The sequence below is a fragment of the Mesorhizobium sp. B2-4-15 genome (assembly GCF_006658505.1).
GTDB lineage: Bacteria > Pseudomonadota > Alphaproteobacteria > Rhizobiales > Rhizobiaceae > Mesorhizobium.
This window is the reverse complement of record NZ_VFUZ01000001.1, coordinates 1-55834: the sequence shown is the minus strand read 5'-3', so window position 1 is coordinate 55834 and position 55834 is coordinate 1. Positions and strand designations below refer to the sequence as shown.

Here is a 55834-nt window from a genome sequence, read left to right as displayed (position 1 = left end):
GGAACTCGCGCAAGGCGCGGTTCATGCGCGCTATGGTCTCGGCCGGTGTCGGTGCCCATGCCGTCACCTTCTCCAGCAGCGGATCGTAGAAGCGGGTGATGACCGCGCCGGAATAGGCGGTGCCGCCATCCAGCCGGATGCCGAAGCCGGTGGCGCCGCGATAGGCGGTGATGCGGCCGTAATCCGGAATGAAATTGTGCTCGGGATCCTCGGTTGTGATGCGGCACTGCAAGGCGTGGCCGTTCAGCCTGATGTCGCGCTGCGTCGGCACGCCCGATTGCGGCGTGCCGATGGCGAAGCCGTCGAGGATGTGTATCTGGGCTTTGACGATATCGATGCCTGTTACCATCTCGGTGACGGTATGCTCGACCTGGATGCGAGGGTTGACCTCGATGAAATAGAATTTTCCGGTATCGGCGTCCTGCAGGAACTCGACCGTGCCGGCGCCGATATAGCTGGTCTCGCGCGCGATCTTCAGCGCATGGCCGCAGAGCTCCTCGCGCTGCGACATTTCAAGGTATGGCGCCGGCGCCCGCTCGACGACCTTCTGGTTGCGGCGCTGGATCGAGCAATCGCGCTCGAACAGGTGCACGGCATTGCCATGGGTGTCGCCAAGCACCTGCACCTCGACATGGCGCGCGCGCTCGATCAGCTTTTCGAGATAGACCTCGTCCTTGCCGAAAGCGGCCTTCGCCTCGCGCTTGCCCTCCGTGACCTCACGGGCAAGATCGGCCTCGGAGCGGATGGCGCGCATGCCGCGTCCGCCACCGCCCCAGGAGGCTTTCAGCATGACGGGATAGCCGATCTCCTTTGCCAGTTTCTTGACCGCCTCCATGTCGTCCGGCAGCGGATCGGTGGCGGGGATCACCGGCACGCCGACCTCGATGGCGAGATTGCGCGCCGCGACCTTGTTGCCGAGGCGGCGCATCGTGTCCGGCTTCGGGCCGATGAAGGTGATGCCCGCCTGCGCGCAGGCTTCTGCGAATTCAGGGCTTTCGGACAGAAGCCCGTAGCCCGGGTGGATGGCATCGGCGCCCGAAAGCCTGGCGACGCGGATCACTTCCTCAATCGACAGATAACTCTCGATCGGCCCCATGTCCTTGTTGAGATGTGGGCCGCGTCCGACCTGATAGCTTTCGTCGGCCTTGAAGCGGTGCAACGAATATTTGTCTTCCTCGGCCCAGATCGCCACGGTTTTGAGGCCCAGTTCGTTGGCCGCGCGAAAGACGCGGATGGCGATTTCTGACCGGTTGGCGACGAGGATCTTCGTGATTGCCAAGGACTGGGCTCCAGTAACGGAAGGGAAGAGAAATCGGCGCAATGATTAGCGTGAAAATGCTGCAGTGCAAACAAAATCGACGCTCATCTAAACCGATTTAAATGGATCATCCGGCCAACATTCGCACGCATTCGTTCGAACGGACGGAACAATGGCGACAATTTCGATCCTGGATGCGATCTTTCCCGGCTGGGAGGAATTGGCAAAGAAGGCCATCCGCCGCCGGAACGCGCCAAAGGAAATGCCCGGCGCGGAGCGCCGGGCATCACTGATGTCAAACCTGCCTGAGCGGCTTATTTCGGGAACCAGGAATACTTCCCGTCGTCCTTCTTCTTCCACTCGTACATGATGTAGCCCGGCAGCTTGGGGTCGCCCTTGGCATCATAGGCGAGATCGCCCAGAACCGTGGGGAACGGGCCGTTCTCATGCATCGCCTTGGCAACGGCCTGCGGGTCGTTCGTCTTGGCGGCGGCGGCCGCCTCGGCGACAACCTGCACGGCGGCATAGGCGTAGAGCGTGTAGGCTTCCGGCTCGAAGCCCTGCGCGCGGAACTTCTCGACGAGTTCCTTGTTGGCCGGGATCAGGCGCGGGTCGGGGCCGAACGTGTTGAGCGTGCCGGCGACGGCGTCGCCCGCGATCGCGGCGAGTTCGTCCGTCACGATGCCGTCACCCGACATCATCGGTGCCTTGAGGCCCTGGTCCGCGGACTGGCGGATGATCAGGCCAGCTTCGGTATGTAGGCCGCCCCAGTAGATCAGGGTGACGCCGGCTTCCTTCATCTTGGCGATGAGCGCCGAGAAGTCCTTGTCGCCGACATTGACGCCTTCATACATGACTTCCTTGACGCCGGCGGCGTTCATTGCCTTCTTGGTTTCATCGGCGAGGCCCTGGCCGTAAGGGGTCTTGTCGTGCACGATAGCGACTTTGGCATCCTTGAAATTCGCGGCGATATAAGCCCCGGCGATGCTGCCTTGCTGGTCGTCGCGTCCGCAGGTGCGGAACACGTTCCACAGACCGCGCTCGGTGAACTTCGGGTTGGTCGCGGCCGGCGTGATTTCGACGATATTGTTTTCGGCGTAGACTTCCGAGGCCGGGATCGACACGCCCGAGTTGAAGTGACCGATCACGAACTTGACGCCGTCGCCGACGAACTTGTTGGCGACCGAGATGCCCTGCTTCGGATCCGAGACGTCGTCGCCGACTTCGAGCTTGATCTGCTCGCCGTTGATGCCGCCCTTGGCGTTGATCTCGGCGACAGCTGCCTCTGCGCCCTTCTGCAACTGCGCGCCGAAGGCCGCGTTCGGACCGGTGATCGGACCGGCGACGCCGAACATTACATCAGCCCACGCGTTGCCGCCGAACGCGACCAGCGCGGTCAGGGCGACGGCGGACAATAGTGACTTTTTCATTGAAACGCTCCCATTAACGGAGTGGGCGTGAATGAAGCTTTCATGCGATGCCCACCCTTATCGCAGAAAGCATAGTTTGCCGATTTTCAGGCACTTGTCACGCCGATTCATCCTTGAGGCGGCGTTAATGATGAACCTCAACCTTTCGGTTTCCAGCTCAAGATTGAAGCTCTTTCGTAGAGCCAATTATATTGTGTCACCATCTGGTTGGTTCGTGTGTATTGATAGCCGATGAAGCCCAGTATCATCAGCACGATGGTGTCGACGATATAGTAATGCAGCGAGAACATCGTGCCGTCGAACAGCGCGTGATGGATGAAGCGGATGCCGATGCCGAGCCCCAGCAGATAAGCGAACAGCTGGATGAAGCTGCGCCATGTCTGGGCGCTGGCCTTGCCCGTCATCCAGGCCGCCCAGCCGCCGAGCAGGCAGGTGACGAAGAAGAACTGCCAGATCGACGGTTCCTCGTAGAGAATGCCTTGCATGGTCGAGACTCCTGAACTCAGTGGTGGCCGCCTTCGAGATAGGCGGCGCGCACTTCGGGATTGGCGAGCAGTTCCTTGCCGGTGCCGCTCATCGTCACATTGCCGTTGACCATGACATAGCCGCGGTTGGCGAGCTTGAGCGCGCCGAACGCGTTCTGCTCGACCAGGAACACCGTCAGCCCCTGGGTGCGGTTCAACTCGCGGATGGCATCGAATATCTGCTTGACGATCAGCGGCGCCAGCCCGAGCGACGGCTCGTCGAGCAAAAGCAGCTTCGGCCGTGCCATCAGCGCGCGCCCGATCGACAGCATCTGCTGCTCGCCGCCCGACAGCGTGCCGCCGCGCTGGGCGATGCGCTCCTTCAGCCGCGGAAACAGCGTGAACACCTTTTCGACGTCCTCGGCATAGTGCTTGAGGTTGTCGAGGCTGGCGCCCATCTGCAGGTTTTCCATCACCGTCATGCGCGGGAAGATGCGGCGTCCTTCCGGCGACTGGGCGATGCGCAGGCGCGCGATCTCGTGCGTCGGCAACTGGGTGATGTCGGTGCCGGCGAAGGTGATGCTTCCCGTGCGCGCGCGCGGCGCGCCGAAGATGGTCATCATCAGTGTCGACTTGCCGGCGCCGTTGGCGCCGATCAGCGCCACGATCTCGCCCTGCTTGACGGTGACGTCGACGCCGTTCAGCGCCCGGATGTTGCCGTAATAGGTCTGCACACCCTTGATATCGAGCAGTGTCGTGCCGGCCATCACTTGCCTCCTCCGCGCTTGCCGGTCGCAGGCTTGGCGGCGGCTGTTTTTCCGGAAGTCGCGCCGGCGCTCTTTGCCGACGCATGGCTGGTCGCCACCTTGCCCGCATCGACGCGGCGCGAGAATTCCGTGTCCTTGCCCTGAGCGAGCAGCCTGGCCTGCTTGACCCAGTCCTCGCGCGCTATGCGCCCGTCAAAGGCGAGATAGGCTTCGGCGGCCTCGACATCGGCCTTCTTCCAGGCGCCGATCTGGTCGAAGTGGAAGATGCCGTGTTCGTTGAGCTTCTTCTCGTTGACCGCACCGATGCCCTTGATGCGGGTCAGGTTGTCGGCTTTGCCGCCACGCGGAGCAGCGAGACGGTTCGAAACGCCCTCGGCCTTTGCCGCGGGTGCCTTGGCGGCCGGCTTCTTTGCTGCCGCTTTCGCGACCGGCTTGGCGGCCGGAGCCGGCTTTGTCGCCTGTTCAGGTTTAGCCACAACGGCTTTGCTCGCCACGGTCACGGCACGCGCATCGATCTGCGCAGCCTTGGAGGCGCCTTTCGACACCGTGACGCGCTCGCCCTCGCTGTGGCCGACCGTGTCGCTCACCGGACCGGCCAGATACGACGCCGAGGTGCCCGGACCATGCGCGGCGTCGGGACCCGTATCGAGCTGTTCGATGACGTCCTCGTCGCCGACTTCGGTCAGCACCGTCTCGACCTCCTCGTCGTCGACGCCGAGATAGGCGGCGATGACGCGCGGATCGGTGCGCACCGACTGCGGATTGCCGTCGGAGATCTTGCGGCCATATTCCAGCACCACGACATGGTCGGAAATCTGCATGACCACCGACATGTCGTGCTCGATCAGCAGGATCGAGGCCCCTGAGGTGTTCTTGATGTCCATCAGCAGCTCGTTGAGAGCAGCCGATTCCTTCGGGTTGAGGCCGGCCGCCGGCTCGTCGAGGCACAGAAGCTCCGGACCGGTGCACATGGCGCGCGCGATCTCGAGGCGCCGCTGCGCACCATAGGGCAGGTCGCCGGCCGGATCGTCGGCGCGATCGACGAGATCGGCCTTCTCCAGCCAATGCCTTGCGAGCTCGATCGACTCGGCCGAAGCCTGGCGGTAGCTCGGGAAACCGAACAGGCCAAGCACCGTATAGCCCGAAGCCTTCATCAGTTTGTTGTGCTGGGCAACGAGGAGGTTTTCCAGCAGCGTCATGCCCGAAAACAGGCGGATGTTCTGGAAGGTGCGCGCCACCTTGGCGCGCGCCGGGATCTCGTGGTTGGGCAGCCGTTCCAGGAGATAGCTCGAGCCATCGGCACGATTGAGCGTGATCATGCCTTCCGATGGCTTGTAGAAGCCGGTGATGCAGTTGAACACGGTCGTTTTGCCGGCTCCGTTGGGGCCGATCAGCGCCGTGATTTCGCCGCGCTTAGCGGTGAAGGACAGGTCGCCGATGGCGACCAGGCCGCCGAACTTCATCGACAGGTGATCGACCTGCAGGATGGCGCCGTTCATTTGTGTGTTCGCATCCATTAGCCGTGGCCCTCCTTGGTGAAGGAGCCTGAGACCGCTTTTCGCTCCTTAAGGAAGGCCGTCGGTTCCCTGCTGCCGACGAAGCCGCGCGGCTTCCACAGCATGACGATCACCATGGCCATGCCGAACAGAAGCATGCGGTAGAGTTCCGGTGTGAAATCAGGCCCGAAGACCTGCTTGAGGAAGTCGAGTTCGCGCAACGCCTCGGTGCCGCCGATCATCACCATCGCGGCAACCGCGATGCCAACCAGCGATCCCATGCCACCGAGCACGACGATGGCCAGGATGATGGCCGATTCCAGGAAGACGAAGGATTCCGGGCTGACGAAGCCTTGCCGCGCGGCAAAGAACGAGCCGGCGAAACCGCCGAACATCGCGCCGGTGGCAAACGCCGTCAGCTTGGTGGTGGTGGTGTTGATACCGAGCGAGCGGCAGGCGATCTCGTCCTCACGTAAGGCCTCCCAAGCACGGCCGACCGGCAGACGGCGCAGCCTGATGGTGACGAAGGCGGTAAGCAGGCACAGACCCAGGATCAGATAGTAGAGGAAAATCTTGTAATAGGCGCTCGAGGTCGCGAGATGCAGAACCTTGGCAATGTAATTGGGGTCCGACACATTGAAGGTCATCAGGCCGAAGAAGGAAACCTTGGGAATGCCGGAGATACCGGCCGAGCCGTTGGTGACCTCGCGCCAGTTGATCAGCACCAGCCGGATGATCTCGCCGAAGGCGAGCGTCACGATCGCCAGATAGTCGCCGCGCAGACGCAGCACGGGGAAGCCTAGCAGCACCCCCCAGAGAGCGGCCATGCAGCCCGCGGCCGGCAGCAGGATCCAGAACGACAGGCCGTAATGCGTGGCAAGAAGCGCATAGGCATAGGCGCCAAGTGCATAAAAGGCGACGTAGCCGAGGTCGAGCAGGCCGGCGAGGCCGACGACGATGTTCAGTCCCCAGGCCAGCATCACATAGATCAGGATCTGGATGCCGAAATTGTCGACCCATTTCAGCGAGCCCTGCAGCCCTCCAGCAATCGACCAGGCGTTCAGCGACAGCACCGCGACCACGAGGATCGGGTACAGCACCAACGCTGTGATGCCCAATTTGGTGAAGTTGGCATGAATGAAGGCGCGGAAGTAGTAGATCACGCAACCCAGCACATAGATGACCGCCAGGGCGCGCAGGAATTGGAGATAGCCGGCCGGTTCTGCTCCCACCCATCCGGCGAGAGAGCCGCCCAACACGAACAGCAGCGCGGCCGCGACGACAGCCAGGATGAACGCCGGCAACTGAAAGAATCGTGACCCCACGCTGGCTGGTAACAGACCGGTGGCGACGTCGGCGATCTTTTGGTTGGCCATGAAGGGCTGGCCGTAGGCGACATAGAGGAAACGCCCGACGGCCGTGGCGATCACCACGGCGGCGAGCAAGCCCCAGCGCTGAGTCAGGACCAGTTCATTGGACATGTTCTGACCGGTTTTCAGCCCGATGAACAGCACGAACAGGCCAAGCGCGATGGCGCCGGCATAGAACGCTTCCCGAAGCGCGCGCTGCATGGGGCTTGCGACGGTGTCGCGCTCACGAGATACGGTCACGGCCATGGTCTCAAACCTTTTCGACTTCAGGCCGGCCCAATATGCCGGAAGGCAGGAAGATCAGCACGATCGCCAGGATCGAGAACGCCGCGACGTCCTTGTAGTCGATCGAGAAATAGGCCGACCACATGCTCTCGATGAAGCCGATCAGGAGCCCACCGAGTACGGCGCCGGGAAGCGAGCCGATGCCGCCAAGCACCGCCGCCGTGAATGCCTTTACCCCCGGCACGAAACCGTCGGAGAAGGCCACCACGCCATAGTACATCAGGAACAGCGTGCCGGCGACGGCGGCAAGTGCAGCACCCATGATGAAGGTGATGGAGATGGTGCGGTCGACGTCGATGCCGAGCAATGCCGCCATCTTGCGGTCCTGCTCGCAGGCGCGCTGCGCCCGGCCAAGCGAGGTCTTGTTGACCAAGTACCAGAACAGCACCAGCAAAAGGGCGGTGACAATGACGATGATGATCTGCTTCAGCGACACGCTGACGCCGTCGATGTTGTAGACCTTCGACACCATCGGCGGGATCGGCTTGTTGCGGGGACCCTGCGTGACCTGGACGAAATTGGACAGGGCGATCGACATGCCGATGGCGGTGATCAGCGGCGCCAGCCGGAACGAACCGCGCAGCGGCCGGTACGCCACCTTCTCGATGGTCCAGTTGTAGAGGCTGGTGAGCAGCATCGCCACGATCATCATGACCAGCAGCGCGATGACCACGGGCACCGAATAGAACAGCGCGCCGAGGATGAGGAAAACGATCAGCGCGGTGAAGGCGCCCACCATGAAAATGTCGCCATGGGCGAAATTGATCATTCCGATGATGCCGTAGACCATCGTGTAGCCGATCGCGATCAGCCCATAGATCGATCCCAGCGTCAGCCCGTTGATAAGCTGCTGGACAAAGTACTGCATGTGTACATGGCTCCCCTGGAATGTCGCCCATGCAGACGCATTCCTTTTCGTATTTCCCCTAGTCGTAAAGTTTCGAGCCCGGATTGCAACGTGATTTTTCGATCGCCATGCGCGTTTCCAATGCACGCCATTTCGACTGCCCGTTTTTTTGCACCCGGCCTCTGGACTATCGCGGACCCTATCATTGGCATAACGCAATGTCTTTGACGATTCAGGCCTATCATGCGCGCCGTTTCGAAGAAATCGCCGTCAAAATAAGTTGATGAAGGGATTCCTTGCGCTGCTGACAGCATTCCTTCTTGCGCCTCCATGCCTTCCGTTGCGTGATGAATCGCCTATTTGACCACGAACCCATGCGCGAACGGATCGCGGTCGTCGATGAAGATCGTGTTCAGTCCGGTCATGCGCGCCCAGCCGCCGATCGAGGGGATGATCGCCGGCTTGCCCGCCACGGTGACCTCCTTTTCGACCTTGCCCTTGAACAGCGAACCGATGATCGATTCATGCACGAAGGCGTCGCCCGCCTTGAGCTTGCCCTTGGCATGGAGCTGCGCCATCCGCGCCGAGGTACCGGTGCCGCAGGGTGAGCGGTCGATCGCCTTGTCGCCGTAGAAGACGGCGTTGCGGGCGTCGGCCCCCTCCACCGTCGGCTTGCCGGTCCACAGCATATGCGACAGCCTGTTGATGCCGGGATTCTCCGGATGCACGAAGGCATATTTCTCGTTCAGCCGCTGCCGCACCACCGGGCTCCAGGCAATGAGGTCGCCGGCGGAATGGTCGGCCATGTCGCGATAGTTCGCCTGCGGCTCGACAATGGCGTAGAAATTGCCGCCATAGGCGACATCGACGGTGATCTCGCCGAGCCCGGGACATTCGACCGTCAGCCCTTCGGCATAGAGGAACGACGGCACGTTGGTGATGCGCACCTCCTCGACATAGTCGCCGACCTGCTTGTATTCGGCGATGACCAGGCCGGCCGGCGTGTCGAGCCGCAGCACACCTGGCGTCCGCGGCTTGATCAGCCCGTGCTCGATCGCCATCGTGACCGTGCCGATGGTGCCGTGGCCGCACATCGGCAGGCAGCCCGAGGTTTCGATGAACAGGATAGCGATGTCGCAATCCTCGCGCGTCGGTGGGTAGAGGATCGAGCCAGACATCACGTCGTGGCCGCGCGGCTCGAACATCAGGCCGGTGCGGATCCAGTCAAACTCGGCGAGGAAATGCGCGCGCCGTTCCATCATTGTCGAACCCTGCAGCAGTGGGCCGCCGCCGGCGACCAGCCGCACCGGATTGCCGCAAGTGTGGCCGTCGATACAGAAGAAGGATTTCTTGGCCATGTCGCTCCTCGAAAATCAAAACCGTTGTGGGCTGAAGGGGGCCAGATCAACAGACGGAGTCTGCCCCAGGACGAGCTCGCGGATCAACCGTCCAGTCGCCGCAGCCTGGGTCAGGCCGAGATGGCCGTGGCCGAAAGCATACACCACCGGCGGGGCTCCCGGCGCCTTGCCGATGACAGGCACCGAATCCGGCAGCGAGGGGCGGAACCCCATCCATTCGCGCCCGCCCGAGGGATCGAGCCCCGGCAGGAATTGCTGCGCCTTCTGCAAGAGCGCTTTCGACCTGTTGAAGTTGGGCGGCCGCTCGATGCCGCCGAGTTCGACGGCGCCGCCCACGCGCAGGCCCGTTTCGAGCGGCGTGATGACGAAGCCATGGCCGGAGAAGATCAGCTGCCGCTTCACGTCGAAGGCGCCGTTCGGCAACGTCGTGTTGTAGCCGCGCTCGGTCTCCAGCGGAATGCGGTCGCCGAGCTGCCGCGCCAGAAGGTGCGACCAGGCGCCGGCGGCGACAACGAGCCGCCCGGCGCGCCTGATGGTTCCGTCGGCCAGCGTCAGTGCCGCGCCGTCCTGATCCGCCGCGATCCGGTCGATGCGGGCCGTTTCAAAGCGGGCGCCCTTGGCCTCGGCATAGGCCCATACTGCCTTGCCGAGCAGTTTCGGATCGGCGACCGTCTTCCAGCCCGGCACGAACGTGCCCTTGACGAAGCGCGGTGACAGTCCCGGCTGCAAAGCCGCCAGCCCCTCGCCGTCGACATGGCGGAAGCCGATGCCGAAGCGTTCGCGCGCCGCCCAGCCCGGCAGCGCGACGCGGAACTCGGCTTCGCTTTCGTAGAGTTCCAGCGAACCGTCCTCGCGCAGCATCGGCCGCGCGCCGGAACGATCGAGCAGACCCATCCACTCCGCTTCTGCAAGCTTCATCATGCCGGCCTGGGTGGCGAGGCTGGCCTCGTATTTCGCCGGTGCGCCGGCGCGCCAGAACCGGAACAGCCAGGGCAGGAGTTTCGGCAGGTAGGCGGGCGGGATGCTGAGCGGGCCGAGCGGATCGGCCAGCCATTTCGGCAACTGGCGGATCATGCCCTTGTGGGCCAGCGGCAACACGTCGGAAAAGGCGAAGGCGGCGGCGTTGCCGGAACTGGTCTCTTCGCAGATGCCGGTGCGGTCGAAGACCGTGACATCCAGCCCCGCCTCGGCAAGGAAGGCGGCCGCGCAGATGCCGATGATGCCGCCGCCGACGATGGCGATGTCTTCCCCTTCTCCCCGTTCACGGGGAGAAGGGCCCCTACGGGCGGATGAGGGGCGGCGCCCTGCTTCTGTCGATTTGGAATTTCCGGCCACGTGGGGCGCTGCTCCTCATCTGGCTGCCGCCATCTTCTCCCATGAAAAGGAAGAAGAACCTCCTCAAAATTTCGGCAGTGTCGGCCGCACCGCCAGTGCATCCTTGACGATCTTCTCGACCGCCTTGCGGCGCTCGCCAGACAGCGGCTGGCGCGGCATGCGGACACGGTCGTTGGTCTGAATGGTGAAAACTTCGGCGAGCTTGATGTTCTGCACCAGATAGGTCGAGACATCGAGGTCGAGTAGCGGCCGGAACCAGCGGTAGATGGCGAGCGCCTCCTCGCGGCGGCCCTGCTTCATCAGCTGGTAGATGGCGACGGTTTCGCGCGGGAAGGCGGTGACCAGGCCGGCCACCCAGCCGATGGCGCCGACCGACAGCGCCTCGAAGGCGAGATTGTCGACGCCGGTGAACAGGTCGTACCGGCTGCCCAGGCGGTTGATGATCTCGGTGGAGCGGCGGATGTCGTCGGAGGATTCCTTGATGGCCACGAAGCGCTTGTCCGACGACAGCTCCTCCATCTGGTCGACGGTGACGTCGACACGGTAGGCGAGCCGGTTGGAGTAGATCATCACCGGCAGGTCGCCGGCTTCGGCGACGGCACGCAGGGCCGCGACCGTCTCTTCCGCATTCGTGTGGTAGATCGGGCTCGGCACCACCATCAGGCCATTGGCGCCTTCCCTCGCGGCACGCTTGGCGATGCTGGCCGCCTCGCGGGTGCCTGCCTCGTTGACCGTCAGCAGCACCGGCTTCTTGCCGGCGACTTTCTGCGCGGTCTTCAGCACCTCGATCTTCTCGTCATGCGACAGCATCGGTCCTTCGCCGAGCGAACCGCAGACGATGATGCCGTCGCAGCCAGCCTCCATCTGCAGGTTGAAGCAGCGTTCCATTTCGGCATGGTCAAGGCGATCGTCGGCGGTGAATTTGGTCGTGACGGCGGGGAAGACTCCGGTCCACATGATCATTTCTCCATCTGATATATCAGACGTATATCTGTTGGGAAAGTCGCTGTCAATGCGGAATCCGTTATGATATATTCTAGATATATCAGGAGCCCGCCATTGATATCCCTGGAAGCAAGCATGATGTCCGAGCCGGCGGCGACCAAGGCCTATCGCGTGCTCGAGCATATGATCGTCACGCTGGAACTGGCGCCGGCGGGCTTTGTCACCGAGGGGGCGCTGATCGAAAAGCTGGCGCTGGGCCGCACGCCGGTGCGCGAGGCGATCCAGCGGCTGGCCTGGGAAGGGCTGCTGGACGTGCGGCCCCGCGCCGGCATCGCCATCGCGCCGCTGCATCCGGGCGACTGGCTGCGCGTGCTCGACGCCCGGCGCGGCGTCGAAGTGGTGCTTGCCCGCTCGGCTGCCCGCTTCGTCACCCGCGAGGCCGCCGACCTGTTTCACGAGGCGGCCCTTTCCATGCAGAAGGCGGTCATCTCCAGCAATGTGCTTGCCTTCATCCAGGCCGACAAGGCGCTCGACGAGGCGCTGGCGCTGGCCGCCGACAATCCGTTCGCCGCCAGGCTGGCCGCGCCCTTGCAGACCCATAGCCGCCGCTTCTGGTTCCGCTACAAGGCCGACACCGGGCTGGCGGAATCCGCCGAGCACCATGTCGCCTTGATCCGCTCGATCCTCGACGGCGACGAGGAAGCCGCGGCCAAGGACGCCAAGAGGCTGATGGCGCTGCTGCGCGGCCATGCCGAGGTCGCCGCCACGCGTTGATCGGGCGGCTCAGATGCCGTGCGTCATCGTGGCGACGGCGAGATTGTTCTCCCAGCCCTCACCGGCCGCGAGGATGCAGCTTCGGCCCTTCACGTCGGTTATCAGCATCGTCCAGGACCCGCTTGCCGAAACGTAGATCTCGACAATGGCGGCCTGTCCGACCACTCCGTAGCCGATCTGCTTCTCTTGAAAAGCCTGCGCCAATCCCGCGACGACGTCATTGTGGGCGCCGCAGACGAGTTGCGCCTGTGCGGACAGCGTCGTCAGCGCCAGCGCGGCGCCGGTCGCGGCCATCCGGATCCATCGAAACGAAATTTTGTGTGCCATCCGGCATCTCCTTCGCCCTGACATTCCGGCAAGGGAGGCACGTTGGCAGCCTCAGCACACCGGAGCGTTCCAGGCCGGATCCGACGTCTTCATCACGTCACTCCTTCTGGTTTCCGGTCTGTCGTGTGGGAAGTTCCCGTCACTTCCCTTGATTCGATATGGTAAGGTCCCGATCCGAAAACAAGCACCCGTTCGGGCCTTGCCGCCATCGTCCCCAAGTCGCGCCGCGGTGCGCTGGAAAGGCTGTCAGTCAAAAGCGTCAAGCGGCCCATAGCGCTGCTGCATGGCTCCTGCCGCGATGATGGCCGCGACACACCGAACTTCGCTCAAGCGCCCGGCAGGGCTGCCTTCATCGTCGAACTGTCCCAGCCTTCGCCGACGGACAGGATGCAACTCTGGCCCTTGGTATCGGAGGCCAGTACGGTCCAACTGCCTTGTTCGGAAACAAAGACCTCCAGGATCACGCTTGGGTTGATCAGGCCACGCCCGGCTTCGCTCTCATGGAAATTGTCGCCGAGCGCCTTGACGATGTCGGCGCGCGCGGCGCATTGCCCGGCCGCTTCAGCCTGCACGACACCGGACATTGCCATGGCCGTGCAAAATATCGTTGCGATAAAACGTCGTTTCATCTGACACCTCCTTGCGCCAGACGAGCACCCCGGGTTTACACCGGCGCTGTCGGATTGCCTGCCCATGGCAGGAATACAGCAAAAGCTGTAGCCCGGCCGCTTTGTTCCATCACATTAGCGTTTAGACATATAGCGTGGCGTGAGAATCAAAAGGCCCGGGGTGCGCCCGGGCCTTCCTGATCATTCATCGTCGGGGTGACGAACTCGGCGCGTCCTTGATGCCGGCCCGCGCGCCCGCGGCCGAAGGCGAGGACGCGCAAGCAAGAAATCGTCCGGTCAGTTCATCGTCGGGATAACGAACTCGGCGCCGTCCTTGATGCCGGCCCGCGCCCGCAGCCGAAGGCGAGGACGCGCAAGCAAGAAATCGTCCGGTCAGTTCATCGTCGGGATAACGAACTCGGCGCCGTCCTTGATGCCGGACGGCCAACGCGAGGTCACCGTCTTGGTCTTGGTGTAGAAGCGGAACGCATCCGGGCCGTGCTGGTTGAGATCGCCGAAGGACGACGCCTTCCAGCCGCCGAACGTGTAATAGGCAATCGGCACCGGGATCGGCACGTTGACGCCGACCATGCCGACCTGGACACGGCTTGCGAAATCACGCGCTGCGTCGCCGTCGCGGGTGAAGATGGCAACGCCGTTGCCCATCTCATGATCGTTGGCGAGTTTGATGGCGTTCTCATAGGTCGGCGCGCGCACCACCGAGAGCACGGGCCCGAAGATTTCCTCCTTGTAGATGCGCATGTCTGATGTGACATTGTCGAACAGGCAGCCGCCCATATAGTAGCCGTTCTCATAACCCTGCATCTTGAAGCCGCGGCCATCGACGACAAGCTTGGCGCCTTCCTTGACGCCGGTATCGACATAGCCCTTCACCCGCTCCAGCGCCTGTGCCGTCACCAGCGGGCCGAAATCGGCGGAGGAGTCCGTCGATGGACCGACCTTGAGGCTCTCGACACGCGGCACCAGCTTTTCCATCAGCCGGTTGGCGGTGTCGTTGCCGACCGGGACGGCAACCGAGATCGCCATGCAGCGCTCGCCCGCCGAACCGTAGCCGGCGCCGATCAGCGCATCGACAGTCTGGTCCATGTCGGCGTCCGGCATGATGATCATGTGGTTCTTGGCGCCGCCGAAGCACTGCACGCGCTTGCCGGCCGCGGTGCCACGCGAATAGATGTAATGCGCGATCGGCGTCGAACCGACAAAGCCGATGGCCTTGATGTCGGGATCGTCAAGGATGGCGTCGACAACATCCTTGTCGCCATTGACGACATTGAGGATGCCCGCCGGCAGGCCGGCCTCGATGAACAGTTCGGCAATGCGCATCGGCACGCCCGGATCACGCTCGGAGGGCTTCAGGATGAAGGCATTGCCGCACGCGATGGCCGGCGCGATCTTCCACAGCGGGATCATCGCCGGGAAATTGAACGGCGTGATGCCGGCCACGACGCCGAGCGGCTGGCGCATCGAATAGACGTCGATGCCGGGGCCGGCGCCATCGGTGAACTCGCCCTTCATCATGTGCGGCGCGCCGATGCAGACCTCGACCACTTCGAGGCCGCGCTGGATGTCGCCCTTGGCGTCGGCAATGGTCTTGCCGTGCTCGCGCGCCAGGATGTCGGCCAGTTCGTCATAGTCGCGCTGGACCAGTTCGAGGAACTTCATCAAAACGCGCACGCGGCGCTGCGGGTTGGTGGCGGCCCATTTGGGCTGCGCTGCCTTGGCGTTCTCGACCGCGGCGCGCAGTTCCGCCTGCGAGGCCAGCGCAACCGTGCCGCGCACGGAGCCGTCCATCGGCTGCATGACATCCTGCTTGCGGCCGCTGGTGCCGGCGACGCGCTTGCCGCCGATGAAATGACCGTATTCGATCATGATTTCTCTCCCTGGGTTTGTGATGCTGCATTGTCCGCCTTTGGCAAGCGGAAGGCAACGCGAGGGAGATCGCAACCGTTGTGCGGAAAATAGACAACGAGCGCTGGGTGTGCATTAATTGCCGCAAATGATGGGTAGCTGAAAGGCTGAAGCTTGCGTTCCTTCACACCCCCCTCTGTCCTGCCGGACATCTCCCCCGCAAGGGGGGAGATCAGCAGCTTTTTTGATGGCACCCATTCTCAAACGTCGCTGGTTGGCGAAAGACGGTACGACATCCAATCTCCCCCCTTGCGGGGGAGATGGCCGGCAGGCCAGAGGGGGGTGGGCGGGAACTCGAGCTGCAATCTCAAGCTTATGGGTCATCCCCATGAACTGGGATGACGTCCGCGTCTTCCTTGCCGTGGCCCGCGCCGGCCAGATTCTGGGCGCGGCCAAGCGGCTCGAACTCAACCACGCCACCGTCTCGCGCCGCATCGCTGCGCTCGAGGATGCGCTGCGCACGAAACTCTTCCGCCGCCTGACCACCGGCAGCGAGCTGACGCCGGCCGGCGAGCGCTTCCTCGACATTGCCGAACGCATGGAGGGCGACATGATCGCCGCGCGCTCGGCCATATCAGGCGAGGGCGACGATATCTCGGGCACGGTGCGCATCGGCGCGCCGGACGGCTTTGGCGTCGCCTTCCTGGCCAGGCGTCTCGGCGCGCTGACCGCGCTGCATCGCGAATTGACGATCCAGCTCGTGCCGGTGCCGCGCTCTTTCTCCCTCTCACGCCGCGAGGCCGACATCGCCATCACTGTCGAGCGGCCGACCGAAGGCCGGCTGGTGGCGGGAAAGCTGGTCGACTATTCGCTCGGCCTGTTCGCGTCGCGTGCCTACGCCGATGCCAACGGCCTGCCCAAAACCGCGGCCGAACTCTGCCGGCACACCCTCATCGGCTATGTGCCCGACCTCATCGTCAGCCCGTCGCTCGACTACGCCGCCGAATTCAGCGCCGACTGGCGCACCAGCTTCGCCATCTCCTCGGCGCTCGGCCAGGCCGAAGCGGTGCGCTCGGGCGCGGGCATCGGCATCCTGCACACTTTCGTCGCCCGCTCGATGCCGGAACTGGTGGCCGTCGATGTGGTGGCGCCCATCCGTCGCGCCTACTGGCTGGTCTATCACGAATCGGTCAGGCCGCTGCGCCGCATCCAGATCGTCGCCAGCTTCATCACCAAGGCGGTGGAACGCGAACGGGGCCTGTTTACCTGATTTCGCAAAACCGGCACACAATGTGCCGCTCAAGGTGAGTCGAGAACAAACGAATTCACCACACGCTCAGCCTTGTCCGCCAGCGGCGCCCACATCTGCGCAACCTGGCCGGCGCTCTCGCCCATCACGCTGCAATTGACATAACCGTAGCGCGCGCCTCGAACCGAAAAAGCAAACCTGGAATGGCCATGGAGGCGGGTATCCTTGTCGATAACCGTAAAGTCCAGATCGGCAAGACGCACAGGATAGCCGTCCGGAAACCTTGCAAGCTTGTCATTGCTGAACTCGGCTGTGCTGTATGATCTACCTATCATCCACTTCCAGTCGTTCATCGACCAGTCCTCGATGAACTTGCGCGGATCGGCCGGCGAGCCGGGTCCGGATCGATTGTAAAGCGAGGCCGAAACCATGCAGGTAAGACTCTGATCGTTGGGTTCTATACTCAGCAATATCGCCTCGTCGGAAGGCGGCTCATTGATCCATTCCTGGGAAAGGTCAGCGAAAATCCGTTGGCCCGGTCATGGACCGTCTTGTCCGCAGCATCGGCCCCCGCAGCGCAGGACAAAAATCCAACAGTCATGACGAGAAGGCAGATACGCATGCAGATGCTTGTCCCCAAATCCTTACGGGTTCGGCCCTTCAGGCAGTCCCAAAATCACAATAACACAGCAGGCCGCAAGCAATGCTGCCTTTTCCTTGCCATAAAACCGGCCAGTGTGGCATCAGGCGTGCGGCCACCGGCCACGAAGCGGGCCGCCGGGTGGGGAAATCTTTCAGAAAGCTGGCGCGGATAGACATGCGAGCCGTTCTTGCCATCCTGCCGCTGCTTTTCGTTTCCGCGTGCGCCAATCCATGGACCAAGGTGCCCGAAGCCGATTTGCCCAAACCGATCCGCTACGCCATGGCGCGCCCCTCGCCTTTCGTCATCGGCAATTATTGCGGTCCGGGCACCCGCACCGGCGATCTTTCCGCCCGGCCGGTCGACCGCCTCGACGCCGCCTGTCAAATCCATGACGCCTGCTACATCGCGCGTCACAATCATTGCGACTGCGACGGCGCCCTCATTGCCTCGGCGAGGGCGATACGCGATGACAGGACGGCGCCTCGCAAGATGCGCGGCGCGGCCGAACTGCTGATCGTCACCTTCGCCGTTCCTGTCTGCAAGGTCTTCCCGCAAGGCTTCATGCCGCCCCGCGATCCGGCGCAGTTGCGCGCGATGAAGGCCGGAGTCACCGGTTGAACGTCCGCGCATCCATCATTCTGGCCCTGTTCGCACTGGCAATCCTTGCCGGCTGCGCTGGTGCGGGCCGCAATGCCTGCGACCTCTTGCCGGAACAGGAGGCCTGCGCGCGGCCCTCGCTGTCGGCCAGTTCATCCGGGCCGCGGGTCGCGGCCACGCAGTTCTTCGGAGATGCCGGCACCAGCGACTACGAAAGACGGTTCCAGGCGCTGCTCGCCCACAACCAGCTCGATGCCATGGATCGCGCCAACGGCACCGGCCCGTTCGGGCGCAACCGCCGCGATGTACAGAATCGCGATTTCCAGGCGACCTATTCAACGCTGCAGCAACTGGCCGGACCGGTCGCAAACGCGCATCTAGCGCCTTCCGTTGGCGGCAGTGGCGAGGGCCAGTTCGGCGGACGCTGGCGGGTGTCGCGGCAGACGCTCTACATCGATGCGGCCGCACGGCCATCGGTATCCAAGACGTTCGAATTCTCCGGCCTGCAGGCACGCAGCACCGAGATCGTGCTGCGTCAGGCCGGCAAGCAACCGGCCGACATCGAGGGCACCTGCGACGGCACTTTGGCGATCCGCGCCGCCGGAGCCTCACGCACAATCGCCCCCGGCACGGAATTCCGCCTTCGCCTCTCGGGCGAAGACGATACGGCCAGCCTGTTTCCGGGCGACAGCCTGAACCGTTGCACGGCAAGGATCCGCTCCAGCCTCGTCCCGGCCGGCGCTCCGCTCACCATCCTGCGCGAGGAGACCGCCGATCCCGGGCTTGCTGCCTTCGACAGCCGTTACCAGCGTTGCCCGGTACCCGACGGCGCCGGCCTCGACGCGCTTGAACGCGCCTTCTATGCCAGCCGTTGGCTGTCGCAGACCTGCGCCTTGCCGATCGGCGAGCCCAGACTGCTGCGCAAGTCGCGTGACGGCTTCAACGCCAAGGTCGAGGCGCTGATGGGCGCGCCGCTGTCCGACGCCGCCATCGACAAGGGCGATCCGGAACTGCCGCTCGATTTCTCGAAGGCGCCAAGGCTGAAGCTGATCTATCTGTCCTCGCTGGAGTTCAAGGCCGACTTCTCCGGCCGCATCATCGAGCGGCTGATCCGCCATCATGCCGCCCTCGGTACCAAGGTGCGCATCATGGTCACTGACGTGCTCGAGCGCGAAAAGGACGACGCCATGCTGCACCGGCTTGCGGCCGAATTCCCCAATGTCGAGCTGCAGGAATACCGCTGGCGCGCCGACCATGGCGCGCCGATCGACGAGCAGGTTTCACAATTGCACAAGACCCATCACATCAAAATGCTGGCAACGCTGGCGCAGGATCCGGCGCGCTCCCGCGTCATCATCGGCGGCCGCAACATCCACGACGGCTTCCTGTTCCATCAGCCGATCGACCTGTCGCGCTATCCGGACCTGCAGCAATACGGCAAGACCGATGGCCTGTCGCTGAACTACTATTCGAACTGGAGCGACTTTGATATCGAGTTCGCCGACAATGCGACGGTCGACACGCTTGCCGCGCATCTGTCGACAATATGGTTGCGCGACGCCGACACCAACCTGTCGCGCCCCTTCTCCATCCCGGTCCGCGCCGGCGGCCGCCGCCCGTCGGGCAACGCCCGGCACTTCATTTCAGTGCCCTATGAGGACGACCATGCGCTGGAGGACTATTTCGTCGATCTGATCGATGCCGCCCAGCACCATGTCCAGATCGTCAACCCCTATCTCAATCTGACGCCGAGCCTCGCCCACGCCTTCGACCGGGCGCTCGCCCGCGGCGTCAAGATCGACATTGTCGGCCGCATCGATCTCAAGGGCGATATCGGCGGCAGGTTTCTCACCGCGCTCAACAAGCTGTTCGTCGAGCAATATGGCGGCCGCATCAACATCCGCGAGTTCAAGGCGCCGGACGTGGTGCTGCATTCCAAGATCATGATGATCGACGAAAGGCTGGTCGCCATCTCCTCGGTCAACCTCAACAACCGCAGCTTCTTCCACGACTCGGAGAACGGCATGACGGTGCTCGATCCCGCTTTCTACGTCAGGATGAAGCCGATCTATGACGACTACCTCGCCCACTCGAACCCGGTCGCCACCAATGTGACCATCCCGTGGGCCTACCGGCTGCTGTTCGACGAGGAGTGGGTGAAGGAAGCGTTTTGACACTCATCGGTCATGCCGATGAACGGCGCCTTGGCTATTTCAGATAACGCTCCTGCGCCAGTGCGCGCACATCGATATCCGGCACACGGCTGGAGATGATGTCGGCCAGAACCTTGGCCGAACCGCAGGCCATGGTCCAGCCGAGCGTTCCATGGCCGGTGTTGAGATAGAGGTTGGAAAGCTCGGTGCGGCCGATCAGCGGCGGCCCGTCCGGCGTCATCGGCCGCAGCCCGCACCAGAACGTCGCCTCGCGCATCGCGCCGGCGCCCGGAAAGAGATCGCCGACCGAATGTTCGAGCGTGCGCCGCCGCGATTCGTGCAGCCTGAGGTCGAAGCCGGAAATCTCTGCCGTGCCGCCGACACGGATGCGGTCACCAAGCCGGGTGATCGCCACCTTGTAGGTCTCGTCCATCACCGTCGACACCGGCGCCAGGGCGGCGTCCTTGATCGGCACGGTGATCGAATAACCCTTGACCGGATAGACCGGGATCGACCGCTTCATACGGCGCATGAAGCCCGCCGAATAACTGCCCAGTGCCATGACATAGGCGTCTGCGGTCTTGAAACCCTTGCTGGTGCTGAGGTTGGCAATGCGGTTGCGGCTGCGGATGACGCGCCAGATCGTCATGTCGTATTCGAACTTCACGCCGCGCGCCACACAGAGCTCGGCCAATTTGTCGGTGAACATCTTGCAGTCGCCGGTCTCGTCATGCGGCAGCCTCAGCCCGCCCACGAACTTCTCGCGCACGCCGGCGAGCCCCGGCTCCGCCGCGATGCAGCCGTCCTGGTCGAGGATTTCATAGGGCACGCCATATTTCTTCAGCACCTCGACATCGCCTGATGTGCCGTCGAGCTGTTTTTGCGTGCGGAACAGCTGCAGCGTGCCCTGCGACCGCTCGTCATAGCTGATGCCGGTCGCTTCGCGCAGCGCCTTCAACGTGTCGCGGCTGTACTCGGCCAGCGGCACCATGCGCGATTTGTTGATCGCGTAACGCTCGGCGGTGCAGTTGCGCAGCATCTTGACCAGCCATGTCCACATATGCGGGTCGAAGGCCGGCCGCACCACCAGCGGACCATGCTTCATCAAGAGCCATTTGATCGCCTTGAGCGGAACGCCGGGCCCGGCCCAGGGCGAGGCATAGCCGGGCGAAATCTCGCCGGCATTGGCGAAGCTGGTTTCCAGTGCCGGGCCTTTCTGCCGGTCGACCACCGTCACCTCGTGGCCGGCCTCGGCGAGATAATAGGCCGTGGTCACCCCAATGACACCACCGCCCAGCACCATGATCTTCATCGTTCACTCCTTACGCCGCGTCTAACGCCCATAGACACGACCCACTTGCGATTTGCGCATGATCCCCGGCGAAAATCGTCCCCGATCTTCGAGACCACGCGCCGTTGCCATTCACGCCGCCGAGGGGCCGGGGTCGTCATCCTCTGTCTGCCGCATTCCGGCCGCCGCGCCAAGAGGCTCGATTGGGGCTGCGGCGCTGTAGACGAGAGTCAATCCATGCGGCCGACGTCCACCAGCCGAGGCTTTCTCCCTGGCTTCCCGCCGCGCGGCTTCCGGCTGATAGAGCACCGTCTTGATCCGGATCGCCTCCCGCCTGCCATCAGCGTGTTCGATCGATGCCGTCTGGCCCTGCGCCATGCCGAGCATGCAGAGCCCACGCCTTGTCGCCACCGACAGGCTGGAGCCGACCGGCCCGCGCACCTCGTTCTGCACCAGGGTGCGCGTCTCGGCCGCGCCGGCATCGACGCAAAACACCACCCTGCTGTTTAGCGTCACGACATCGGGTTCGACCGAATCGACCGGCACGACGCGGGCGTTGGCAAGCTTGTCCTCGATCATCCGGACGATCGGATCCGCGAACGCCCGCCGTCGTTCCAGCATGACTTCGAGCACCGCGAAATCCTTCGTCGTCAGGCGGCAGCTCATGTTCCTCATCACCGCCTCCACGATCAGCGCCCGCCGCCGGCGGGGATATCGACGGCCTCCACGGTCACCGACAGTTTGCGGCCGCCACGACCGTTCCAGCACACCGCCTGCCCGATGCTGACACCGATGAGCGCCGTTCCCATCGGCGTCAGCACCGAGATCCGGTTTTCGGCAATGTCGGCTTCGCCGGGATAGACCAGCACGATGCGCTGTGTGTTCCGGCCTTCGCCGCGGACCGTCACCGTCGAACCCATCCGCACCACGCCAGCCGGCATCGCCGCCGCGTCGGTCACCACCGCCCGGTCCATTTCCGAGAGCAGCTCTTCGGCCGTCTCGGGCGCGCGGTCGAGCAGGGCCCTTGCCAGCCCGGTCAACCTGTCATGGTCGGTGTTGCTGATGAGAATCCGGCTCGATGGACGCAGTCCCGTTGCATGTTGCATGGCAAACCTCATGGATCGGCGCATCGAACGGATGCGCGCCTGCCGCCGCGCTGATTGCGGCTTGGTGAAAGGCCGGCAGCCGCGAAGGGCCGTACGGCTTGATGACGATTGTGGATGTATGGATGCCCCGGTACGGACGGACGCCGAAAGGCGGCCGCGCCGGGGCTACGATCCCGCGATCGGGCAGACCCTGAACAAGGTTCTGATATAAGCGAGGTTGCTCATGCCCCGACCGTTGCCGACAGGCGCCCGCTTGTCAAGCGCGGCCAAACCGCTCAACCGCCGATATAGTGCCGGTGAAAGCGCGGGCCGAGACTGGCCAGGATTTCATAGCCGATGGTGCCGGCATGGCCGGCGGCATCGTCGACGCTTTGCGAGGGGCCGAGCAGTTCGACCAGATCGCCTTCGCGCAGTTTGCCGGGTTGAAGGGCGGAGATGTCGAGAATGATCGAATCCATCGACACACGCCCGAGGAAAGGCAGACGTGTACCTTCGAACCAGGCCGCCGAAGCGGAGCGTCGCAGCCAGCCGTCCGCATAGCCGAACGAAATCGTCGCAAGGCTCAGCGGACCTTGCGCGTAGTAAGTATGGCCATAGCCGATGCCGGTGCCTTTTTCGACGCGGCGCGTCTGCGCCACCTTGGCCTGCAGTCGCACGACAGGCAGCATCGGATTGGGCTCGTCAGGTGTCGGATTGATGCCGTAGAGCGCCGCCCCCGGCCTGGCGAGATCGTAATGGTAGCCCTGTCCGAGAAAAATGCCGGACGAATTGGCAAGCGAGCCGGGCGCCGCGGGCAACATGGCACGCAGCCGTTCGAAGGCCAGCCTCTGCTCTTCATTGGCCGGATGGCGCGGCTCGTCGGCGCAGGCCAGGTGGCTCATCACATATCCGACGTCGATGCCATCGAAAGCGCCGGCATCCCCGGCCAGCGCCTCGACTTCGGCCGGCGCCATGCCAAGCCGCGACATGCCGCTGTCGACCTGGATGGCGGCCGGCAGCCTGCGGCCGGCGCGATGCGCCGCCGCGCGCCAGGCTTTCAACTGCGCGCAGCTGTTGATGACCGCGCATAGGCCGGCCGCCACCGCTTCCGGCTCGGAGCCCGGCGGCAGCCCGTTCAGCACGTAGATGTCCGGTCCAGCTCCGACCACCTTGCGCAGATCGATGCCTTCGGCCAGCAGCGCGACGAAGAAGATGTCGCAGCCTTCCCTGGTCAATGCCGATGCCACCTGCGCTCCGCCAAGGCCATAGCCGTCGGCCTTGAGCACGCCGGCACAGCGCACGCCTGCCAGCCTTGCCTTCAGCCGCCGGTAGTTTTCACGGATCGCGCCAAGATCGATGGTCAGGATGGCCCCGGCCGCCGCTTCGCTTACGGCGGTGACATCATCGGGCAGCAACCTTGTGGGGGCGTCGTTCATGGCGACCCTCCTTTTAGCGGATAGAACATCAATAGGACCGCGGGGCGGGCGCGGCAACTGCGGCCCTTCGAACCACGGCCAGCGCCGGTCCTGCTACGGCACGAGGTGCCGGAACGCCGCCACCACGTCTTCATAGACCTTGCGCTTGAACGGCACGATCAGATCGGGCAGATCCTGCATCGGCCACCACGACCATTTGTCGAATTCGGCGGTGTGGCCGCCCGGCGGAGGGTTGATCTGGATCTCGCTGGTATCGCCGTGGAAGCGGAAGGCGAACCATTTCTGCGTCTGCCCACGATAGCGCCCCTTGAAGGCGATGCCGACGAGGTGGTCCGGCAGATCATAGTTGATCCAGTCCGGTGCTTCGGCGAGCAGCGAAATGCTGCGCATGCCGGTCTCTTCGTAGAGCTCCCGCTCCGCCGCCTGCAGCGGCTCCTCACCCTTGTCGATGCCGCCTTGCGGCATTTGCCAGAGCTGCGTGGTGCCGGCGAATTCGCTGTCGGGTTCGGCGATGCGATGCCCGATCCAGACCAGGCCTTCGCCATTGAGGATCATCAGCCCGACACAGGGACGGTAGGGCAGCGTTTCGCGATCGATCTTTTTGGCCATGAGGAATGAGTTCCAGCCGTCTTGAGAATTCGCTCCGGCAAGGCGGGCGGCGAATGGTTTCGAGGAGCGCGGAAGCACGGAAAACGCCGCCAGATGCCGCCGGAGCAGAGGTACCAAGATGGCTGTTAGCCTTTTTGCGGGTCTATGGCCACCGCTGAAATCGGCACGATCTCGATGCCGCGTTTCTTGGCCTCGGCCACCCATGACGACACCGTGTCGACGGTCAGGTCGAAAGCGGAGCCGATGCCGACGGCAGTGCCCTTGGCGCGTGCGGTCGCCTCCAGACTGTCCAGTTTCTTCAGGATGGCGCCGCGATCCTGGACCGCGTCGATCGCCATGTCGCCGGCGACGAAGGGCACGCCGTCCTTCAGCGCCAGGTCAGGTGCAAGGCTGCGCGCCGATGAGCCGTCGTCGATGTAGGCGAGTCCCCTTTTGCCGAGTTCGGCCATGAACGGCTCCATCGCCGCCGTATCGGCGGAAAACCGCGCGCCCATATAGTTCATCACACCGGTATAGTTCGTCGTCCGCGACAGCGCCCAGTGCAGGCTCTTCAGGTTCTCTTCGGCACTCGCCGTCACCGTCAGCGTGTTACGGCCGGGGTTGACGTTGGGATAATCGAACGGTTCGAGCGGCACCTGCATGACGATCTCATGTCCGCTCTGCCTGGCCGCCTGCATCCAGCGGCCAATGCTGTTGCCCTGCGGCGCGAAGGCCAGCGTCACTTCCGGCGGCAATTTGGCAATGGCCGCCTGGGTGCCGGTCTGCGACATGGCAAGTCCGCCAATGACGATCGCCACGCGGGCACCGCGCGCGCCGGACCAGGGCCGCGCATAGACGTCGAATGGTCGCCGGCCGTCGGCGGAGCGCATCGGCAAGGGTCCGGTTTCGCTGGCTTCGATCAGCGCCTTGTCGGGAATATGCGCGATCTTCAGGTTCTGGCCGACGGTCGACGGGTCGCGAATGACGATTTCCGCCTTGGGCGGTCCATCGCCTTCCACCGTCTGCACGTGGATGATCTGCGGCCCACCGGTCTTCGCCGGCGTCTCGATCTTTGGCGTCGCTGCAGGGGCCAATGCGGGAGGCGACGCAGGGGGCTCGGCCGCAGCGGTCACTTTCGGCGTCGAGATGGCGACTTCCTGCGGCTTGCGGAATGGCTTTTCCCTGAACGCGATCGCGGCCGAAATGCCGACCACCGCCAGCACGACCGCGCTCGCCGCGATCACACCGGCGCTGACCTTGCCGGCGGCGCGCGGCGCCCGGACAGTCTGTCCAAGCGGGCGTTCGATGTCCTTGCCGATATCAGCCAAGCCCTGTCCCCGGTGCGCATGGTTCCTCAGTCGGCCCCTTCGAGGCGATACGCGCAAATTCTTCAACCCTGGCGCACCCCTGGCGCCGCATCCGGAGGCCTCGTCCCGCCTCCCGAATCAAACTGCCGGAACCTTTCGGTCCCGGCAGCATTGCATTGCTTCGTTCAGGCGGCCAGACCCAGGGCAATCCAGGGAAAGTGCGAAACGGTTTTCCGTCCCGAATTGCGAGAAAGCAAGGAGATGGAGCGGTTCGATGTTCGCGTGGGACGCGAACCGCTCTAGCCTCCGGCCTTACTGGTTAAGCACGGCCTTTTCCGGATTGGGCGGGAAAGCCGGATCTGTCTTCTGGCCTCGCAGCAGCTGCTCGGCATAGATGAGCTGCAGGTCGTCCTTCGGATCCGGCGGCACATAGGCTGCGGAGCCGGAGCCGGTCTTGCTCTCGTCGGCGCCCTTGATATGGCCCTTGAGATCGGATTCGCCGCGCGTCAGGTCCCGGCCCTGCAGTTCTGGCGGCAATGGCTGGTCGACCTTGATGTCGGGCGTGATGCCCTTGCCCTGAATCGACTTGCCCGACGGCGTGTAATAGAGCGCCGTCGTCAGCCTCAGCGCCCCGTTTTCGCCGAGCGGAATGATGGTCTGCACCGAACCCTTGCCGAAGGACTGCGTGCCGACAACCGTGACGCGGCGCAGATCCTGCAGCGCGCCGGCGACGATTTCAGAGGCGCTGGCCGAGCCACCGTTGACGAGCACGATCATCGGCTTGCCGTTGATGTCGTCGGTCTGCTTCGGCTTGGCGTCGAAGCGGGTGACGTCCTTCGGATCGCGGCCGCGCGTCGAAACGATCTCGCCACGCTTCAGGAAGGCGTCGGACACGCTCACCGCCTGGTCGAGCAGGCCGCCAGGATTGAGACGCAGGTCGAGCACATAACCCTTGAGCTTGTCGTCCGGCACCTGCTTCTTGATGGTGTCGATGGCGTTCTCAAGGTCGTCATAGGTCTTTTCGGTGAAGGAGGTGATCTTCATGTAGCCGATGTCGTTTTCGACCCGGAACTTGACCGCCTTGACCTTGATGATGTCGCGAACGACCGTCAGTTCGATCGGCTTGTCGGCGCCCTGGCGCAGGATGGTGAGCTTGATCGGCGTGTTGACCAGGCCACGCATCTTTTCGACCGCATCGTTGAGCGTCAGGCCGCGAACCTCTTCGCCGTCGATCTTGGCGATATAATCGCCGGCCAGCACGCCAGCCTTGGCGGCCGGGGTATCGTCGATCGGCGTGATCACCTTGACCAAGTCGTTCTCCATCGTGACCTCGATGCCGAGGCCGCCGAACTCACCCTTGGTCTGGACGCGCATGTCCTGCGCCTGTTCGGCGTTCATGTAGGAGGAATGGGGGTCGAGCGAGGAGAGCATGCCGTTGATGGCGTTCTCGACCAGCGACTTGTCGTCGGGCGGCGTGACATATTGTGCCCGCACCCGCTCGAAGATGTCGCCGAAGATCGCCAGTTGCTTATAGGTCTCCGACCCCGCAGCGTTCGCCGCCGAGCCGGGAGCCCCATAGACAAGGCTCATGGCGGATGCGCCCATCAGCGCACCGGCAAACAGAAGCGACAGTTTCCGCATCATTTCACGTCCTTCCAGAAAAACGGTCCGCCCACCATGGGGCCGGATCGACGGGTTTTCCATCCTTGCGGAACTCGACATAGAGTTCCGGCGTGGCATTTCCATTCTTCGAAACCGAGGTGCTTGCCACCCGGGCCTCTCCCATCGCACCGACCGGCTCTCCTGCGAGCACTGACTGGCCAGTCACGACGCTGATTCTGCTCATCCCCGCCAGAACGACATGATAACCGTCGCCGGCATTAAGGATCAAGAGTTGACCGTAGGAGCGAAACGGCCCCGCATAAAGCACATTCCCATCCGCCGGTGCGGTGACGATGGCTCCCGATTGTGTCGCAAGCATGTCGCCAAGCATCACTGCGCCGTTACCGTCATCCGCGCCGAAGCGGCGTTTGATGCGCCCGGTGACCGGCAGCGCGATCTGTCCTTGCAGCGCCGAAAAGGGAGCTGCCGCAGCGAGCCGGTTGCCTTCGGGAAGCGGCAATGCCGCCAGCGATGCCGTTTTGTCGCCGCCCGTCTGGCCGTCACCCGTCTGGTTCGCGGCGGCGGCCTTCGCTGCATCCGCGGCCTTGCGGGTCTTGTCGGCCTGCGCCTCGAGCGACGCGATCAGATCCTTCAGGCTGCTTGCCTTGGCCGCCAATTGCTCGGAACGCTGCTGTTCGGCCGTCATCTGCGCCTGCGTGTCGGCCTCGAGCTTCTGCTTGGCTTCCAGCAGCATGCTCAGTCGCTTCTTTTCCGCGGCCTGGTCGCCGACCGCCGCCGTCAGCCGTGCCCGCTCGGCCTCGATCGAGGCCGTCACCCGCGTCTGCTCCTTGAGGTCGGCCAGCAGACTATCGGTCTGCTGGCGCAATTCCGGCACCACGGCGCCGAGCAGGATGGCGCTGCGCACCGACGACAGCGCGTCCTCCGGCTTGACCAGGATCGCCGGCGGCGGATTGAGGCCCATGCGCTGCAGCGCGCCAAGCACTTCGGCCAGCACGTCGCGTCGCGCCGCGAGCGAAGCGCGGATCTTCTGCTGCTGGCCCTTGAGCCCTTCCAGCTTGGCACCGATATCCTCGATGTCCTGGCCAAGCTTCTGCTCGGTCATCGCCGACTGGATCAGCGCCGCGGTGATCGAGGCGTGGTCCTTCTTGACCGCGGCGATATCGGCAGCGAGCTTCGCCAGCCGTTCCGATGACAGCGTGATTTCCTTGGAAACCCGTTCGTATTCGGCGCGGCTCTGGTCCGGATCAGGCGCCATGTCGAGCGTGTTCTCGGCCTGCACCGCATGGAACGACAAAAGAACCGCGGCCGCCGCGATGCCGCAGCGTGCGCGCCAGGAGGCTCTCCTCGATGAGCCCGTTGTCGATTTCCAGCCTTCAGACATTCGCGATCGACTCTATCTGCGGCTTCGTTAACGAACCATCAACCATGTTAGCGCGTCGTCCAAAACCGCGCGGTGGTTCTGGCATAACGGGAGTTCGTCTCTCCAGCGCGTTTCTTGCGCGGCATTGGGGCGGAATTCGGTGCGATCCGGCAGCTTTCAGGATCTGTGATAGGGGTGGCCCGACAGGATCGTCGCCACCCTGTAGAGTTGCTCGCCCAGCATCACGCGCACCAGCTGATGCGGCCAGGTGAGCGCACCGAACGACAGCACCAGCTCGGCCTGGTCACGCAGCGATGGATCGTGGCCGTCGGCGCCGCCTATTGCGAGCACCAGCGCCTTGCGCCCGCCATCGCGCAACTGTCCGATGCGATTGGCGAAATCCTGCGAGGAAAGGCTCTTGCCACGCTCATCGAGCAGGATCAGCGCCGTGCCCGGCTGCAGTTGCGCCTGCAGCCTCGAGCCCTCGTCACGCTGGCGCTCGCCAGCGCTCTGTGCCCGGCTCTCCGCGATCTCGGTGATGCCGGCGAATTCGAGCCCCACCGCCGGGCCGCTCTTGGCGAATCGCTCGAAATAGCGCTCGGCCAACTCCCGCTCGGGGCCGGCTTTCATTCGGCCCACGGCATGGACTGAAATCTTCATCTCGCCTCTATAAGCCGCCGATGCATGTCACCCAAAGGTTTTAGGGCACTGACATGCATCAAAACACATCGGCTTAGTGGAGTGTCTCTTCCTCGAGATCCGGCGCCTGCCACATCTTTTCGAGATTGTAGAATTCGCGGACTTCGGGGCGGAAGACATGGACGATGATGTCGCCTGAATCGATCAGGACCCAGTCGGCGCCTGACAGCCCCTCGACGCGCGCCGTGCCGAGGCCGGCATCCTTGAGCGCCTTGAGGAGATGGTCGGCGACAGCCGAGACATGACGGTGCGATCGGCCCGACGCGACGACCATATAGTCGCCGAGGCTCGATTTTCCCTGAATGTCGATTGAGACGATGTTTTCGGCCTTGGAGTCTTCCAGACTGGCAAGGACTGTCTTGATGGCGCGGGACACGGCGTCGTTTACGCTGATCCCGGCCGGCGAAGGCACGATATCGGCCTTCTTCCGCAGTGCTGTTCTCAGTGTATTTCCTTTCGCAGCAAGAACAACCAAATCACCCCTGAAAGCAGGTGACACCACTTAGATAGGCAGAGTTCCGTTGCAGTTTCAAGACGCAGCTCTGACTCACGCGAACTCGTCGATTGCCGGGTTGTTCCATGCGGCAGGAAAAAAGATCGGAACCGAGGCGTCCCGCCGCGGTTATCGGCTGACCGACCAACCGGAATCCCGCCATGCCGATCGATCCGCAAAACACGCTCCTCACCGTCCAGGCGGGCCTCGCGCAGCTCAGCACGCTGATCGTCTCCTATTCCCTCTCGGCCATCGGCGCCATCATCCTTCTCGTGGTCGGCTACATCGTCGCCGGTCTCGCGGAGCGTTCGATCTTTGCCGGCCTCGGCCACATCCACGGTTTCGACCAGACATTGCGGCATTTCTTTTCGAAGATCGTCCGCTACGCCATCCTGATTCTCGTCGTCATCATGGTGCTCGGTCAGTTCGGCGTGCAGACCGCCTCGATCATCGCCGCCATCGGCGCCATCGGCCTCGCCATCGGGCTGGCGCTGCAAGGCACATTGCAGAACATCGCCGCCGGCATCATGCTTCTGGCGCTGCGGCCGTTCCGCATCGGCGAATCCGTCGAGGTCGGTTCCATCGCCGGTTCGATCGAGGAAATCGGCCTCTTTGCGACGAAGCTCAGGACCGCCGACGGCGTCTACATCCTGGCGCCCAACTCGACATTGTGGAACCAGCCGGTGCGCAATTTTTCGCGCAACGGCGTGCGCCGCACCGACATCACGCTCAGCATCGGTTCGTGGAACGACATCGACGGCGCGCAGAAGACCTTGCTTGCCATTGCCGGTGCCGAGAAGCGCATCCGTCGCGAACCGGCGCCAATCGCCTTCGTGGCCAGCCTCGGCGACACCACCGTTTCGCTCACCCTGCGCTACTGGACCTCGGCGGCCGACTACTTCTCCACGAATATCGACATGACCAAACGCGCCAAGCAGGCTTTCGACAGCGAGGGCATCTCTATTCCGCTGCCGCCGCCGGAAGCGCCATCCCCCGAGGCTCGCAGGCAGTAAGGCAAATCCGGTCCGGAATTGCGAAAGAAAAATGCCCCGTCAGTTCCTGGCCCGGCCTGTCGGCTCTCCCGGCGCGAAGGCGAGTTCCACCGGCAAGGGTGCCTGTGCCGACATCGGCGAGAAACTGCCCGTGGCGGCTGCCGGCACCGGCCGGGCCGCGACCACCCGCCACAGCACGAACAAGCAAAACGCCGAGGCGATGACGATGCCGACATAGATGAAAGTCTCGGTGCCGAAAACCGCGGAAAGCGCCGTGACGATGCCCGGCACCACGAAGCCGGCCAGCGACCAGGCAAACAGCATCGAACTCGAAAGGGCGAGCAGCTCATCCTTCTTTGCGCGGTCGGCGGCATGCGCGCTGGAGAGCGCATAGATCGATTCCGCCGCGCCGTCCCAGATCAGATAGATCACCACCAGCCCCATCAGCGCACCGCCGTCGAAGACGACAGCAAGCACACTGGCGACAACCGCGAGCGCGGCGGCGCCAGCAAGCACGTAGCGCCGGTCGGTACGGTCGGAAATCCAGCCGAGCGGAATCTGCAGGATCAGCGTGCCGACCGGCATTGCCGACAGCAGCAGCGCGACATCGGCCTGGCTGTAGCCCTTGGCGGTGGCGTGGATGGGTGCGAAGCCCGAGATGATCATCGACAAGCCGCCGACCGCCAGCATGCCGGCCACTCCGACCGGCGAAATCCGCCATGCTTGCCGCAGCGCGACCGAAGCCGCCTGCGGCGCCGGCGGCTGGGCAAGCCGCGTCATGCCGACGGGCAGGATCGACAGGGCGGTGAAGGTGATGCCGATCAGCGACGCGGCCGCCGTGTGAATGTCGATGACGGCAAGCGTCGCATAGCCCACGCCCAGCCCGGCAATGTAGGCGACATAGAACACCGCCATCACCCGTCCGCGTATGGTATTGGGCAGCGCGTCGTTGAGCCAGCTCTGGGCGACGATGAACAGGCCGCATATGGCAAAGCCGTAGAGGGCCCGCGCCGCGATCCACAACAGCGGATGCGGCCCGGCGCCGATCGCGGCGTTGGACAGCGCGATCAGCGCCGAGAGCACCATGAAGGCGCGGGCATGGCCGACCCTGCGCACCAGTGGCCCAGTCAGGATGCAGCCGGCAAGACCGCCGGCCGACAGGCCGGTGACGATCAGCCCGGCCCAGGTCGGGTCGAAACCCTCTACCCCGAGTCGGACCGGAATATAGGCGAACATCAGCCCATTGCCGATGGCGATCAGCGCCATCGACACGATGACGCTGGCAATCGCGATCAGCGGCGCCGGTGCTGCGGCGGCTTCGGGATCGGCTCCAGGTCGCGTATTGCTGTGAATTGCCATGGCCGGCCAACATCGCCGATCGATCAGGCGGGCGCCGCCTTAAAAACGACATCGCCGGACAGCCGGAACGCTGTCCGTCCCTTGTATGGCGGGGAGGCCCTATTCCTTGGCCATTTTCCTGATCGCGCTTGACGACAGCGACGAGCGCGGACCGTGGATGAAGGTCCAGGCCGGCGCCTTCATACGGGCGAGCAGTGGTGCGTCGCCCTCGTCGATGCGAGCATAGTCGAAGGTTTTCGCAACGACCGACGACAGGAACGACAGCGTGGCGCCCGGACGATCGATGACCGCGATCGGGAAGGTGAGCACAATCTCGCGCCAGCGCTGCCAATGATGGAAGTCGCGCAAACTGTCCGCCCCCATGATCCAGACGAACTCGACGCCCGGGTTGCGTGCCTTGACCAGCGCCAGCGTGTCGGCCGTGTAGCGCACATGATGCGCGGCCTCGAAGGCAGTGACCTTGATCTTGGGGTTCTTGGCGATCTTTTCGGAAAGTTCGATGCGCTCGGCGAACGGGGCGAGCTCGCGCGCGCTCTTCAGCGGATTGCCGGGCGTCACCATCCACCACAGCTGATCGAGCGCGAGCCGCCGCAGCGCGATCTCGGCAACCAAGGCATGCCCGGCATGCGGCGGGTTGAACGAGCCGCCGAACAGGCCGACGGCCAGGCCCTTTTCGGCATGCGGCATACGGAGACAGCGGGAGGGGACGGCGTCCTTACCCTCCCCCTTGTGGGGAGGGTCGATCCGCGAAGCGGAGCGGGGTGGGGGGAGTGCAGAATTCAGTGCTATGCCCCCATTCGGCTCGCTACACCGGCCACCCTCCCCACGAGGGGGAGGGTAAAACCAGCGCTCACGGCCTCACCTGTCCCGACCCGCGCACGCGGTATTTGAAGGATGTCAGTTGCTCGACGCCGACCGGCCCGCGCGCGTGCATCTTGCCGGTGGCGATGCCGATCTCGGCGCCCATGCCGAACTCGCCGCCATCGGCGAACTGCGTCGAGGCATTGTGCAGCAGGATCGCCGAATCGATCTCGTTGAAGAACCGTTCGACGACCTTCGCGTCCTCGGCGACGATTGCCTCGGTGTGGTGCGAGGAGAAGGTCTCGATATGGTCGATCGCGCCACCGATGCCGTCGACCAGCTTCACCGCGATGATGGCGTCAAGATATTCGGTCACCCAGTCGGCATCGGTCGCCGGCTTGGCGTCGAAGAACACTTTCAGCACTTCCGCATCGGCATGGATCTCGCAGCCCGCCGCCCGCAGCGCGTCGAGGATCGGCACCAGATGGGTGGACGCCACCGCGCGGTCGATCAGCAGCGTCTCGGCCGCGCCGCAGACGCCAGTGCGCCGCATCTTGGCGTTGACGGCGATCTTCACCGCCATGTCGAGATCGGCGGAGCGGTCGATGTAGAGGTGGCAGATGCCTTCGAGATGGGCGAAGACCGGCACCCGCGCCTCGTTCTGCACGCGTCCGACGAGGCTTTTGCCGCCGCGCGGGATGATCACGTCGAGCGTACCGCCAAGTCCCTTCAGCATCTCGCCGACGGCGGCGCGGTCGGTGGTCTGCACCAGCTGGATGGCGTCCTGCGGCAGGCCAGCGGCCTTGAGCCCCTCCACCAGGCAGGCATGGATGGCGGCCGACGAGTTGAGCGAATCCGAGCCGCCGCGCAGGATCACCGGATTGCCGGCCTTGAGACACAGCGCGCCGGCATCCGCCGTCACATTGGGCCGGCTCTCGTAGATGACGCCGACGACGCCGAGCGGCGTGCGCACGCGCTCGATATGCAGGCCGTTCGGCCGCTCCCACGCAGCGATCACGTCGCCGACCGGATCGCTGAGTTCAGCGATCTCGCGTATGCCGTCGGCCATGGCGCGGATACGCGCCGGATTGAGTTTCAGCCGATCCATGAAGGATACTGAGAGCCCCGATTCCTCGCCATTCGAGATGTCGATGGCGTTGGCATCGAGAATCTCTTGTTCGCGTGCGATGATCGCCTGCGCCATTGCGGCAAGCGCGGCATTCTTGGCGGCGGTGGTGGCGATGGCCAGCGGTCGGGCGGCAGCGCGGGCGCGGCGGCCGATATTGGCCATCAGCGCCACGGTGTCGTCCCCGGATTTTTCATGCAGCTTCAGCATGGCTCATCCTCTGTCTATGTCGCCTCCAGCGTGACTCACCACAAGGTCGTCGCGGTGGATCATCGCCGAACGCGCCTCATAGCCGAGCACGGTTTCGATCTCGGTCGTCTTCAGGCCTGCGATCCTTACGGCATCGGCGGCATCGTATGCAACCAGGCCGCGCGCGATCTCGCGCCCCTCGGGCGACAGGATCGCCACCGTATCGCCACGCGAAAAATTGCCGCTGACCAGTTTGACACCGGCCGGCAGCAGCGACTTGCCCGACTTGAGCGCGCCGACGGCGCCGTCATCAACCGTCAGCCGCCCTGCCGGTTCGAGCTGCCCGGCGATCCAGGTCTTGTAGCCCTTGACGGGATTGGCGCTCGGTTTGAAGAAGGTCGCACGCTCGCCGCGCTCGATCGCCATCAGTGGCGACAGCCGCGTGCCCGACGTGATGATCATCGCCGTGCCGGCGGCGTTGGCGATTTTTCCGGCATCGAGCTTGGTGCGCATGCCGCCGCGCGACAGCTCGGACGCGGCGGCTCCCGCCATCGCCTCGATGTCAGGCGTGATGCGGTCGACCACCGCAATGAATTCGGCATCGGGGTCGCGCGCCGGCGGCGCCGTGTAGAGCCCGTCGATGTCCGACAGCAGCACCAAGAGGTCGGCGCCCATCATCGTCGCCACCCGTGCCGCCAGCCGGTCATTGTCGCCGTAGCGGATCTCGGAGGTAGCCACCGTGTCGTTCTCGTTGATGACCGGCACCGCCTTCATCTTGAGCAACGTCGAGATCGTCGCGCGCGCATTGAGATAGCGCCGGCGCTCCTCCGTGTCGCCGAGCGTCAAAAGGATCTGGCCCGATCTCAGGCCGCCCTTGCCGAGCGCATCCGACCAGGCACCGGCGAGCGCGATCTGGCCGACAGCGGCCGCCGCCTGACTTTCCTCGAGCTTCAACGCGCGCTTGCCGAGACCGAGGATGGTGCGGCCGAGCGCGATGGCGCCGGAGGACACGACGAGGATTTCAGCGCCGCCCTGGGCGAGCACGGCGATATCGTCGGCGAGCGAGTCCAGCCAATCGCGCTTCAGCCCGCTCGCGCGATCGACGAGCAGCGCGGAGCCGATCTTGACGGTGATGCGCCGGTATCTCTTCAGCGACTGCATGGCCCTATTTTTCCCAGCGCGTCTCGACCGGGGCGGCGATCTGCGCCCGCGCTTCCTCGATCACCGCCATCAGCGCGCGCAGCACCACCTCGACACCTTCGCCGGTCACAGCGGACAAGAGCATCGGCGCACGCCCGGCGGCCCGCTTCAACGAGGCCACCTTTTTCTTGCGCTCGTCAGCATCCAATATGTCGACCTGGCTCAGCGCCAAGATCTCGACCTTGTCGGTCAGGCCGTGGCCATAGGCTTCGAGTTCGGCGCGCACCGTCCTGTAGGCCTTGCCCGGATTTTCCTCCTGCGCCGAAACAAGGTGCAGCAGCACGCGCGTGCGCTCGACATGGCCGAGAAACCGGTCGCCGATGCCGACCCCCTCATGCGCCCCCTCGATCAGCCCCGGTATGTCGGCGATGACGAATTCGCGTGCATCGACGCGGGCGACCCCGAGGCCGGGATGCAGCGTGGTGAACGGATAATCGGCGATCTTCGGCTTGGCCGCGGTGACCGCCGCCAGGAAAGTCGACTTGCCGGCATTGGGCAGCCCGACCAGTCCGGCATCGGCGATCAGCTTCAGCCTGAGCCAGATGTTGAGCTCCTCGCCCGGCAGGCCCGGATTGGCGCGGCGCGGCGCCTGGTTGGTCGAGGTCTTGAAATGCTGGTTGCCGAAGCCGCCATTGCCGCCCTTGGCGAGCAGGAAGCGCTGGCCGACCACGGTCAGGTCGCAGATCAGCGTCTCATTGTCTTCCTCGAACACCTGGGTTCCGGCCGGCACCTTCAGCGTGACATCGGCGCCCTTGGCGCCGGTCATGTTGCGGCCCATGCCGTGGACACCGGTCTTGGCCTTGAAATGCTGCTGGTAGCGATAGTCGATCAGCGTGTTCAGCCCGTCGACCGCTTCCAGCCAGACATCGCCGCCGCGGCCGCCGTCGCCGCCGTCCGGCCCGCCGAACTCGATGAATTTCTCGCGGCGGAACGATACGGAACCCGCGCCCCCGTCACCGGAACGGACATAGACCTTGGCTTGATCGAGAAATTTCATCGGAGTGCAGTTTCTTTATTGGCCTTGCGGCATTGCTCTAAACCTTGGGCCTTGCTCTAAACCAAGGCGCGGCGAAGGGCGAGGCCGTTTTATGACAATGGCCGCGTGGGGTTGGCTGGAAAGATTGCGGAATGAGGCTTGTAACCTACAACATCCAATACGGCATTGGTCTTGATGGACGCTACGATATCAGGCGCATCGCCGATGCCGTGCGCGGCGCCGACGTGATAGCGCTGCAGGAGGTCACACGCAACAATCCGAGGAACGGCGGCCGCGACATGGTCGCCGAGATCGGCGAGGCGCTGCCCGACTATTTCGCCGTCTACGGGAGCAATTTCGAGGCCAATATCGGCTCGCGTATCGAGAACGGTCGCGCCATCACCACGACTTTCCAGCTCGGCAATATGGTGCTGTCGAAAACGCCCATTCATCTGTCGCGCAACCTGCTTTTGCCGCGCAGCCGCAGCTTCGAGATGATGAACTTCCAGCGCGGCGCGCTGGAAGCGCTGATCGAGACGCCGCTCGGTTTCATCCGCTTCTATTCCATCCATCTCGATCATCGCAGCCCGGTCGAGCGCGCCAGCCAGATCCAGTTCCTGCGCCAGCGCCTGTTGAACTATGCGCTCGAAGGCGGGGCGCTGTCCGGCGTCGCCGAGATCGGCCTGCCTGAATTGCCGCACCCCGAAGCCTTTGTCGCCATGGGTGATTTCAACATGCTGGCCGGATCACCCGAATATGTCGAACTCGCCGGCCGGCCGGACCACGAATTCGGCATGCCGCTGACCGCGGACTTCGCCGTCGATGCCGCCCTGCGCCTCAACGTCGACGCCGATGACCTCGTCAGCTGGGTCGACCCCAAGGACCCCACCAACGCCAGCCGTCACAAACGCATCGACTACGTCTTCACCAGCGCGTCGCTTGCCCGATTGCTGAAGCGCCTGTGGGTCGACCGGCAAGCGGCCGGTTCCGACCACCGGCCGGTATGGGCCGAACTGGGCTGACGCCAAGTTGGTTCGGTATAAGGCGCCGAGGCGTGTCGAGATACAGGTCAGGCCGAGCCGAGAATGCTGGCTTCCGGGAACCGGAGCGGAGCGTACTTAAAGTACGTGAGCACCGGAAGCGCAGGAAGCCACCATTCGCAGGCCGGCCTCACCTGGATATCGGCACGCATCAAAAGTGGACCCAGTTCCTGAGGCTGGTCCAGGTTTTGCGATCGAGCCTGTAGCGCTCCACCGGCACCTGGCCGGCAACGATGGAGTTCAGCATGCCCTGGCCGGCATACTGGAAACCGCATTTGTGGATCACCCGGCGCGAGGCCGGATTGATGACCCGCGTCGAGGCATGCAGCACCTGGATGGAGGTCTTCTGGAAGGCGAGGTCGACCAGCGCGTGCGCGGCTTCCGTCGCATAGCCGCGCTTCCAGTAAGGCTCGCCGATCCAGTAACCGAGCTCCAGCCCGCGATCGGTGGCGTTCAAGCCCGCGCAGCCGACAAAGGTATCGGTGCCGGCGAGCGTCAGCGCATGGGCGATGCCGGCGCGGCGTGACCTCGTCATGGCCAGGAAGGCGCGCGCCTCGGCCTCGCCATAGGGATGCGGCATGCGCGCCAGCATTTGGGCAACGTGATGGTTGTCGGCAAGGTCGACCAGTTGCGGAATATCCCGTTCATCGGGAGCCCGCATCACCAGCCGCTCGGTGGCCAGCATCGGGCAGTCTATCGCATAAGCTTCGCCGTCGACGTCTTCCGCTTCGGCAACCATTTTAAAAATCCTCCAGGCACAAGAAAAAGGGGAGATGGAACCCATCTCCCCTGATCCTTTTCCTGGCTTTGCCAGACACCGGTTCCCGAGATGGGCGCCGGTGTTCTAGTGCGGAACCGGCTACTCCGCGGCTTTGGTAATCGGGTTGACCGATACGTAGGTTCGGCCGTTGGCTTTTTTGTTGAACATCACGGCGCCGGCTTCGAGCGCGAAAAGGGTGTGGTCCGTGCCCATGCCGACATTGACGCCCGCATGCCAGGTGGTGCCGCGTTGACGAATGATGATGTTGCCCGGGATGACGGCTTCGCCGCCGAACTTCTTCACGCCCAGACGCTTGGAATGCGAGTCGCGACCGTTGCGCGACGAGCCGCCAGCTTTCTTGTGTGCCATCTAACTAACTCCGTTGCGCCGCAAGGCGCCTAAAAGGCCTTATGAACGCGTTCGCGTTCCGTTTCAAGTCCGATCCGGCTGATGTTTGGCCGGAAAAATTACTTCTTCGCCAGTTCCTTGGCCTGTTCGCGCCAGTCCTTGATCTGGTCGGCGCTGAACGGCATGTGCTCGTCGATCTTGGCGACATCCTTGTCGGACAGCTTGGCCAGCTGCGCGAAGGTGATGATGCCCTGCTCGGCGAGATCCTTGGCGGCGACCGGGCCGATGCCCTTGATCACGGTCAGGTCGTCCGGCTCGCCCTTCGGCGCCTTGAACAGCGGCGCTGCCGCGGCCTCGGCGGCCTTGGCTTCCGTCTTGGCGGTGGCCTTCTTGGCCGGCTTGGCGCCGCCCAGCAGGATCTCGGAGATCCGCACGGTGGTCAAAAGCTGGCGGTGGCCGATCTTGCGGCGCGAATTCTGGCGGCGGCGCTTCTTGAAGGCGATGACCGTGCGGTTCTTGCCCTGCTCGACGACTTCGGCGGTGACCAGGGCGCCATCGACGAACGGCGCGCCGAACGTGACATTCTCGCCCTCGCCATGCGCGAGCACGTGACCGATCTCGACGATATCGCCGACATTGGCTTCGACTTTTTCGATCTTCAGGAGATCGTTGGCGGCGACGCGATACTGCTTGCCGCCCGTTTTGATGACTGCGAACATTTTTTGCCTTTCGCTGTTCGGTCGGCCTCGATGAACCGCGTCTGGCGGTTCGGCCGTCTTTTTGTCAGTCTGCGGGTTCAAAAAACAAGCGGCGCGGAAGAACCCTCCACGCCGATTGCGCGCCGTCCCTAACCGAAGGTTGCGTGGGAGTCAAGGCAAACAGCCATTGCCAAGGCAAACAGCGATAACCGAAACTCGACGCCTACGCCTACGGCGCCGTGGAGACATGGCGATAACGGCCAAGGCAGCCTGTGCCGCGCAGGCCAATGAGCGGCGGACGCCTCTACAATGCCCTGCTTGTCCGGCAAGCCAAATATCGGTGGATTTGGCCTTGTAACCTGCCCGTTCAGCCGTTATCTAGTGCGCCGCGCCGGCAACGGCCGACCATGACCGCGGAGAGGTGGCAGAGTGGTCGAATGCACCGCACTCGAAATGCGGCATGGGTGCAAGCCCATCGGGGGTTCGAATCCCTCCCTCTCCGCCATCCCGCCGATTCTGCGCCAGGGCGCGCCGAGCTTTCCAAGGGCGGTCTGTCACTCCGTTATGGCTTCTCGCCCCTCGTACATCCGTGGGATGCAAATGGTCGAATTTCAGCCTGACGGTTGGCGCACGGTCACACCAAGGATTTCCACTCAAGACGTGAGAGGTTTGGTGGATTTTCTCAAAACCGTGTTCGGCGCCACTGGAGATTGACGGGTCGGTGCGCCGACGGAAGCGCGGATTGGCGACTCCATCGTCATGGTGAGCGGCGACGGCGAGCGCGAGGCGATGCCGGCCTTTCTTTACGCATGGTTTGAAGACGCCGACGAAACCTATCGGCGCGCCTCTTGATAATTGAGCTGGATAATTGAGGCGCCGCTATTGCGTATTTTACAGTATTAGATCACGCTAATATGCCGGACTTCAAAGCCGGCAAGGCCCGGCTGCTGCTCCCAACCCCAAGCTCCAGCAGCCGGGCCGCCTTCACCCCGAAATCCATGCCTGCCTTTGGCGATCACCCGTCAAATCGACATGAACGGCTGAGGAGGAACCAACGCATGTCGCGTTGAAACGAATTCATGCGACGCGCTTTGGGTATTTGTTTTATGCATGTCGTCCTCCCCATCGTAGGAACAGACATGGCGACGTGATCTATTGACGACCTGGTGCTGGCATTTCTGAGCGAAGGAAACGCGGGAAAAGCATCGGAACACGCCGAGCATACTCATCATACTCGGCAAAGGTCTGCCGCAGAATGGCTTCCTCATTCCTGGCGCGTCGGTACTGCAAAAGAAATTGCAGCCCGCCTAGCGCCACCATCAGCATTGAAAAATGCGAAATGACCATCCCGAGGACGAATGCCGCCTCGCAGACGTAAAGCGGATGGCGAACAATGGAATATGGACCAGAAGTAACCAGCCGCCGAGCCGTAGCCATGATGGAGAAAGAGCGACCAAGCCAGTAAAGGCAAAAAATCGAACTGACCATGCCGATGAAAATCAAGCAGAGCGCCCCCATTTGCGCGGCCCCGCTTTCCAATGCCGGAGTCAGAAACATTGCAATGATGATCAGGAACGTTCCGGCCACCGAGGTTACCCTGGGCACGAGTCCTCGAGCGGTTCCTTTTGGCGGGAGACGGCTGATCGTCAAGAAAACTTGCAGAGCCAACAAGCCCGTTGCCAAGGCTTGATTGACGACGGCCAGGGAATTTGCCGACACGGTCTGATGGAAATAGGAGAACAACGGAATCGCGCTGAGAACCGCCAAGACCGTCATGATGCAGACGATGGCGATACGGCCGAGAAAATCTTCGTTGAACATTTTGCTACCCCCGCGAGGGCGCACTGAAGCATTACTTTCGTGCGGCGACAAGAAAATCGTTTCAGAAGCGTTAATGTCCAACCTGACAGTTTAGTCGAGATGCCTCTCGAGAGCCTCAGACCTCCCGAGTCAAGATCACAGCAGATCGGTTAACTGTTTGGAAACTATCGTCTTGTGTGACCGGCCACTAAGTGGTTCACTCCTCTCATGGATGACATTGAGGGTGGGCCGATGGACCTCCTTGGCCTAAAATCGCTGCTTATTTGTGCCTTGATCTTCGTACCGCTTGAACACGTCCTCGCCCTTCGGACGCAACAAAAGATACTCCGAAAGGGCATCGGCACCGATGTGATTTACGCGGTGGTCAACGGTGCGTTCCTCAAGATCTGCCTCGTCCTTATGGCGGCAGCGGCAATGAGCGCCTCGGCGTGGTTGATACCGCAGAGGATAACAACGACCGTGAGCGGTCAGGCGACATGGCTCCAGGTCATAGAGATCATCGTCCTTGCCGATATCGGCGTCTACGCCTCGCACCGGGCGTTTCATGCAATCCCGGCGCTGTGGAGATTTCACGCGATCCATCATGGCATCGAGGAGTTGGATTGGATGGTTGCTTTCCGGGCCCATCCGGTGGACCAGATCATCACCAAGGCCGTCTCGCTTCTGCCAGTGTTCTTTCTGGGATTTTCATCAGAGGCGATCGCCGTCTACTTCATCATCGCCACCGGGCATGCGCTGCTTCTGCACGCCAACGTCAGGATGAACTTCGGGCCGCTCAAATGGCTGATCGCAACGCCGCAATTTCACCATTGGCATCATGCCGATCAACGCGACGCCTATGACAAGAACTTCGCCAGTCATCTTGCCATCATCGATGCGCTGTTCGGAACGTTCCATATTCCAGGCTCCAAAATGCCCGAGAAATATGGAGTCGATGAGCCGATCCCGACGGACTATATCGGCCAGCACGGCTACCCGTTCGTGCGTGGCGGTCAACAAGGCCAGAATACGGCGGATGCCATCGTAAGGCCGGCGACCGAAACATAGGCCAGATGCAGTAGCGCATCTGCAGCCCAGCGCCCGTCGGTTGTCACATCGCTAGAGAGTCCGGGACCAAAAAGCCGTATCCGACTTGCAATGCGATCATGCAAATCGACGCCACGGAGATCGGTACGCCAAAAGGGACAACACCTTTACGATCGAGGTGCTGAACGTAGAGGCGGAACGCGCCTTGCGGCAGCAAGAACGGATTTTTCAAGACCATGGCCGTGGCGAGAGCGAAAAGCAGCAGCAAGATGGAAAACCCGGCGAGATCACTTCCGCCGACCAGAAACGGCACGACCGCCATCAGCTTGACATCGCCCGCGCCAACCTTTCGTAGCACCCAAAATGGAAAGAGCGCCAGGAAGAGCACAAGCGCGGCGATAGCGCTCAGCCCCATGTCCCACCACGATCCGGACTGAAGCGACAGCAGCAGCAACGACCCTGCCCCCAGGCAGAGCAGCAGCAGCACGTCGCGATTGGCAATCTTCTGTGTCGTGAAATCCAGCCACGCAATCCTTGCGAGCAAGGGTATGGCGAGCGCCTTCAGCAGCAGCACCTCGACAAGCAGCATGCTAGCGCTCGATGTTCTGCACACTCGACGACAGCAGCTTCAGGTTGTTGGCCACGGTCGGGTCGTTTGGCGCCAGTTCATAGGCCTTGAGGAAACTCGTGCGTGCGTCCTGCAGCTTGCCGCGCAGTAGGTAGGAATAGCCGACATTGTTGTAGTACTCGGGCGATGCGCCAACCAGCCTGAACGCCCTGGCATAGGCACGGTCGGCGAGGTCGAAGCGGTGGATGCGGTCGCAGGAGGCGGCCAGCCCCATCCAGGCGCCACCATCGTTCGGGGCCAGTTGCGTCGCCTTGAAGAACAACGCGCCGGAGTTGCCGTAATTTTCCGCGCGGAACTGGTTCGTGGCCTCGGCCACGGCCTGATCCGAGGCGTAATACTCGACGTCGCTGACCGTCTTCAGCCCGTCGAAGGCGTCGCCAAACGAGGTTACGTCGCCTTTCGACGGCTCGTTGGTGCGCACGACTCCGCCTGTGGTGTCCGCACCCTTCGTTTGGCAACCGGCTAGCGCCACCAAAAGACTGGCCGCGACGACGGCTGCGAGGCGTATCGGCCTTGTCATTTTTAGCCCCCAAGAGTCCTTCGACTCTGTTTTAGAATCAAAGCATATCCTCATTTAGAAGAAAATGCCCTTCATTCGGATGAGCACAGGCAACATGACGACCATCATCACGACCGGAAAGATGCAGAGACCCAGCGGAATCATCATCTTGACCGGCAACGCGTTGGCACGTTCCTCGGCGTTCATGATTCTCTGGGTGCGCATTTCGTCGCTATAAATGCGCAGGGCGTCTGTAAGACTGGTGCCCAGCTCTTCCGATTGGCGAAACAAAACGGCCAAGGCGCGCGCCTCGTCAAGCCCGATGCGGTCGGCAAGTTCGCGCAGTGCCTCGCGCAACGGTTTGCCTGCACGCAACTGCAGGGTCACGATCGAGAGCTGAATGCCCAGCCATTTGTGGGTCCCGGCCAGTTCAGCGCCGACACGCTCCACTGCCGCCTCAAGGCTCATCCCGGCGTCAGCGCAAGTGATCATCATGTCCATGAAATCGGGAAAGCCGCGCCGGTACACCTGCTTTTGCCCGCTTTCGAAGCGGTCGAGGGCAATGCTGGGAATGACAAGGCAACCAAGCCCGATCAAGGCTGAACCTGCAAATGCCACCAACCCCGGCAATTGCGGCGGCAATACCCGCGATAGAACGGCATAACAGGCAAGGAAGCCGACACAGACGGCGCCGAGGCGAGAGAGCGTGTAAATGACCGGTGCGCTTGATTGGTAGAACCCCGCCCTGAACAGTTTCGCTTCAAGGGCATTCGGCACGCCGCGTTCCTTTTCCATGCCACGGAAATAGGCATCCACCGGCCGCTGCGCGGAAATCCTGTTGAGTTCCTGCTGGGCATAGAGCGATCGGCGATTGGTGATCCCCTCGGACAAAAGCGTTTGGGTAACCAGCTTCCTTGTCTGGAACACCGGGATGAGGATAAAGGCGCCCAGCAAAAAAAGCGCCACTGCCGCCAGGAAGATAGCGAGCGAGAGCAGCGTGGCCGAATTCCCTAGATTGGTAAACACGTCCAGGCCCGCCATTAAAAATCGAAGTTGACCATTCGGTACATTATGAAGTCCCCCACCAGTGCCCACGATCCGAAGATCACGAACACCGGCATGATGATCGGGTTCCCCCAGACGTCACCATAAAAACTCGGAGCGGCGATCGACAGCACGCCAAGCATCAGAACTGGAAACAGCGAGATTATCCAGGCAGACATACGGCCTTCGGCGGAAAGCGCCCTGATCTTCATCCGCAGTTTCCTCCGTTCACGTAACACCATCGATAGGTTCGACAATATTTCAGTAAGATTGCCACCGGTCTTTGCCTGGATGGAAAGCGACACCGAGAGCAGATGCAGGCCTTCGAAACCGACTCGCTCCGACAGTTTTCGAACAGCCTGTTCCAGACTAAGGCCAAAACTGATTTCGTCGGAAACGATGCCGAACTCGGTGCCGAGCGGATCGGGCATTTCACGCGCGACAAGCCCTATCGCGACGGTGGTTGGGTGACCAGCGCGCAGAGAGCGCACGATCATGTCGAGTGCATCGGGAAGCTGGACCGCAAATTTCTTGATGCGCTTGTTCCTGGCACTTCGCAGAACGAGAACCGGCAGAGCAAATCCGACAATCAAGAAGACGATGACGGCGACAATAACGGATAGGTGCAGAAGCAACGGCAAAATAAGCGCCAGAACGAGGCCGGCGAGCAGGAAAACCGCGAGGAAAGCCAGCGGATTGCCGGTGATGCCAGATTGCGTATAAAGCCGGTTGAGCGCGATTGCGCCGAAAATGAAGTCGCCCGATGCCGTCAATCCGCGTTCCTGCAGCAGCCCCTGCAAACTCTGCTCGGCCGGCTTTTCTTCTCCCAGTCGCTGCAAGCGTCGATTTATGATGCCTGCCCGCGCTCGCCGTCCGGCGATTGAAAGAAAGAAGGATTCGGCGGCGAGGATGACTGACGCCGCCGCAAGCACATAGATGAAATAGAGGAGGGTCTGACCGGTCGGCATCAGAGTGGCACCTGAGGGTTGAACGCATCTTTTGCGAAATGGTGTCCCATCGCCGCGGCTTCGGAGGCAAACCGCGGCCGAACACCGGTGGCGCGAAATTCACCGACAATGGCGCCGTCGGCTCGGACATCGCGGCGGACGAAGTGATAGATTTCCTGGAGCTGGACAACGTTGCCTTCCATGCCGGTGATTTCCGATATGGAAGTGACGCGCCGCCCGCCGTCCGAGAGACGCTGCGTCTGCACGATGATGTCGATGGCCGAGGCGATCTGAGCGCGAATGGAATCATTGGTCATCGGCATGCCGGCCATGCCGACCATCTGCTCGAGCCGCGAGATCGCATCGCGCGGCGTGTTGGCGTGGATGGTAGTCATCGAGCCTTCATGGCCGGTGTTCATGGCCTGCAGCATGTCGAAGGCTTCCTCGCCGCGCACCTCGCCGACGATGATGCGGTCCGGCCGCATGCGCAGCGCGTTCTTGAGCAGCTCGCGCTGGCGAACCTCGCCCTTGCCCTCGACATTGGGCGGGCGCGTCTCCAGTCGGCCGACATGCGGCTGCTGCAACTGCAGTTCCGCCGCATCCTCGATGGTGATCAGGCGCTCTTTGGAGGGGATGTAGCTTGAGAGTGCGTTGAGCAACGTCGTCTTGCCGCTGCCGGTACCGCCGGAGACCAGGATCGATTTGCGCGATTGTACGGCGATCCGCAGCAGATCGACCATCGGCTGGCGAATCGAATTGAATGCCATCAGACGTTCGAGCGAATAAGGATTCTTGGAGAATTTACGGATCGAAACCAGCGGCCCGTCGACCGAGATCGGCCGCACCGCGATGTTGACGCGCGAGCCGTCTTCCAGACGCGCGTCGACCATCGGCGCCGATTCATCGACGCGCCGGCCGATCGCGGAAACGATCTTGTTGATGACGCGCAGCAGATGCGCCTCATCACGAAACCGGATCGACGTCTCCTCGATGACGCCGCGCCGCTCGATGAAGACGCGCTTATGGGTGTTGATCAGGATATCGGCAATCGAGTCATCCTTGAGCAGCGGCTCGATCGGTCCCAGGCCTAACATCTCGTCGGCGATATCGCTGGTCAGCTGATCGAGTTCGCGGGCATTCAGCGGCACGTTGCGACCGCGTACGAACTCGCGCACGATGGGTCGGATCTCGTTCAGGATCTCGTCTTTCGATGCGCTTTCGAGCGACGCGAGGTTGAACCGGTCAATCAGATGCCGATGCAGATCGACCTTCAGCGCCAGGAACTCGTCGCCATGAGGTTCGAGGTCGACAGGCGAGGCGCCGCTGGCAACGGGGAGGACCGCGATCGACTCCACTCTCGGCTCGATCCGCGCCTCGCCACCCTTGATGAACCGCCCCAACATAATCCCTTATACTCCCTCCAGCGCATATTAGCGGAAACTAAACGTTAACCAAGCGGGGCACAAGCGTCGGGGCGGGCCACGCGTAGCCAATACTTTCAACATAGTTAAAACGCGTGCCAGGAAAATATCGTTTTTATTTCTGGCCGCCCTGCCGTCAAACATGAGTGGTGAACTATGGTTTGGAACGCCTCGGGCACCTTGGTCGCTCCGACACGGGCATCCGCTCCATATCCGGCTATAACCCCTTAGATATAAAGGAATATGCTATATAGCTAAAATAGCTGATCCTTTATTAGGTTGGGTGCATAATTGTGAACGAATGGTTAAGAGCGCTTGAAAAATTAGACGAATCAAGCTCTTGCTGAATTTTAAAGCCGCGCTCGGCTCGGAAGTTCATGTATTGGGAAGTTAAGGAACCGTTAATCCCGTTTGACTCTGCAATTTCTCGGGACCTAGGATCGAGATGACGGGGGATGCTTGGGTATGGAGTTCATCCTTGGCTCTGTCTCGTCGGGTTCAAACTCCAAGGGGAGAAATTGACATGAAGAAGCTCATGACGATGACCCGGCAGTTCCGCGACGATGAGAACGGCGCTGCCATGGTCGAATATACGGTGCTGCTCGGCATCATCACTGTAGCGGTGATCGCGACGGTGGTGTTGGTCGGTACCTGGGTTGCCGGTCGGTGGACCGCTCTTAACAGCGCGCTGGTAGCAGCAGCGTAAGTCCCTGACTGGCCCAAGCATTCGGCTTGGGCCAGTTACTCTAATCCCGAGGCCCGCAAGGCTTTGCGGGCAGCTTAAATTCGTTGGCAGGCAAAATAGGCGCAAATAGCAGCATAGTGCCAATGCACTGACGTGTTGGCTGCCGACATGAGGGTGACGAGCGTGCTTGAGTATGGATGCCATCCGCAGCTTGCCTCGTCGGATTCAAATCTCCGAAGGAGTAATTGGCATGGGGAAGTTCATGACGATGACCCGGCAGTTCCGCGCCGATGAAAGCGGCGCTGCCATGGTCGAATATACTGTCTTGCTCGGGATCATCACTGTAGCGGTCATTGCCACGGTGGTCCTGGTAGGCACCTGGGTCGGCGGCCAGTGGACCACACTTAACACGACACTTGCTGCTGCTTAGGGTTACTCTGGCAGGCTCGGGCGCAAATGCTTGGGCCAGCCTCTTTTCAACCAGAGACAGGCGACCCTCGGGGGGACGTAGTCGATTGAGTGGGTTTGGGTCATGCGCGCAAATACCGTCATCATGATCGTCCTCGCCGGCGTGTTCGGCGTGCTTGCAGTGGTGCTCGCCAATGTCTGGCTGGCCAACCAGCGCAGCGCGATTGCGCAGACGAATGATGTCCAGCGCGATACGGTCGTGGTGGCTGCGGTGGCGCTGAAGTTCGGCGACACACTTTCCGCCGACAAATTGCGCGAAGTCGCGTGGCCGGCAGGTGCGGTTCCGGCGGGCGCATTCAAGACAACAGAGGACCTCCTGACCAAGGACGTTCCCGCTGGCGGGGGCCCCAAACAGGCGTTGCAGGCGATCGGCGTCAACGAACCCGTCCTTGCGAGCAAGATCACCGGCCCGGGCCAGCGCGCCACGCTTTCGGCGGTGCTTGGCGAAGGCATGAAGGCCGTGTCCATCCGGGTCAACGACGTGCTTGGCGTCGCCGGTTTCGTCTTCCCCGGCGATCGCGTCGACGTCTTGCTGACGCGGACCGTGCGAAGCGACGAAGGCGCGGACCAGAGTTTTGTCGATGTGTTGCTGCAAGGCATGAAAGTGCTCGCCGTCGACCAGGTGGCCGACGAAAGCAAGGACAGCCCGACGGTCGTCAAATCCGTAACACTCGAGGCCAGCACCAAGGATGCGCAGAAGCTGACCCTGGCCGCGGGCGCCGGCCAGTTGTCACTGGCGCTGCGCCAGGCCGCCGCCAGCAAGGGCGAGGCAACCGAGCGGGTGACGCTTTCCGACCTGACCGGCGAAATGCCGGCTGACGTCGCCAAAAAACAGGCTGAACTGGCCAGGCAGGCTGCAGCCGAAGCCGCAGCCGCGGCCGAACGTCAGCGCGCGGAGGATGACCGCAAGCGTGCGGATGACAAGATCACAGGGCTGGCCCAGGCCGTGGACCGAGTGGGAAGCCAGCTCGATCAGTTGAGCAAGGTGAAGCCGGCTCCGGTCGTGGTGTCGGCCCCGGCGCCGGCGGCGCGCGAGGTCGTGAAGGAAGTGGTCAAATATCTACCGGCGGAACCGCCACCACCACCGGTCCGCGCCACGGTCGGCGTCTACCGGGGTGTGGTGCTCGAATCTTATGACGTGCCGAGACAGCAATAAAAAGCGGCTCGGCTAGGGGGACTGCCCGATGCGGGACAAACGGGGTGAGGGGATGGGTGGAATGTTGGGAAGATTGACGGCCGCCCTACTGGTCCTATCGGCCATACTTGCGGCGTCCGGAACACAGGCGGCCGATCGCTTCATCGACGTGTCCAATCCCAGTGTCCACCGTGTTTTCCTGCCGGCGTCGCAATCGGTGACAATCCAGGTGAATGCCAATCTCGGCGACATCGTCGTCGGCGACCAGAAGATCGCCGACGCCCAGCCGATGACCGACCGCACGCTCTATGTCATCGGCAAGAGCGCCGGCACCACAACGGTCAATCTGTTTTCCACCGACAAGCGTTCGCTCGGCGTCATCCAGATCGAGGTCGGCGTCGACGTCAGCGACATGGCGCAAGCGATCCGTCAGGTGGCGCCAAGGTCGCGCATCGAAGTCGGATCGGTCAACGGCAGGGTCAGGCTTGGCGGTCATGTCAAGGACGGCGCCACGCTGGCGGCCATCCTGGAAGTGGCAAAGCAATATGGTCCCGACGACATCATCAATGCCGTCACGGTGGATGACAGCCAGCAGGTCAATCTTGAAGTACGCATACTGGAGGCAAAGCGCAACGCCGGCCGCGATCTTGGTGTGTCCCTAAGGAGCAGGGGCAGCAGTGCAACCATCTTCGGAACAGGCATCGCAGCCACAACTCCAGCCGGAGCGGACCCAGGGACACTCGTGACGGGTCTGCTGTCGAAGTCCAACCCTTTCGCCACACTGATCACCCAGGTGATCGACAGCAACATCAAAGTTGATCTGATCATTGAGGCGCTCGAGGCGAAGGGTGCGGTACGCACACTGGCCGAGCCCAACCTCACCACGCTTTCCGGTGAGCAGGCAAGCTTCAACGCCGGCGGCGAAGTCCCTATCCGCACTCTCGATAAGGACGACAGGATAAGCATCGTTTACAAGCAATTCGGCGTCAACCTGGTGTTCACGCCGGTCGTACTCGACGACGGAAAGATCCACATGAACCTGGCGCCGGAAGTCAGCGATCTGACCGGCTTCACCACTGCCGGCGACCCGATCTTCACCAATCGCAAGCTTGACACCGTCGTCGAACTGCGCGACGGCCAGAGCTTCGCCGTCGGCGGACTTCTGTCCAGCAAGACCACCAAACTACAGAACCAGGTGCCATGGCTCGGCCAGGTGCCGATCATCGGCACGCTGTTCCGCAACTCGAGCAACCAGAAGGAAGAGACCGAACTGGTCGTCATTGTCACGCCACATCTTGTACGGCCGGTAAAACCCGGCGAACAGCTGGCGACACCCTTCGACAAGACGCGGCCCGCCAACGATCCGGAATTCTTTGTGCTCGGTCAGCTCGAGGTGAACAAGGACATGATCCGAAAATACGAGACAGGCGACGGCGTCACCGGCCCTTATGGCCACATGCTGGACTTCAAATCGAAGGACAAGATGCTCTATGTCAAGAAATAGCGCCTTGATCCTCGTTCTATGCGCCGGCGCGCTGAGTGGCTGCGCCGCGGACTATCTGAACCACTATGATTCGGTGACGCTCGCCGCCGGTGATACCCAAAAGTTCAATTCACTGTTGCAGACGGTTGACCCGCTCAATCCGGCTTCCAGGAACACGCATATCGAAGGCGACGGTACGCGCGCTGCAACTGTCGCCCACAACTACAAATTTCCACCGCCACCACCACCGCCGCCGGCTATCACGGTCAACGTCGGCGGGGCGGGTGTGACTACTACGACGCAGTGAACTGAACGGAAGGATGCGGTTTCAGCGCCAGGCCATACGAGGAGTCCTGGCGTCAGGGGAGCAAGGGCCATGCTGCGGACCATTCGCGCGTTCTGGCACGATCAGAGGGGAATAGCGCTGATCCTCGTCAGCGTGACGTTGCCGGCGATCATCGGCTTTTCGCTGCTGGCGATCGACATGAGCCGGGTCAATAACCTCCACAATGATTTGCAAAAGGCGGCGGATGCCTTTGCGTTAGCTGGAGCCGCCGAGCTTGATGGCTTGCCCGGTTCATGGGCCCGAGCCGAGCGCGCCATGGCAACGCTGGTTACCAACCAGGCCGCATTCTCGACCGTTGGCTCTACTGGCCGGTTCACTTTGACTTCGGGGCAACCGGGCGGCACCGCACGATGCAACAGCGCCGGCAACATTTCGTGGTGTTTCCTCAAGACCTTACCCGCGTCTGACGGAACTCCGGTCACCAGCGCAAACTATGCCAATGCAACGCAATCCGTCGGCGAAGATGAAACCGCATTCATTGAAGTGAAGGTGGCACCGACCGGTTTCGCCGCAATATTCCCGGCGTCGTTCCTGACGGGCAATTCGGCCAGCAATGGCTTCAACGTTGCTGCCTCGGCGGTTGCCGGATTCACATCCGGCGTCTGCGATTACACGCCCGTTTTCATGTGCAACCCGTATGAGGACACAACGATTACCGGCGGCGTCACGCTGGAACAGGCGGCACAAACCAGGCAATACCGTCGCCGCCAGATCATGCTGCGCGGAGACGGATCTTACTTTCCCGGTAACTTCGCTTTCCTGGCTTCTCCATTTGGCAACGGCGCCAACCAGCTCGAAAAGATGCTCGCCGACTCCAAGCCGCAGAATTGTTATTCGCGCGACGGCGTCGACACCGAGCCGGGACAGAATGCGGGCCCTGTCGAGAACGGTATCAACTCGCGCTTCGGTATCAACTCGTCCAACTACTCGGACGGACCTGCGGTCAATGTGCGCAAGGGTGCCACAAACTGGGACCAGTACGTCGCGAGCAACAAGGTCACCTACGAAACGGACCCGACAAAAGGTGTCGGGCTTGAACGTGACTCGTGCCAGATCGCCGGCAACTGCACCATGATGGGCGGTCGCATGGGCGACGGAGACTGGAATTTCGCTCGTTATTGGGCCGCCAATCACCCCACACGTTCCGTGCCCGCGGCTCTGTCGGGAACCGGTGCCAACCTCCCGACGCGGTATGAGGTTTACCGTTACGAAAACGATCCCGACGGAAACCCCCTCACCAATGACAGTATCGTCGGCGATGCAGCGGTTGGAGGTGAAAAAGGCACGCCGCCCGCAGGAGCCGGCACCCCTATCTCGACGCCCGACCGCCGGTTGCTTTACGGCGCAATCCTGGACTGCAATGCGCTTCAGGCTTCGGGCACGAATTTCAGCGGCCGCCAGACGGGCATTCCGGTGAGGAGATTCGGCAGCTTCTTCATCACTGAGCCGATCAAGGACGGTAAGAATATTTACGTCGAGTTGGTCGACATCACCGGCAAAGGCGGCAATGGCACGCTCGACAACTATCTGCGCGACGAAGCGCAGCTCTATCGGTGACCGCGATGTTCAAGATGCTGTCCCGATATTTTGTTCGATTTCGACACGACCAACGCGGCGCGGTGATTGTCGAGATGACATTGATCACGCCGCTGATGCTGATCTTGTCGGCCGGGGTGTTCGAGTTCGGCAACCTGATCCATGACAAGCTGCTGATGGAGGCCGGGCTTACCGACGGCGCTCGCTATGCCGCGCGCTGCAACAGCCAATTGTATACCGACTCCGGGCTCACGGCGATCAACTGTGCCACCGTTGCCGCGAATATTGCGGTGTTCGGCAACCCGACAGGGACGGCGCCCGCACGTGTCTCCGGCTGGCTGACATCGAATGTCACGGTGACCATGAACAACTCCTGCCAGGACACCGTGGTGGGCGGCGTCACCCAATATCGCTCCACCACGGCGCAAGTCTGCACCGTCCGCGCGTCCGGTACCTACCCATACAGCGGTGTCGGGATGCTGTCGTTCATCGGCATCGGTCCGATAACGCTGCAGGGCTCCCACGACGAGCGGTTGATCCGGTTTTGATCATGATCAGGCGTTTCGCAAAATCGGAAGACGGTGCGGCGATGGTGGAAATGACCATCGTATCGACGCTGCTGTTCTCGCTTGTCCTCGGCTTCGTCGATTTCGGTTACGCCTTCTACCAATGGAACGCGGCCACCAAGGCGGTGCAGGTTGGTGCCCGGCTGGCGTCGATATCGGATTCGGTGGCAACCAACCTCGCGACCGCGGGCCCGATCGCGTCTCCCGGCGCCCCGATTGTCGCCGGCGCCTATGGTCCCTTCGTCTGCACCTACACCGCCGGCACGGGCGCCTGCAGCAACAGCGGCGGCTTCAGCGCCGCCAATTTCAGCCGCATCTTTCGTGGCGACACCGCAAACACCAATGACGACGCCTGTCCCAATCTAGCCGCAAACCAGCGGCCCGGCATGTGCCACTTCTTCCCCGGCCTGCTGCGGAGCAACGTCGTCGTCACCTACACGGCCACGGGCCTTGGCTATCAGACCCGGCTTGGCGGCCCGGTGCCTACGATCACGGTCAGCCTGCAGAACAGGACCTTCCAGTTCTTCTTCCTGGCCGGACTGATGGGGTTCGGAACCATCACCATGCCCTCGATGCTGAGCACGGTCACGGGCGAAGACATGAAGAGCACGTATCCATGAACGCCATCAACACCAAGGTTCTGCCGACCAAGCGAAAGCAGGTCGCGCTGTTTTCGTCGGATCCGAATTTCAAGCGTGATGTCGCGACGCGGCTCGACGCGCTGGCGATCTATGACGTGCGGATTTCGGAGACCGGTGATTTTCTCAAGGGGCCGCCCGCCGATACGCGCCCGGGCATCGTCATCCTCGATCTCGGCGATGGCGAATTGCTCGCCAGTCCTGGCATCGTCGAGGCGCGCGCGCTGTGGGCGACCGTGCCGCTGATTGCGGTTTCCAATGAGTTGACCTCGGAGCAGACGCGCGTGCTGGTACGCATGAACGCCTCCGACTGGCTGCACAAGCCGCTCGACGGCAAGGAACTGCTCAACGCCGTCACCTTCCACGACACCGGCAGCCAGGGAGCGAAGAGCCGCATCATCACCTTCATCAGCGCCAGCGGCGGCGCGGGTGCCACGACGCTCGCGCTCTCGGCGGCGGAGTTCCTGGCCTCGAAATCGGCCGAACGCGCGGCGTCGACCTGCCTGGTCGATCTCGATTTCCAGAGCGCCAATTGCGGCGCCTATCTCAACCTGTTCAACCAGTTCGATCTTGCCGGCATCATTGGCCAGCCGGATCGGCTCGATGTCGAGCTCATGGACGTCATCAAGCTGTCGCGACCTTCCGGCCTCACCCTTTATGCCTTCGAGCGGCCGCAACTGCCATTCGAGCCGCAGGGCGCCGATTTCGTCTTCCGGCTGCTGGACCTTGTCGCCTACCGGTTCGACGACATCGTCATCGACCTGCCCAACCTCGAAACGCCCTGGCACGATTCCGTGCTGTCGACGAGCGACGAGATCTTCATCGTCTTCGAACTCAATGTCGCTTCGCTGCGGCAAGGCAAACGGCTCTACAAGAAAATCCGTGAGCTGCGCGGCAATGCCGTCAACATCACCCTGGTGGCCAACAAGCACAAGCGCAAATGGTTCGGCAACCACTTCTCGCGCAGCGAGCTGGAGAAGATCTTCAAGGCGCCCAACATCAAGTCGGTCGCCCTCGACAATGCGCTGCTGGCCGACGCCCTGAACCGCGCGATCCTGCCGTCGGAAGTGGACGGGCGGGCGCGCTTCAACAAGGATCTGAAGAAGATGTTCCGGGAGCGGCTCGGCGATGCGGCCCGCTAGCCACCCCCGCTTTCGACTGACGGCCGCCTGGCTTGTCGGCATGGCGCTGGTGCTTGCCGCCGCACAGATCGCGTCGGCGGGCAGCCGCCCGCCATTGCCGGCCATGGGTCCCAGCCTGCGCAAGATGGTGGCGTTTCCCACCGCCGAGAACGTTGGAACCATCATCATCCGCAAGCAGGAAAAAGCGCTCTACCTGGTGACCGGCCAGGGCAAGGCGCTGCGCTACCAGATCAGTGTCGGACGGGATGGATTTGGCTGGACGGGTACGGTCCAGGTGGGGGCGAAGACGGAATGGCCCGAGTGGCGGCCGCCCAGGGAAATGCGTGCCCGCCAGCCGGAGTTGCCGGAGATGGTTCCCGCGGGGCCGTACAATCCGCTCGGCGCCAGGGCGCTCTACCTGCTTCGGGATGGTCGCGATACACTGTATCGCATCCATGGCACCAACGACCCTTCCGGCGTGGGTTTTGACGGGACGTCGGGCTGTTTTCGCCTGACCAATACCGATGTCATCGATCTTTTCAGGCGCGTGCCGGTCGGCACCAAGGTGGTGGTCCAATGACGACGATCAGCGATCCGGACGAACTGGTGGCAGCGGTCGAACCGCCATTGCTCGACAAGGAGAAGAGCCGGTCCAGACTTGCCGTTGCCGTTTGTGTCGGCCTGACGCTGTTTGCTCTTTTGAACGCCACCGCGGCCGTCTATCTCTATCGTGGCATCAACGACCTGCGCGCGCTTGAGGCGCGGTTGGAGGACCTGGGCCAGTTCGAGCAGCGAATGAGCGCGCGGCTGGATACGGTCAACAACGGATTTCAGAGCCGGTTCGAGGCCTTGGATGATCGGTTGCGGGCGAGCTTCGGCGAGGTCAACGCCAACATCGCCCGGCAGGCACCGGAAATGTCGGGAAATCACGGTGGCGACGAGCCGCGCGTCGTGGAGCTTTCCCCGCCCGCCGAAGCGCCGGCGGCAGTTGCCAGCGCCTCCGAACCGGACGCCCAGCCTGCCGTCGAGGACCTGCCGCGGGCCGCTCGAAGGAAGCCGGCTCCGGCGGTGCCTCCAGCGCCAAACTCCAACTATCAGCGGATCGTATCCCCCGAGGGCAAGGTCACCTATCACAAGATAAACTGATGCATTGCCGCCGAAAAGTGATCTCGGGTTTGGGGACAACGGCATGCATGGAAACAAAAAACTGAAGCGCGTCGTCTGAATCCGTTTCGGCGCGACGCGCTCTAGAGCGTTTCACGTTTTGACGGAAGCGTAGCCGGCGTTTGCGAAATAGTTCTTGCATTCGTTGGCCTCGATCGTT

General features: G+C 62.7%; 56 protein-coding genes and 1 tRNA gene (1 of these 57 cut by a window edge). 19 read left to right on the top strand and 38 right to left on the bottom strand.

Annotation, left to right across the window (positions count from 1 at the left end; genetic code table 11):
* From pyc to FJ930_RS00245, 10 genes are all read right to left on the bottom strand, one after another.
* Window positions 1–1279, bottom strand: partial view of a pyruvate carboxylase gene (gene pyc, locus FJ930_RS00290; RefSeq protein ID WP_141833588.1) — the beginning only. 2180 nt of this gene lie to the left of the window's left edge; 1279 of the gene's 3459 nt are visible here — the first part of the coding sequence; the start codon lies at window positions 1277–1279; the stop codon falls past the left edge of the window.
* A gap of 293 nt (window positions 1280–1572) precedes the next feature.
* Window positions 1573–2688, bottom strand: a complete 1116-nt coding sequence (locus FJ930_RS00285) for a branched-chain amino acid ABC transporter substrate-binding protein (protein ID WP_140745922.1) — start codon at window positions 2686–2688, stop codon at window positions 1573–1575.
* Between the two features lie 137 nt (window positions 2689–2825).
* Window positions 2826–3173 (bottom strand): DUF6867 family protein, encoded by a 348-nt coding sequence (locus tag FJ930_RS00280; RefSeq protein ID WP_140697456.1) that lies wholly within the window; start codon window positions 3171–3173, stop codon window positions 2826–2828.
* Between the two features lie 17 nt (window positions 3174–3190).
* Window positions 3191–3919: an ABC transporter ATP-binding protein gene (locus FJ930_RS00275; protein WP_140608382.1), complete on the bottom strand. Its 729-nt coding sequence runs from the start codon at window positions 3917–3919 to the stop codon at window positions 3191–3193.
* Entirely contained in the window at window positions 3919–5436 is a 1518-nt protein-coding gene (locus FJ930_RS00270; RefSeq protein ID WP_141833585.1) for an ATP-binding cassette domain-containing protein, read from the bottom strand. Before FJ930_RS00270 ends, FJ930_RS00275 begins: the two co-directional genes overlap by 1 nt.
* Entirely contained in the window at window positions 5436–7031 is a 1596-nt protein-coding gene (gene livM, locus FJ930_RS00265) for a high-affinity branched-chain amino acid ABC transporter permease LivM (protein WP_141833582.1), read from the bottom strand. Before livM ends, FJ930_RS00270 begins: the two co-directional genes overlap by 1 nt.
* A gap of 4 nt (window positions 7032–7035) precedes the next feature.
* A complete protein-coding gene (locus tag FJ930_RS00260; protein WP_140608388.1) occupies window positions 7036–7938 on the bottom strand; it encodes a branched-chain amino acid ABC transporter permease LivH in 903 nt (300 codons plus the stop codon).
* Window positions 7939–8273: 335 nt separating this feature from the next.
* Complete coding sequence (locus FJ930_RS00255; RefSeq protein WP_141833579.1) at window positions 8274–9275, bottom strand: 4-hydroxyproline epimerase; 1002 nt, start codon at window positions 9273–9275, stop codon at window positions 8274–8276.
* A gap of 15 nt (window positions 9276–9290) precedes the next feature.
* Window positions 9291–10610: an FAD-dependent oxidoreductase gene (locus FJ930_RS00250; RefSeq protein ID WP_141833576.1), complete on the bottom strand. Its 1320-nt coding sequence runs from the start codon at window positions 10608–10610 to the stop codon at window positions 9291–9293.
* Window positions 10611–10673: 63 nt separating this feature from the next.
* A complete protein-coding gene (locus FJ930_RS00245) occupies window positions 10674–11567 on the bottom strand; it encodes a dihydrodipicolinate synthase family protein (protein WP_141833573.1) in 894 nt (297 codons plus the stop codon).
* Window positions 11568–11690: 123 nt separating this feature from the next.
* Here FJ930_RS00245 and FJ930_RS00240 point away from each other — a divergent pair, with 123 nt between their 5' ends.
* Complete coding sequence (locus FJ930_RS00240; protein WP_246676775.1) at window positions 11691–12329, top strand: GntR family transcriptional regulator; 639 nt, start codon at window positions 11691–11693, stop codon at window positions 12327–12329.
* 9 nt (window positions 12330–12338) lie between these two features.
* Here FJ930_RS00240 and FJ930_RS00235 read toward each other — a convergent pair whose 3' ends face one another.
* From FJ930_RS00235 to FJ930_RS00225, 3 genes are all read right to left on the bottom strand, one after another.
* Window positions 12339–12656: a hypothetical protein gene (locus FJ930_RS00235; RefSeq protein ID WP_141833567.1), complete on the bottom strand. Its 318-nt coding sequence runs from the start codon at window positions 12654–12656 to the stop codon at window positions 12339–12341.
* Window positions 12657–12982: 326 nt separating this feature from the next.
* Window positions 12983–13285: a hypothetical protein gene (locus FJ930_RS00230; protein ID WP_140748085.1), complete on the bottom strand. Its 303-nt coding sequence runs from the start codon at window positions 13283–13285 to the stop codon at window positions 12983–12985.
* A 372-nt stretch (window positions 13286–13657) separates the two neighbouring features.
* A complete protein-coding gene (locus FJ930_RS00225; RefSeq protein WP_140748087.1) occupies window positions 13658–15154 on the bottom strand; it encodes a CoA-acylating methylmalonate-semialdehyde dehydrogenase in 1497 nt (498 codons plus the stop codon).
* 367 nt (window positions 15155–15521) lie between these two features.
* Here FJ930_RS00225 and FJ930_RS00215 point away from each other — a divergent pair, with 367 nt between their 5' ends.
* Window positions 15522–16403, top strand: a complete 882-nt coding sequence (locus FJ930_RS00215; RefSeq protein ID WP_141833564.1) for a LysR family transcriptional regulator — start codon at window positions 15522–15524, stop codon at window positions 16401–16403.
* 29 nt (window positions 16404–16432) lie between these two features.
* Here the strand turns inward: FJ930_RS00215 and FJ930_RS00210 are convergent, their stop codons facing one another.
* The gene (locus FJ930_RS00210; RefSeq protein ID WP_246676774.1) at window positions 16433–16813 is read right to left on the bottom strand and encodes a hypothetical protein; all 381 of its coding nucleotides are present in this window, start codon (window positions 16811–16813) and stop codon (window positions 16433–16435) included.
* A 386-nt stretch (window positions 16814–17199) separates the two neighbouring features.
* Between FJ930_RS00210 and FJ930_RS00205 the strand changes: the two genes are divergently transcribed.
* Window positions 17200–17643, top strand: coding sequence for a hypothetical protein (locus FJ930_RS00205; RefSeq protein ID WP_140748094.1), 444 nt, complete (start codon window positions 17200–17202; stop codon window positions 17641–17643).
* On the top strand, window positions 17640–19796 hold the full coding sequence (locus FJ930_RS00200; RefSeq protein ID WP_140748096.1) for a phosphatidylserine/phosphatidylglycerophosphate/cardiolipin synthase family protein: 2157 nt from the start codon (window positions 17640–17642) through the stop codon (window positions 19794–19796). The genes FJ930_RS00205 and FJ930_RS00200 overlap by 4 nt, the downstream gene beginning before the upstream one ends.
* Before the next feature lie 34 nt (window positions 19797–19830).
* On the opposite strand, the gene FJ930_RS00195 is transcribed toward FJ930_RS00200, so the two are convergent.
* From FJ930_RS00195 to rsfS, 10 genes are all read right to left on the bottom strand, one after another.
* Window positions 19831–21087: a D-amino acid dehydrogenase gene (locus FJ930_RS00195; RefSeq protein ID WP_141833561.1), complete on the bottom strand. Its 1257-nt coding sequence runs from the start codon at window positions 21085–21087 to the stop codon at window positions 19831–19833.
* A gap of 111 nt (window positions 21088–21198) precedes the next feature.
* Entirely contained in the window at window positions 21199–21741 is a 543-nt protein-coding gene (locus tag FJ930_RS00190) for a nucleoside-diphosphate kinase (protein ID WP_181763239.1), read from the bottom strand.
* 14 nt (window positions 21742–21755) lie between these two features.
* Entirely contained in the window at window positions 21756–22172 is a 417-nt protein-coding gene (gene rnk, locus FJ930_RS00185; protein WP_141833556.1) for a nucleoside diphosphate kinase regulator, read from the bottom strand.
* A 275-nt stretch (window positions 22173–22447) separates the two neighbouring features.
* Complete coding sequence (alr, locus tag FJ930_RS00180) at window positions 22448–23587, bottom strand: alanine racemase (protein ID WP_141833553.1); 1140 nt, start codon at window positions 23585–23587, stop codon at window positions 22448–22450.
* A gap of 93 nt (window positions 23588–23680) precedes the next feature.
* The gene (locus FJ930_RS00175; protein ID WP_141833550.1) at window positions 23681–24196 is read right to left on the bottom strand and encodes an RNA pyrophosphohydrolase; all 516 of its coding nucleotides are present in this window, start codon (window positions 24194–24196) and stop codon (window positions 23681–23683) included.
* A gap of 125 nt (window positions 24197–24321) precedes the next feature.
* On the bottom strand, window positions 24322–25503 hold the full coding sequence (locus FJ930_RS00170; RefSeq protein ID WP_141833547.1) for a divergent polysaccharide deacetylase family protein: 1182 nt from the start codon (window positions 25501–25503) through the stop codon (window positions 24322–24324).
* Window positions 25504–25794: 291 nt separating this feature from the next.
* On the bottom strand, window positions 25795–27126 hold the full coding sequence (locus tag FJ930_RS00165; RefSeq protein WP_181165786.1) for a S41 family peptidase: 1332 nt from the start codon (window positions 27124–27126) through the stop codon (window positions 25795–25797).
* Window position 27127: 1 nt separating this feature from the next.
* Window positions 27128–28486 (bottom strand): murein hydrolase activator EnvC, encoded by a 1359-nt coding sequence (locus FJ930_RS00160; RefSeq protein WP_141833543.1) that lies wholly within the window; start codon window positions 28484–28486, stop codon window positions 27128–27130.
* A gap of 156 nt (window positions 28487–28642) precedes the next feature.
* Window positions 28643–29125 (bottom strand): 23S rRNA (pseudouridine(1915)-N(3))-methyltransferase RlmH, encoded by a 483-nt coding sequence (gene rlmH / locus FJ930_RS00155; protein WP_140748118.1) that lies wholly within the window; start codon window positions 29123–29125, stop codon window positions 28643–28645.
* Window positions 29126–29198: 73 nt separating this feature from the next.
* Window positions 29199–29576: a ribosome silencing factor gene (rsfS, locus tag FJ930_RS00150; protein WP_135902362.1), complete on the bottom strand. Its 378-nt coding sequence runs from the start codon at window positions 29574–29576 to the stop codon at window positions 29199–29201.
* 242 nt (window positions 29577–29818) lie between these two features.
* On the opposite strand from rsfS, the gene FJ930_RS00145 reads away from it, so the two are divergent.
* On the top strand, window positions 29819–30670 hold the full coding sequence (locus tag FJ930_RS00145; protein ID WP_140748121.1) for a mechanosensitive ion channel domain-containing protein: 852 nt from the start codon (window positions 29819–29821) through the stop codon (window positions 30668–30670).
* Between the two features lie 39 nt (window positions 30671–30709).
* Here FJ930_RS00145 and FJ930_RS00140 read toward each other — a convergent pair whose 3' ends face one another.
* From FJ930_RS00140 to obgE, 5 genes are all read right to left on the bottom strand, one after another.
* Window positions 30710–32008 carry an MFS transporter gene (locus FJ930_RS00140; RefSeq protein WP_141833540.1) on the bottom strand — a complete coding sequence of 433 codons (1299 nt, stop codon included), beginning with the start codon at window positions 32006–32008 and terminating at the stop codon, window positions 30710–30712.
* 99 nt (window positions 32009–32107) lie between these two features.
* The gene (locus FJ930_RS00135; protein ID WP_141833537.1) at window positions 32108–32695 is read right to left on the bottom strand and encodes a nicotinate-nucleotide adenylyltransferase; all 588 of its coding nucleotides are present in this window, start codon (window positions 32693–32695) and stop codon (window positions 32108–32110) included.
* 163 nt (window positions 32696–32858) lie between these two features.
* Window positions 32859–34145 carry a glutamate-5-semialdehyde dehydrogenase gene (locus FJ930_RS00130; RefSeq protein WP_141833534.1) on the bottom strand — a complete coding sequence of 429 codons (1287 nt, stop codon included), beginning with the start codon at window positions 34143–34145 and terminating at the stop codon, window positions 32859–32861.
* Between the two features lie 3 nt (window positions 34146–34148).
* The gene (gene proB, locus FJ930_RS00125; RefSeq protein ID WP_140748133.1) at window positions 34149–35285 is read right to left on the bottom strand and encodes a glutamate 5-kinase; all 1137 of its coding nucleotides are present in this window, start codon (window positions 35283–35285) and stop codon (window positions 34149–34151) included.
* Window positions 35286–35289: 4 nt separating this feature from the next.
* On the bottom strand, window positions 35290–36321 hold the full coding sequence (gene obgE, locus FJ930_RS00120; RefSeq protein WP_141833531.1) for a GTPase ObgE: 1032 nt from the start codon (window positions 36319–36321) through the stop codon (window positions 35290–35292).
* A 131-nt stretch (window positions 36322–36452) separates the two neighbouring features.
* Between obgE and FJ930_RS00115 the strand changes: the two genes are divergently transcribed.
* Window positions 36453–37322, top strand: coding sequence for an endonuclease/exonuclease/phosphatase family protein (locus FJ930_RS00115; RefSeq protein WP_141833528.1), 870 nt, complete (start codon window positions 36453–36455; stop codon window positions 37320–37322).
* Between the two features lie 169 nt (window positions 37323–37491).
* Here the strand turns inward: FJ930_RS00115 and FJ930_RS00110 are convergent, their stop codons facing one another.
* The 3 genes from FJ930_RS00110 to rplU all read right to left on the bottom strand — a co-directional run bounded on the left by FJ930_RS00110 (window position 37492) and on the right by rplU (window position 39167).
* Complete coding sequence (locus FJ930_RS00110; RefSeq protein WP_140748142.1) at window positions 37492–38079, bottom strand: GNAT family protein; 588 nt, start codon at window positions 38077–38079, stop codon at window positions 37492–37494.
* A gap of 120 nt (window positions 38080–38199) precedes the next feature.
* A complete protein-coding gene (gene rpmA, locus FJ930_RS00105; protein ID WP_140613041.1) occupies window positions 38200–38469 on the bottom strand; it encodes a 50S ribosomal protein L27 in 270 nt (89 codons plus the stop codon).
* 98 nt (window positions 38470–38567) lie between these two features.
* Window positions 38568–39167, bottom strand: coding sequence for a 50S ribosomal protein L21 (gene rplU, locus FJ930_RS00100; RefSeq protein WP_140748145.1), 600 nt, complete (start codon window positions 39165–39167; stop codon window positions 38568–38570).
* Between the two features lie 394 nt (window positions 39168–39561).
* Between rplU and FJ930_RS00095 the strand changes: the two genes are divergently transcribed.
* Window positions 39562–39651: transfer RNA gene (locus FJ930_RS00095), tRNA-Ser, on the top strand.
* A 647-nt stretch (window positions 39652–40298) separates the two neighbouring features.
* Here FJ930_RS00095 and FJ930_RS00090 read toward each other — a convergent pair.
* Window positions 40299–40967, bottom strand: a complete 669-nt coding sequence (locus FJ930_RS00090; protein WP_141833525.1) for an isoprenylcysteine carboxylmethyltransferase family protein — start codon at window positions 40965–40967, stop codon at window positions 40299–40301.
* Window positions 40968–41426: 459 nt separating this feature from the next.
* On the opposite strand from FJ930_RS00090, the gene FJ930_RS00085 reads away from it, so the two are divergent.
* Entirely contained in the window at window positions 41427–42014 is a 588-nt protein-coding gene (locus FJ930_RS00085) for a sterol desaturase family protein (RefSeq protein ID WP_246676773.1), read from the top strand.
* Window positions 42015–42057: 43 nt separating this feature from the next.
* On the opposite strand, the gene FJ930_RS00080 is transcribed toward FJ930_RS00085, so the two are convergent.
* Genes FJ930_RS00080 through FJ930_RS00060 form a run of 5 tightly spaced genes read right to left on the bottom strand, consistent with a single transcriptional unit; the run spans window position 42058 to window position 46514 of the window.
* Complete coding sequence (locus tag FJ930_RS00080) at window positions 42058–42582, bottom strand: prepilin peptidase (protein WP_141833519.1); 525 nt, start codon at window positions 42580–42582, stop codon at window positions 42058–42060.
* Between the two features lies 1 nt (window position 42583).
* Complete coding sequence (locus FJ930_RS00075; RefSeq protein ID WP_140749029.1) at window positions 42584–43141, bottom strand: tetratricopeptide repeat protein; 558 nt, start codon at window positions 43139–43141, stop codon at window positions 42584–42586.
* Between the two features lie 54 nt (window positions 43142–43195).
* The gene (locus FJ930_RS00070; RefSeq protein ID WP_181763237.1) at window positions 43196–44161 is read right to left on the bottom strand and encodes a type II secretion system F family protein; all 966 of its coding nucleotides are present in this window, start codon (window positions 44159–44161) and stop codon (window positions 43196–43198) included.
* Complete coding sequence (locus FJ930_RS00065) at window positions 44161–45132, bottom strand: type II secretion system F family protein (RefSeq protein ID WP_141833516.1); 972 nt, start codon at window positions 45130–45132, stop codon at window positions 44161–44163. The genes FJ930_RS00070 and FJ930_RS00065 overlap by 1 nt, the downstream gene beginning before the upstream one ends.
* Window positions 45132–46514, bottom strand: a complete 1383-nt coding sequence (locus FJ930_RS00060) for a CpaF family protein (protein ID WP_141833513.1) — start codon at window positions 46512–46514, stop codon at window positions 45132–45134. The genes FJ930_RS00065 and FJ930_RS00060 overlap by 1 nt, the downstream gene beginning before the upstream one ends.
* Before the next feature lie 541 nt (window positions 46515–47055).
* On the opposite strand from FJ930_RS00060, the gene FJ930_RS00055 reads away from it, so the two are divergent.
* The 11 genes from FJ930_RS00055 (at window position 47056) to FJ930_RS00005 (ending at window position 55656) form a co-directional block, all read left to right on the top strand.
* Window positions 47056–47238 carry a Flp family type IVb pilin gene (locus FJ930_RS00055; protein ID WP_141833510.1) on the top strand — a complete coding sequence of 61 codons (183 nt, stop codon included), beginning with the start codon at window positions 47056–47058 and terminating at the stop codon, window positions 47236–47238.
* A gap of 229 nt (window positions 47239–47467) precedes the next feature.
* Window positions 47468–47647 (top strand): Flp family type IVb pilin, encoded by a 180-nt coding sequence (locus FJ930_RS00050; RefSeq protein ID WP_141833507.1) that lies wholly within the window; start codon window positions 47468–47470, stop codon window positions 47645–47647.
* Between the two features lie 102 nt (window positions 47648–47749).
* A complete protein-coding gene (gene cpaB / locus FJ930_RS00045; RefSeq protein ID WP_141833504.1) occupies window positions 47750–48841 on the top strand; it encodes a Flp pilus assembly protein CpaB in 1092 nt (363 codons plus the stop codon).
* A 61-nt stretch (window positions 48842–48902) separates the two neighbouring features.
* The gene (locus FJ930_RS00040) at window positions 48903–50324 is read left to right on the top strand and encodes a type II and III secretion system protein family protein (RefSeq protein WP_246676772.1); all 1422 of its coding nucleotides are present in this window, start codon (window positions 48903–48905) and stop codon (window positions 50322–50324) included.
* A 4-nt stretch (window positions 50325–50328) separates the two neighbouring features.
* Window positions 50329–50610 carry a hypothetical protein gene (locus FJ930_RS00035; RefSeq protein ID WP_246676771.1) on the top strand — a complete coding sequence of 94 codons (282 nt, stop codon included), beginning with the start codon at window positions 50329–50331 and terminating at the stop codon, window positions 50608–50610.
* Between the two features lie 69 nt (window positions 50611–50679).
* Window positions 50680–52206 (top strand): pilus assembly protein TadG-related protein, encoded by a 1527-nt coding sequence (locus FJ930_RS00030; RefSeq protein ID WP_141833501.1) that lies wholly within the window; start codon window positions 50680–50682, stop codon window positions 52204–52206.
* Window positions 52207–52211: 5 nt separating this feature from the next.
* The gene (locus FJ930_RS00025; RefSeq protein WP_246676770.1) at window positions 52212–52733 is read left to right on the top strand and encodes a TadE/TadG family type IV pilus assembly protein; all 522 of its coding nucleotides are present in this window, start codon (window positions 52212–52214) and stop codon (window positions 52731–52733) included.
* A gap of 2 nt (window positions 52734–52735) precedes the next feature.
* The gene (locus FJ930_RS00020) at window positions 52736–53371 is read left to right on the top strand and encodes a TadE/TadG family type IV pilus assembly protein (RefSeq protein ID WP_140749002.1); all 636 of its coding nucleotides are present in this window, start codon (window positions 52736–52738) and stop codon (window positions 53369–53371) included.
* Complete coding sequence (locus FJ930_RS00015; protein WP_141833494.1) at window positions 53368–54531, top strand: AAA family ATPase; 1164 nt, start codon at window positions 53368–53370, stop codon at window positions 54529–54531. Before FJ930_RS00020 ends, FJ930_RS00015 begins: the two co-directional genes overlap by 4 nt.
* On the top strand, window positions 54518–55090 hold the full coding sequence (locus FJ930_RS00010) for a L,D-transpeptidase (protein ID WP_141833491.1): 573 nt from the start codon (window positions 54518–54520) through the stop codon (window positions 55088–55090). Before FJ930_RS00015 ends, FJ930_RS00010 begins: the two co-directional genes overlap by 14 nt.
* Window positions 55087–55656 carry a hypothetical protein gene (locus FJ930_RS00005; protein WP_141833488.1) on the top strand — a complete coding sequence of 190 codons (570 nt, stop codon included), beginning with the start codon at window positions 55087–55089 and terminating at the stop codon, window positions 55654–55656. Before FJ930_RS00010 ends, FJ930_RS00005 begins: the two co-directional genes overlap by 4 nt.
* The last annotated feature ends 178 nt before the right edge of the window (window positions 55657–55834 follow it).

What these genes read in the sequence shown, in the direction of transcription:
- rplU (WP_140748145.1), bottom strand. Translation starts at nt 39,167, where the DNA reads ATGTTCGCAGTCATCAAAACGGGCGGCAAGCAGTATCGCGTCGCCGCC.
- FJ930_RS00020 (WP_140749002.1), top strand. Translation starts at nt 52,736, where the DNA reads ATGATCAGGCGTTTCGCAAAATCGGAAGACGGTGCGGCGATGGTGGAA.
- rlmH (WP_140748118.1), bottom strand. Translation starts at nt 29,125, where the DNA reads ATGAAGATTTCAGTCCATGCCGTGGGCCGAATGAAAGCCGGCCCCGAG.
- FJ930_RS00070 (WP_181763237.1), bottom strand. Translation starts at nt 44,161, where the DNA reads ATGGCGGGCCTGGACGTGTTTACCAATCTAGGGAATTCGGCCACGCTG.
- FJ930_RS00115 (WP_141833528.1), top strand. Translation starts at nt 36,453, where the DNA reads ATGAGGCTTGTAACCTACAACATCCAATACGGCATTGGTCTTGATGGA.
- FJ930_RS00110 (WP_140748142.1), bottom strand. Translation starts at nt 38,079, where the DNA reads ATGGTTGCCGAAGCGGAAGACGTCGACGGCGAAGCTTATGCGATAGAC.
- FJ930_RS00055 (WP_141833510.1), top strand. Translation starts at nt 47,056, where the DNA reads ATGAAGAAGCTCATGACGATGACCCGGCAGTTCCGCGACGATGAGAAC.
- FJ930_RS00140 (WP_141833540.1), bottom strand. Translation starts at nt 32,008, where the DNA reads ATGGCAATTCACAGCAATACGCGACCTGGAGCCGATCCCGAAGCCGCC.
- FJ930_RS00160 (WP_141833543.1), bottom strand. Translation starts at nt 28,486, where the DNA reads ATGTCTGAAGGCTGGAAATCGACAACGGGCTCATCGAGGAGAGCCTCC.
- FJ930_RS00090 (WP_141833525.1), bottom strand. Translation starts at nt 40,967, where the DNA reads ATGTTCAACGAAGATTTTCTCGGCCGTATCGCCATCGTCTGCATCATG.
- FJ930_RS00210 (WP_246676774.1), bottom strand. Translation starts at nt 16,813, where the DNA reads ATGGTTTCGGCCTCGCTTTACAATCGATCCGGACCCGGCTCGCCGGCC.
- FJ930_RS00015 (WP_141833494.1), top strand. Translation starts at nt 53,368, where the DNA reads ATGAACGCCATCAACACCAAGGTTCTGCCGACCAAGCGAAAGCAGGTC.
- alr (WP_141833553.1), bottom strand. Translation starts at nt 23,587, where the DNA reads ATGAACGACGCCCCCACAAGGTTGCTGCCCGATGATGTCACCGCCGTA.
- FJ930_RS00195 (WP_141833561.1), bottom strand. Translation starts at nt 21,087, where the DNA reads ATGAAGATCATGGTGCTGGGCGGTGGTGTCATTGGGGTGACCACGGCC.
- FJ930_RS00050 (WP_141833507.1), top strand. Translation starts at nt 47,468, where the DNA reads ATGGGGAAGTTCATGACGATGACCCGGCAGTTCCGCGCCGATGAAAGC.
- FJ930_RS00190 (WP_181763239.1), bottom strand. Translation starts at nt 21,741, where the DNA reads ATGAGGAACATGAGCTGCCGCCTGACGACGAAGGATTTCGCGGTGCTC.
- FJ930_RS00145 (WP_140748121.1), top strand. Translation starts at nt 29,819, where the DNA reads ATGCCGATCGATCCGCAAAACACGCTCCTCACCGTCCAGGCGGGCCTC.
- FJ930_RS00205 (WP_140748094.1), top strand. Translation starts at nt 17,200, where the DNA reads ATGCGAGCCGTTCTTGCCATCCTGCCGCTGCTTTTCGTTTCCGCGTGC.
- livM (WP_141833582.1), bottom strand. Translation starts at nt 7,031, where the DNA reads ATGGCCGTGACCGTATCTCGTGAGCGCGACACCGTCGCAAGCCCCATG.
- FJ930_RS00075 (WP_140749029.1), bottom strand. Translation starts at nt 43,141, where the DNA reads ATGACAAGGCCGATACGCCTCGCAGCCGTCGTCGCGGCCAGTCTTTTG.
- FJ930_RS00245 (WP_141833573.1), bottom strand. Translation starts at nt 11,567, where the DNA reads ATGTGGACCGGAGTCTTCCCCGCCGTCACGACCAAATTCACCGCCGAC.
- FJ930_RS00270 (WP_141833585.1), bottom strand. Translation starts at nt 5,436, where the DNA reads ATGGATGCGAACACACAAATGAACGGCGCCATCCTGCAGGTCGATCAC.
- FJ930_RS00230 (WP_140748085.1), bottom strand. Translation starts at nt 13,285, where the DNA reads ATGAAACGACGTTTTATCGCAACGATATTTTGCACGGCCATGGCAATG.
- proB (WP_140748133.1), bottom strand. Translation starts at nt 35,285, where the DNA reads ATGCAGTCGCTGAAGAGATACCGGCGCATCACCGTCAAGATCGGCTCC.
- FJ930_RS00025 (WP_246676770.1), top strand. Translation starts at nt 52,212, where the DNA reads ATGTTCAAGATGCTGTCCCGATATTTTGTTCGATTTCGACACGACCAA.
- rpmA (WP_140613041.1), bottom strand. Translation starts at nt 38,469, where the DNA reads ATGGCACACAAGAAAGCTGGCGGCTCGTCGCGCAACGGTCGCGACTCG.
- FJ930_RS00080 (WP_141833519.1), bottom strand. Translation starts at nt 42,582, where the DNA reads ATGCTGCTTGTCGAGGTGCTGCTGCTGAAGGCGCTCGCCATACCCTTG.
- FJ930_RS00130 (WP_141833534.1), bottom strand. Translation starts at nt 34,145, where the DNA reads ATGCTGAAGCTGCATGAAAAATCCGGGGACGACACCGTGGCGCTGATG.
- FJ930_RS00040 (WP_246676772.1), top strand. Translation starts at nt 48,903, where the DNA reads ATGTTGGGAAGATTGACGGCCGCCCTACTGGTCCTATCGGCCATACTT.
- FJ930_RS00030 (WP_141833501.1), top strand. Translation starts at nt 50,680, where the DNA reads ATGCTGCGGACCATTCGCGCGTTCTGGCACGATCAGAGGGGAATAGCG.
- FJ930_RS00065 (WP_141833516.1), bottom strand. Translation starts at nt 45,132, where the DNA reads ATGCCGACCGGTCAGACCCTCCTCTATTTCATCTATGTGCTTGCGGCG.
- FJ930_RS00240 (WP_246676775.1), top strand. Translation starts at nt 11,691, where the DNA reads ATGATGTCCGAGCCGGCGGCGACCAAGGCCTATCGCGTGCTCGAGCAT.
- FJ930_RS00215 (WP_141833564.1), top strand. Translation starts at nt 15,522, where the DNA reads ATGAACTGGGATGACGTCCGCGTCTTCCTTGCCGTGGCCCGCGCCGGC.
- FJ930_RS00060 (WP_141833513.1), bottom strand. Translation starts at nt 46,514, where the DNA reads ATGTTGGGGCGGTTCATCAAGGGTGGCGAGGCGCGGATCGAGCCGAGA.
- FJ930_RS00285 (WP_140745922.1), bottom strand. Translation starts at nt 2,688, where the DNA reads ATGAAAAAGTCACTATTGTCCGCCGTCGCCCTGACCGCGCTGGTCGCG.
- FJ930_RS00135 (WP_141833537.1), bottom strand. Translation starts at nt 32,695, where the DNA reads ATGCCGCATGCCGAAAAGGGCCTGGCCGTCGGCCTGTTCGGCGGCTCG.
- FJ930_RS00260 (WP_140608388.1), bottom strand. Translation starts at nt 7,938, where the DNA reads ATGCAGTACTTTGTCCAGCAGCTTATCAACGGGCTGACGCTGGGATCG.
- obgE (WP_141833531.1), bottom strand. Translation starts at nt 36,321, where the DNA reads ATGAAATTTCTCGATCAAGCCAAGGTCTATGTCCGTTCCGGTGACGGG.
- cpaB (WP_141833504.1), top strand. Translation starts at nt 47,750, where the DNA reads ATGCGCGCAAATACCGTCATCATGATCGTCCTCGCCGGCGTGTTCGGC.
- FJ930_RS00235 (WP_141833567.1), bottom strand. Translation starts at nt 12,656, where the DNA reads ATGGCACACAAAATTTCGTTTCGATGGATCCGGATGGCCGCGACCGGC.
- FJ930_RS00255 (WP_141833579.1), bottom strand. Translation starts at nt 9,275, where the DNA reads ATGGCCAAGAAATCCTTCTTCTGTATCGACGGCCACACTTGCGGCAAT.
- FJ930_RS00005 (WP_141833488.1), top strand. Translation starts at nt 55,087, where the DNA reads ATGACGACGATCAGCGATCCGGACGAACTGGTGGCAGCGGTCGAACCG.
- FJ930_RS00165 (WP_181165786.1), bottom strand. Translation starts at nt 27,126, where the DNA reads ATGATGCGGAAACTGTCGCTTCTGTTTGCCGGTGCGCTGATGGGCGCA.
- FJ930_RS00280 (WP_140697456.1), bottom strand. Translation starts at nt 3,173, where the DNA reads ATGCAAGGCATTCTCTACGAGGAACCGTCGATCTGGCAGTTCTTCTTC.
- FJ930_RS00010 (WP_141833491.1), top strand. Translation starts at nt 54,518, where the DNA reads ATGCGGCCCGCTAGCCACCCCCGCTTTCGACTGACGGCCGCCTGGCTT.
- rnk (WP_141833556.1), bottom strand. Translation starts at nt 22,172, where the DNA reads ATGCAACATGCAACGGGACTGCGTCCATCGAGCCGGATTCTCATCAGC.
- FJ930_RS00225 (WP_140748087.1), bottom strand. Translation starts at nt 15,154, where the DNA reads ATGATCGAATACGGTCATTTCATCGGCGGCAAGCGCGTCGCCGGCACC.
- FJ930_RS00175 (WP_141833550.1), bottom strand. Translation starts at nt 24,196, where the DNA reads ATGGCCAAAAAGATCGATCGCGAAACGCTGCCCTACCGTCCCTGTGTC.
- FJ930_RS00275 (WP_140608382.1), bottom strand. Translation starts at nt 3,919, where the DNA reads ATGGCCGGCACGACACTGCTCGATATCAAGGGTGTGCAGACCTATTAC.